Consider the following 57,671-nt stretch of genomic DNA (forward strand, 5'->3'; position numbering starts at 1 on the left):
GGAGCCGAAGCTTTGGGAGTTTCTGATAAAATAGGATCTGTTGAAGTCGGTAAATTAGCTGATTTTGTATTGGTGAAAGAAAACCCAATTAAAAATCTAAAAGTACTGTACGGTACTGGTGCGATTAGATTAACAAAAGAAAATGAAGTGATTAGAGCTGGAGGTGTTGAATATACTATTAAAGATGGTATCGTATATAACGCTAAAGAATTGCTCGCTGATGTAAAAAGAATCGTGGACGAGGCTAAAAAAAAGGAAAACTTTTCTATAATTCAACCAGGTCTAAAAAAGTAGATTTATTTCTATTATTAAATGAAAATGAAAAATGCATTCGGAATCAACCAAATGCATTTTTTATATGTAAAAATTATATTGTTTTATGAAGCAGGTTCTGTCACTTTAGTAAAGATATCTACGTCCACCTGATTTTTGGTAAGATCTTCGAAAGTCTCACGTTTACGAATGAGATGTGCTTCATTATTGTGCCAAAGTACCTCTGCTGGACGAAAACGAGAATTGTAATTGCTAGCCATAGAAAAACAGTAAGCTCCTGCATTTTTAAAAGCTATAATATCACCTTCCGTAATTTCTGAAATTCTTCTGTTAGTAGCAAAAGTGTCAGTTTCACAAATGTATCCTACAACAGAGTAAAAACGTTCTCTACCTTTAGGGTTTGAGATATTAATAATTCCATGATAAGAGTTGTAAAGCATGGGTCTAATCAAATGGTTGAAACCACTATCAATTCCTGCAAAAACAGTAGAAGTTGTTTGTTTTACAACATTCACTTCTGCTAAAAAATATCCAGCTTCGCTCACTAAGAATTTACCTGGTTCGAAACCAAGAATTAACTCTTTTCCGTACTCTTTACAAAAATCGTTAAAACGTTTTGTGAGTTTTTGACCAAACTCTTCAATATTAGTTTCAATATCTCCTTCTTTATATGGAACTTTAAAACCACTTCCGAAATCTATAAAATCTAGATTTTTAAAGTTTTTGGCAGTTTCGAATAATATCTCACTGGCATATAGAAATACATCAATATCTAAAATATCACTACCAGTATGCATGTGTATACCATTAATATTCATTCCAGTATTTTCCACAATCCTGAGAATATGTGGAATCTGATGAATAGAAATACCAAACTTACTATCAATGTGACCTACAGAAATGTTACTATTTCCTCCAGCCATAACGTGCGGGTTAATTCTAATACAGACAGGCACATCAGGATGTTTTGTTCCAAACTGTTCCAAAATTGATAGGTTGTCGATGTTTATTTGCACACCCATTTCAGAAACCTTTTCAATTTCCGCTAAGGAAACTCCGTTTGGAGTAAAAATGATATTATTGGGTGCTACACCTGCCAATAATCCTAATTTAACCTCTTGGATAGATACGGTGTCTAATCCGGCGCCTAATGAATTCATTAGTTTTAATATCGCAAGATTAGACAATGCCTTGACAGCATAGTTAAGCTTTACATGTTTCACCTGTTTAAAAGCGTTGGTAAGACGTTCGTACTGTGAAACAATTGTTGAGGAGTCATAAACATATACAGGACTCCCAAACTCTTTTGCGATTGCTAATAAATTTGCGTTTTCCATTTTAATTAAATTAAGCTTACGAAATTACTATTTTTACCATAGATTACTGCTAAGCGCCGCGTAATTAGTATAAAATTATCTAAACTTGAAAAAAAGTGGCTTTAAATAACGAATTTTTAATTTTTGAACGAATATTATACATAGTGTAGGCGTTTTATTTAGTATTTTTAAAATAAAAAATGTTAGCACTCTTTCCTTTACAATTAGTAGTGTATCCAGGTGAGCGATTACCACTTCATATTTTCGAAAAGAGGTATCAGCAGTTGATTTCTGATTGCGAAACTGAGGGAATCTCCTTTGGAGTACCAGCCTATATCGATAAAAAACTAGAATACGGTACGGAGGTTACTTTACAAAAAGTAGAAAAAAGACATCCTAATGGTTCTAGTGATGTAATTTGTGTTGGTAGAAGAGTTTTTAGGATCAAGAGTTTTCATAAACAATTACCAGGTAAGCTATATGCAGGAGGAGAAGTTGAATATTTAGAAGATAAAGAGAATGGTGCAGAAGAACTACAGGAAGAATTATTAAAAAATATTGCTATTTTGTACGTGGAACTAACCATAGAAAAACCTCCTGTTTTTAATATTCCATTTGTAAGTTATCAGGTAGCTCATAAGGTTGGTCTAGCACTCCATCAGGAATATCATTTATTAAAATTACGAAGTGAACTAGAACGATTAAACTACCTAATAGGTCATCTTAAAATTACAATCCCTGTAGTTAGAGAAATGAACCGGGCTAAAGAAGTCATTAAAATGAATGGGCATTTTAAGAATTTTGATCCATTGGATTTTGAGGATTTCGAATTATAAGCAAATTATTGTTCCGATTTGTATAATTTATGGAGTTACTTTTTAGATTATAAGATTCCTATTTTAATATAACTTTTTTTACGACAAAAGATTGGCACAGTAACTTCACTTTTCCTATTTTTGGGACTCCTATTCAAAAGGCAAAAAATAAGACTATGAACTTACACGAATATCAAGGTAAAGAGATATTAAACAGCTTTGGTGTGCGTATCCAACGCGGTATTGTTGCACAGAATGCAAAAGAAGCAGTTGCTGCTGCAAAACAATTAACTGCAGAAACAGGTACTGGATGGCACGTGATCAAAGCACAAGTACACGCAGGTGGTCGAGGAAAAGGTGGTGGAGTAAAACTTGCAAAGAATCTTCAGGAAGTTGAGGATATAGCAGGACAGATCATCGGCATGAATTTAATAACTCCTCAGACATCCGCAGAAGGAAAAAAAGTACATCAGGTGCTAGTAGCAGAAGATGTATATTATCCAGGAGATAGTGAGCCAGATGAATTTTATATGTCTGTATTACTAAATCGTACTACAGGGCGTAATATGATTATGTATTCTACAGAAGGAGGGATGGATATCGAGACGGTTGCAGAAGAAACTCCGCACTTAATATTTACTGAAGAGGTTGATCCTTCTGTTGGTTTATTACCATTTCAAGCAAGACGTGTTGCTTTTAACTTGGGATTAAGCGGTGGAGCGTTTAAGGAGATGACCAAATTCGTAATGGCATTATATACAGCTTATGTAAAATCGGATTCTTCATTATTTGAAATCAATCCAGTTTTAAAAACAAGTGATGATAAGATCATGGCAGTTGATGCTAAGGTTACAATTGATGATAATGCATTATACCGTCATAAGAGTTATGTGGATATGAGAGATATTCGCGAAGAAAATCCAATTGAGGTAGAAGCAAACGAAGTAGGGCTTAACTATGTAGATCTAGACGGTAACGTAGGATGTATGGTAAACGGTGCGGGTCTTGCTATGGCAACAATGGATTTGATCAAACAAGCTGGTGGAGAACCTGCTAACTTTCTTGATGTAGGAGGTACTGCAGATGCTAAACGTGTAGAAGAAGCGTTTAGAATTATCCTTAAAGATGAGAACGTAAAAGCAATATTAATAAATATTTTTGGAGGAATTGTTCGTTGTGATCGAGTTGCTCAAGGTGTTGTAGATGCGTATAAAAATATGGGAGACGCTATTAATGTTCCTATCATTGTTCGTTTACAAGGGACCAATGCAGATATCGCTAAAGAATTAATTGATAACAGTGGATTAGATGTACAGAGTGCTGTACAGTTTCAGGAAGCTGCAGATAAAGTGCAAGCAGTACTGGCATAATATCTAATATAGAATTATAATATATTTTGAAGCGATCCTACTATTGGGTCGCTTCTTTTTTACATAAGGTTTTTATATGGATAAAAAGGTAGAAGAAATAGTTACTAGATTGAGTATGAAACCCCATCCGGAAGGAGGTTTCTATAAAGAGACTTATAGGAGTGACGATATTATTCCGAAAGAAGTTTTTAAGGGTAAGTTTTCCGGAGATCGTAATTGTTGTACAGGAATTTATTTTCTACTTACTTCAGAAAATTTTTCAGCGTTTCATCGTATTAAACAGGATGAGATGTGGCATTTTTATGGAGGAAATTCGTTGTATGTACACGTGATTACTCCAGAAGGAGTGTATACTAGACATGCCGTAGGAATGAAGCTGGATCAAGGAGAAACTCCTCAATTAGTAGTTCCTGCAGGTTGCTGGTTTGCTTCCAGTGTAAAAGATATAGAAGGCTATTCTTTTGTTGGTTGTACTGTATCTCCTGGTTTTGATTTTGCCGATTTTGAGCTGGCTAGTAGGGATATTCTGGTAAATCAATATCCAGATCATTCTGAGATAATTACACAATTTACACGTAAATAGATACAGATTTTTCTATTACAAGTTTCAAGAGATGTGTTAATGACAATTTTCAAAATATAGATTATTAAATAGTCTTATTTTAAATTAGAGTAAAACACTAGTTAAAACTATTGAAAAGACTATAAATTATGTACTTTTAATTAATTAAAATAAAACGAGCTATAACAAATTTTTGATACACATCTGAGATGATTATTGTTGAGTTCTTTTTTCGCATTTAAATAATATTATAAATACAAGAAATTAAAGAAATATGATACCTGAAATAGAGAAATCATTAAATGAACAAGTACGATATGAGGCTACAGCATCTGCACAATATCTTTCTATGGCATGTTGGGCTGACGTAAATGGATATAATGGGATAGCAGACTTTTTTTATACTCAATCTGAAGAAGAACGTGTTCATATGACTAAACTAGTCAAATTCATTAATGAAAGAAATGGGCAAGCTGTAATACCTGCTATCGAAAAACCAAGAGATGATTTTAAATCATTAAGAGAATTATTCGAAATTTTCTTGGAAAGCGAAGAGTTTGTAACTGCGCAGATCAATAATGTTATTTTTCAATGCCTAGAGCATAAAGATTATAATGTGCATAATTTTATGCAATGGTATGTAGCAGAACAATTAGAGGAAGAAGCGGTAGCCAGAACTTTATTGGATAAATTGAAAATTATCGGCGATGATAAATCTGGACATTATTTGTTCGATAGAGATATTAATACCTTTCAGATTAGTAATTCACAAGAAGAGTAGGTAACTGGTTGTTAATAAGTAACTAAATAAAATTAAAAGATTCTTTTTTTGAGAATCTTTTTTTTATATTTTTGCTCTTTATTTAGATTCAATAAAAATTAAATACTAGTGCAAAATTCTGTAATTACCTCTTTGTATTCGCCTTGTGAAGCAATAAATTGTGAAGTTAGCTGCGGTGGCAAAAAGAAAAAATGTTGTAAGAAATATAAGAAGAAAGGAAAAAGTAATTGTAAAAGATGCCCTAAATTATAAGTTAATAAGCTAGAATTGTATAATAAACTCCTAATAAGCATGTGATCGCATGCTTATTTTTTTGCTTTTTTTTGAATAAACAAATAACAAATACTACTCCTGATTGATTTAATTTTATAATTGATTAAGAGTTTATTAGGATAAATTACAAGATTGATTTTATAGATTAGTATCGTATAAATTACTAATCGTTTAAAATGATTGTTGGTAAAACAATAAAGGCACTACTTTTTCAAAGTATTTTTTTAGGATCATTGTTCTTTTTAATCAGCTGTTCTGTACCTGTAGAGGAGTTAAACGGTAGAGAAATTTTACAAAAAAGTAAAAAATATCATGACCCTTCGGATGTATGGGGAGAAATAAGTTTTGACGTTTATATTCAAGAACCTAGAATAGCAAACCCGACGCGATATTCTATTGTAAAAATGAATAACACTACAGGTTCATTTGAACTTCAGCGGAATAGAGATCAATATGTATCTACTCATATAGTAGAAGAGAATGGACTTACCAAGGTGTTACTAAATAATTCAGAAACTATAGATTCTATATTGGTTGCTAAATATCGATTACAATCGAAAAGAAGCAGTGTATACCAGAAATTTTATCAAATAATGTATGGTTTACCAATGGCATTGAATGATCAAACTTTAAAAAGTATTGATACGACTACTATTGTTGATTTTAATAATGAAAAAAGTTATAGAATTGAAGTAGAATTAAAAGAAGCAGTGTTTTCTGAATTTTGGAAATTATATATAAGAACTTCAGATTACAAATTAGTTGGATTAGAGATTATCTTCCCCAATGATCCTAAAAAAGGAGAACGATTATATTTTGATAAAGATTTTAATTATAAAGGAATTATTGTACCAAGGATTAGACATTGGCATGAATATCATGACAATAGCTATTCAGGATCGGATATAATTGTTAAAAGTATTGACTGATAATTTAGCAAAATCTTTTTCAAAAAAACACAAAAAAATATCTGTATGATGTAACATTACACGTTTTAATAGGTATAGTATATAGATGTACCTTAGTTTTAAATTGCATTAATTGAAGAGTTCTATAAGATGTTATTCAATTTTATGATCAAGATATTATGGAATAATTAAAGTAAATATCTCGGTGCGATTGAGACGTAGTATTAGTCACATTTTAAAAACTATCAAGATTTAACGATGATAAAATTAAAAATTATAAGAACATTATTTTTCTTTGTTATACTACCTATATTAGGATATACTCAGAATAACAAACAATCTCTTTTATACTTAAATCAAAAACCTCCTGGATTACAACCAGAAATATTTGCTCCTGACATAATTTCTAAATCTTCAGAATATGAATTTGGATCTATCTTCTCTAAAGACGGGAAAGAATTTTTTTACGGAGTTGATGTAAATGGGAAATCAGAGATTAGGTATACCAGATTAGAGAAAGATTCTTGGACAACACCAGAAATAATTATATCCGATCCAAATTTTGGTTTCAATGATCCGTTTCTATCACCAAATGAATATCAATTGTATTACATATCGAATCGGCCAGTAAAAGAAAAAGGAAGTGAAAAAGATTATGATATCTGGTATTCTGAGAAAAGACCCTATGGATGGTCTAAACCTAAAAATGCAGGAGCTGCTATTAATACTGATAGTAATGAATATTATATATCCTTTACGGATAGTGGCACCATGTACTTTAGTTCAAATAATAATTCAGGAAATGATGATTTTGATATATATGCTTCAAAAAAAATAAATGGTGAATTTCAGAAACCAAAGAAATTGAGTGATGCTATAAATACGAAAAGTTACGAAGCTGATGTATTTGTGGCTCCAGATGAATCTTATATCATTTTTTGTGCGAGACGCAAAGAAGGATTAGGTAGGGGAGATTTATATATAAGTTTTAAAAATGAAGATGGTAGTTGGACTACATCTAAGAATATGGGAGCTTCCATCAATACTAAGGGACATGAATTATGTCCATTTGTAACCAAAGATGGAAAATACTTTTTCTATACTAGTAATCAAGATATTTATTGGGTTGATGCTTCTATTATTAATCAATATCGATAGAAATAATGGGGAGTTTTGTTGTTTATTGTTTTGAGATAAAGATGACAATTTAATATTATTCTAATCCGTTATGCATTTTGATTTTTTTATTCAAAATTCGTCGATTAGAGTGCTTCGACTAAAAGAAGAAGCGTATACTCCAGAGGCGGGCAGGCTAATTTCCCTTCTGTCATCTCGGGCGTAGTTGAGAGGTCATTTTGGAAAATTACTCGAATTGACGCTTTTCTTTAACATTTCCTTCAAAATGCACAACAGGTTATTCTAAAAAAATCGTAAAGCCTATTAATTTTTGATAGGCTTTTTTTAGATTTGTATCTTACCCTCCCTTTTTCTGATGATTAACCTTTTATATCAATTTTAAAAAAGTAATATCGTTTATGATAAGATATTTGTTAGTCATAGTTGTTTTTATTTCTTCTAAAAACTATGCCCAGGAAACTGAATTTGATAAATTACTAGATTTATTTACCGAATCTAAAAAACAAATCCCAAAAGATTTAGCACAGAAATATTTTGATTTTAAATCAACCGAAAGGGCAAATACGCTGTTGACAGGTAAAATAGTTGTTAAGACAAATGATTATATTGTTTTATCTACCGTTTTAGAGTGCAGTGCCGGGGGCAGTTGTGAACAATCTTCTATAACTTCATTTAGTGATAATGGCGATAGAATTAATACTATAGCTTATGAAAGAGAAATGGCCGATTGCTCTTTTGATGATAAAAGAGAATCTGTTTTTATCTCCAGTGATTTATTAGTTTTTAAAGAGACAAGAGAAAAATTGGATTGTTTGGGAGACGGCAAACAGATTGGGATAAAGGAGTGGTTAGAGTTTCAGCCTATAAAAGAAAATGGAACATTCTCAAAACCATATACAGATCTAAAAGCAATTGAAAGGGACAACTACATATTTTCTCATAGAGTTTTTACTCCAGACGAACTTGATCAGAAAACCGAAGAAGAGTTGGCGATTATTAAAAATGAGATTTTCGCCTCACACGGGTATATGTTTACAACAGAAAAGTGGCAAGATTATTTTGAATCAAAATCGTGGTATATGCCCTCAGATGATGATGCTATTGGCAAGTTGACAGAAATAGAAAAAAAGAATATAGAATTGATTTTAAGTATTAAAAAATGAGGATAATAGGGATACTTATATTCATATTAATTTCAAGAACATCCTTTGGTCAGGCAAAAACCATTCATGTTTTTGTTGCTTTGTGTGATAATATAAATCAAGGTATTGTTCCCGTTCCGAAGAGCATTGGAAATGGTCAGGATCCTAAAAATAATTTATACTGGGGAGCTGGATATGGTGTAAAGACATTTTTTAAAGTTAAAACCAGAGACTGGGAATTGCTAAGAAGCATTCCTTCTAAAGATTCTAATATTTTAGAAAGATTGTTGTTTAAACATGCTACTAAAGACGTTTATATGTTAGCAGATGCGTACGATGGAGCTAAAATCAAAACAAGTATAGAAGATTTTTTGAAATCATCTAACGGTCAGATTCCGATACAGATAAAAGAAAAAGAGAGTTTGTTAGATTTTGGGGGAGGATCGGATTTATTAGCATATGTAGGACATGATGGTTTAATGGATTTTGAAGTAAACGTTTCCTATAAAGAATCTGTTACTAAAACAAGAGATGTTATTATTCTGGCTTGCTATAGTAAAAGTTATTTTTCTCCTGAGATTAAAAAAGCAAAAGCTAATCCGATATTGTGGACAACACATCTTATGGCTCCTGAAGCGTATACATTAAAAGCTGCAATTGATGGATGGATTAGGAAAGAATCAGGAAGTCAGATTGATGAAAGGGCTGCTCAATCATATCATAAATATCAAAAATGTGGTATTAGAGGAGCCAGAAATTTATTTACTACAGGTTTTTAGGGCTTCTAAACACTATAAACCACTCGGACAATACCCTTTTTTCAGGGGGGTAATTGATTTTTTTTAATGATATTTTTGAGTATCAAAAAGGTAGAAGATGCTTTTATATTTTAAGAAGACTCTTTTTTTTACCTATATTTCTATGATGAATATCGAGATCGTGTATTCATTTTTATATTGAAAAAATAATGGCCAACAATCAACAGTACATCAATGAACTCCTTCAAAAGCTGGAGATTCTTTCAAAAAAACAGGAAGTTTTTCGTAGAGAAATACTAGACTTAAAAGATGAAATTTATCAGTTAAAGACTTCTGAAGGGCAAAAAGAAAATCCAATTGTAAAGGAAAAAACGATTTCTCCAATTCCTGAACCAGTCCCAAAGATAGCAGAAGATACGTCTAAACCCATTGAACCTGTGGCACAGAAACAACCTGTGAAGCCAGTTTCGAATCCTGTGGTTAAAAAAGTTGTTAAACCAAAAGGAAAATCTAACCTAGAAAAATTTATTGGAGAAAATCTGATTAGTAAAATAGGAGTGATCATTTTAATAATTGGGGTAGCCATAGGAGCCAAATATTCTATAGATAATGATTTGATAAGCCCATTAACTAGGATTATGCTAGGATACCTTACAGGTGTTGGTCTAATCGCTGTTGGGATGAAACTAAAAAAGAAGTACCATAATTTTAGTGCGGTTTTAGTAAGCGGCGCCATGGCGATATTATATTTTATCACCTTTTTAGCCTATAGCTTGTATGATCTCTTTCCGCAATTATTCACATTTGTACTAATGCTCTTGTTTACTATTTTTACAGTGTTTGCAGCGATACAATATAATAAACAAGTAATTGCTCATATAGGATTAGTGGGTGCTTATGCAGTTCCGTTTTTATTAAGTGATGGATCTGGGCAAGTAGTAGTGTTATTCAGTTATATGGCAATCATTAATATTGGGATTTTATTCATAGCACTACAGCGATATTGGAAGTCATTGTATTATTCTTCTTTTTTCCTTACTTGGTTAATTTACTTTGGCTGGTATGCTTCGGATTATGAAACTGACATTCATTTTAAGCTGGCATTTGTCTTTTTATTAGTGTTTTTTGCTACGTTCTACTCTATATTCTTAGTATATAAACTTCGGAAAAAGGAGAAGTTTGGTACAGGAGACGTTATACTTCAGTTGATTAATGCTTTTGTTTTTTATGGGATTGGTTTTGCTATACTAAACGATCATCCTTTAGGAGAACAATTATTAGGAATATTTACTTTGGCGAATGCGATCATACATTTTGCGGTGAGTGTTATTATTTATAGATTAAAGTTAGCAGATCGCAATTTATTTTACTTTACTTCAGGAATGGTATTGGTCTTTATCAGTATTGCATTCCCTGTGCAGTTAGATGGTAATTGGGTAACATTATTATGGGCCGCAGAAGCTGCTTTACTATTTTGGATAGGTAGAACTAAAAAGGTTCCTATTTATGAAAAACTGTCGTATCCAGTGATGGCATTAACCTTTTTTAGTTTGATTCAGGATTGGTGGTTTTATTATATAGAATACTCGTTTGATTCATTAGAGCCAGAAACGGGAATGACTCCGTTTTTTAATATTTCCTTACTCACATCTTTACTATGTGCAGTTTCGTTTGGATACATTTTGTATGTACATCGCAGTGATAAACATCCATTTCCTTGGCCTAATTACAAAACCTTGTATCAATTAATCTCTCTGTGGATTTCGGCTATGTTTTTGTTCATTTTATACATGGCCTTTTTCTTAGAAATTATAGAATATTGGAATGCTTTCGAAGGCAATAGATCGGAGTTTCGAGGAATTTGGTTAATAAATTATACACTAATCTTCCTAACAATTTTATCTTTTTTAAATATCAAGAAGTTTAAAAACATGGTTTTTGGCTATATTAATATACTCCTTAATATATTCACTTTACTTATTTTCCTAACAAATGGATTATATATACTTAGTGAATTACGAGAAAGTTATTTGAGCCCAACACTTCTCGAATCTGGTGAAGCAGGTTTTTATCACATTGGTATCCGGTATATTTCATTAGCTTTTGGTACTGGTTTATTGGTAGCTTGTTATCAATATGTGAGACAAGAGTTTCTAGGAAGAACATTTAAGATAGCCTTTGATATTATATTACAAATTGCTATTCTTTGGATGATTAGCAGTGAGTTGATTCATTGGTTGGATATGGCTGGCTACGCGTCTTCAGATAAACTAGGATTAAGTATTCTTTGGGGTCTATACTCATTGTTATTAATTGTTTTAGGGTTTTGGAAAAAGATAAAACATATACGGATTATCGCCTTTTCACTTTTTGGAATTACCTTAATAAAACTATTCCTATATGATATTTCGCACCTTAATACGATTTCTAAGACCATCGTATTTGTATCCTTAGGGTTGTTATTATTGGTTATTTCGTTCTTATATAATAAATACAAACATATCATTACAGATGAGGTCAAAGATTAATATACTAGGTTGTGTACTTTTTTTAATCTGTTCTACTATATATGGGCAGATAGATAGATATGAGTATAAAAGAGAACTAAAAGACATTACCGATAGTTGGCATCGTATAATGTTGCCCGATGAACTATTTAAAAACGTATCATCTGATCTTTCGGATATTAGAATTTATGGGATTACAAAAGAAAATGATACGGTAGAAGCTCCTTATATTTTGAAAAAAAATAGAGAGAAAATATCTAGTAAACAAGTTGATTTCGAAATTATAAATAGAGCAACGACTAAAGGGGGAACTTTTATAACTTTTAAAATACCATTGGACCAAGCAATTAATCAGATTAAGTTATTCTTTAAAGAAGATAATTTTGATAGACTTATTAATTTAGAAGGAAGTCAAAACCTCAAAGAATGGTATTCGATTGTTGATAGTTACCGTATCCTTTCCATTAAAAATGAACTAACAGCGTATACATTCACAAGTCTTAAGCTTCCGGATTCTAAGTATCAATACTATCGTCTTTTTATCAAAGGAACTAATGCACCGGAGCTAAAGAATGCTCAGATAACTTTACGTGAAGCAACAGAAGGGATTTATAAGATACATCCTATTAAATCAATCCGTACAGAAGAGAAAAAGCAAAATCGAACTACAGTAATAGATATAGATTTGCAAACAGCGGTTCCAGTAAGCTATATAAAAATAGAAGATGATAATGATTTTGATTATTATAGATCAGCACGTATAGAATACCTTAGAGATAGTATACAAACAGAAAAAGGATGGCGTTATAATTATCAAAACTTAAGCTCTGGAATCCTTAATTCTATAGAGGGAAATGAGTTTAAATGTAATAGTACGATTACGAACAAATTACGAGTGATTATTAACAATCAGGATAATGAACCGCTCACAATAGGTGCTATTAAAGTAAAAGGATATACGCACGAACTAATCACACGATTTACAACACCTGCAACCTATTTTCTTGTCTATGGAAATACTAGGACCGGTAAGCCATCGTATGATTTGCAGTATATGTCTAATATAGTTCCTGAGAAACTGAAAACAATACAATTAGGAACAGAACAAGGTATTGAAAAAAAGGGAGAGAAGGTTGTTGCACCACTTTTTGAAAACAAAATCTGGTTGTGGGCAGTGATGGGTATCATTATCGCATTATTAGGAGGATTTACACTGATGATGATGAAAAAGAAATAAAACTTCTGACCAACTCAGAACTATTGGCTCAAGACGTGCGTCAAAAAAAAATGAATAAGCTGTCCAAATACTAAAAACTACTTCGTCATAGAACCATATAAACCAAAAAATAAATAAACTTATGAAACAATTTATGTTCCTTTTTAAAGGTGGAGACGATGTTTGGGATGCTAAATCAACAGAAGAACAAAATGCACACATGGAAGAGTGGATGCAATGGATTGGTCAAATGGCAGAACAAGAAAAATATGTAGGAGGTGAACGTCTTTATCCAGCCGTAAAAACTGTTCATCCCGGAGGTACGAAAGTTACGGATAGATCTTTTGTCGAAGCTAAAGAATTAGTAGGAGGTTACATTACCGTAATGGCAGAAACAATTGAAGAAGCAACCGAAATGGCAAAAGGATGTCCTGGATTACAATGGGAATCTTCTGTAGAAGTAAGAGAAGTTTGGCCAGATGAGGCTTAATCGCAAGTGTAATTAAAAATCATAAACGATGAAAGAATTTTTAATGTTGATACGAGGAGGGCAGGAAAAATATAATTCGGTATCTCCAGAAGATATGCAAAAACATATGGAACATTGGCAACAATGGATGGGAAGCTTAGCACAAGAAGATAAATTAGTAGGAGGACAACCTTTAATGAACGAAGGAACTACCATGACAGAAAGAGGAAAGAAAGTTATAGATCGTCCATTTGCAGAAGGCAAAGAATTGGTGGGAGGGTACTTACTTATTAAGGCAGATTCTCTAGTGCATGCTACAGAGATCGCAAAAGACTGCCCTAGTTTCGAGTATGATTGTAGTGTAGAGGTTCGTGAAATAGCTCCGATGGATTAAACGATCATCTTGGAACCAAAAGATCACATAGACAATACGATAAACCATCTTTTTAGACAAGAGTCTGGAAAGATGGTTGCTGTTTTGATCAAAATCTTCGGTACAGAAAACATAGAACTTGCAGAAGATGTAGTACAAGATGCATTAGTGAGTGCATTAGAAACCTGGAAGTATAGAGGCATGCCCGATAACCCAAGAGCATGGTTATATCGCACAGCACGCAATAAAGCAATAGATATCATTCGACGAAAAAAGCACAGTAAAACTATAGACTTTTCTGATCCCGAACGCAAACTACTGACTTCAGAATATACATTAGCGAATACAATGAAGGATTTTTGGAAGGAGCAACATATACAAGATGATTTTTTGGCAATGATGTATGCCTGTTGTCACCCGGATATTTCGCAGGAAAACCAGATTACATTTATTCTTAAATCTCTTTGTGGATTTAGTACTAAAGAAGTAGCTAAATCTTTTCTTACAGCAGAAGATACTATCTCTAAACGATTATATCGTACTAAAGAATATTTCAGGAAAAACAAGATACGACCTGCTATACCGTTTCCAGAAGAAATTGGCACCAGAACTTCTGCTGTGTTAAGTGCGATCTACTTGATGTTTAACGAAGGATATAATTCTACTCATGATGATCAGTTAATAAGAAAAGATTTGATCTCACAAGCAATGTGGCTATGTAAATCACTCTTAGATAGTGCGCATACTCAATTGCCAGAAGTATATGCATTGATGTCACTAATGTGTTTTCATACCGCTAGAGTAGATAGTCGAATTACAGAACAGGGAGCACTCATATTATTACCAGATCAGAACAGAAGTACTTGGAATACAGAACTGATTCGATTGGGAGGTAACTATCTTAATCAAGCTGCGTTTGGAGATACACTTACTACCTATCATCTAGAAGCAGCCATAGCATATCAACATTGTACAGCTTCGAGTTATAAAGCCACTAATTGGAAAGAAATTCTTAAATATTATGATCTTTTGCTACACATAGATAATGATCCTATTGTTTCTTTAAACAGATGTTTAATTCTATTAGAATTACATGGACCCGAAGAAGCATTAGAAGCGATAAAAGAAATCAAAGATCATAAAATACTAGATAAGTATTACTTATATCACGCGATTCTGGGAGAAATCCACGAACGTTTAATACAACTTAACACCGCTGTTGAGCATTATCAGCAAGCAATACAACTTACCCAATCCAAGCCAGAGCAAAATTGCTTACAACAAAAAATAGCCCGTATTCTTAATTAATAATACGATGAGTTGTCATTTCAGATTTGATCCAGAATTCAGAATGATAAATAAACAGGTCTTGTATGAATGTTTTATTTTTTTATTTAATGATATTCTTTTATTTTAAGAGTTGATCAACTAATAACAGTGTAATTGATAAGACAAAGTTCAGTACAAAACTGAAAGATAAAGTAGGAGTCTGTTACTAATTTTACACGAGATACTAGAGAAAATGAGAACCCTATGAGGACAATTACATTACCTGATGAATTAAGTTTGAATTCTTCTATGTCAATTGTAGTTTATGATTACGAAAGCATTACTGAAATATCCAAGCAACAAATTTTATTGAATAAAAATACGTTTAGCTTTCTGCAAGAAGGAACCAAAGAAGTCTTTTTTGACGATTCCACATACGCAGTTGATAATTCTCAATTTCTATTGATGAAATCCGGACATTGTTTAATGACTGAAAAGCTGTCTAACGATTCAAGATATTATCGGAGTATTCTATTTTTCTTTTCCAACGAAGTTGTATTACGGTTTATAAGAAAATTTAAATTAGAAATATCTGTTTCAAGAACATTCTATTCGACATATTCATTTAATTACGATTCATTTATAAAAAGATTTGTTGATAGCCTTTTAGATATAACAAAGCTTTCAAAAGCTACTCAAGAAAACATTTTAAATACAAAATTTGAAGAGATAATGTTATATCTAGTAGATCTAAATGGCTTAGATTTTCTTTATTCCTTGATTAATCATAGTGATAATCAAAACCAAAAATTTATCCAAACAATTGAAAGTAATAGATTGAACAAACTAACGATTAAAGAGCTTTCGTTTCTATCTAATATGAGCGAGTCGACTTTCAAAAGAGAATTTGAGAAACATTTTCATAGTTCGCCTAGTAAATGGTTTCAGGATAAGAGACTTGAACACTCAGCTTTTCTTTTAAGAAATGAATCTAAAAGACCTACGGATATTTTTGAAGAAATTGGGTATGAGAACCTATCCAACTTCATTCATGCTTTTAAAGTCAAATTTGGAGTTACACCAAAACAATATCAGTCAAGTTGACCTTTTATCAATACTTTTTGATCTGAATTAAACATAACATATCGTCGTATCGATCATAATTTTGCCAATATAATTTAAAGCAAACATTATGAAAAAATCATTTTCAATTTTAACAACATTAATCATTTTTTCGAGTACGATTTTTGGGCAAAATACTTTTACTTTATCGAGTAATGATTTAGGTGGAGAAGCCACAATTATCGAAGAATTTAATGGCTTTGGTTGTACCGGAGAAAATCAATCTCCACAGCTATCCTGGAAAAATGCTCCAGTAGGAACTAAAAGTTTTGCTATAACAATGTATGATCCGGATGCTCCTACAGGAAGCGGATGGTGGCATTGGGTCGTATTTGATATCCCAGCTAACACGAGTGAATTAAAATCTGGTACAGGAAATACAAAGTTGAACTTAACACCTCAAGGAGCTATTCAGAGTATCACAGATTATGGAGCAAAAGGTTATGGTGGGCCTTGTCCTCCAGAAGGACATGGTTTACATCAATACATCATTACGGTTTACGCATTAAAAACGGATAAACTTGGATTAAATGAAAATACTAATCCTGCTGTAGTTGGGTATTACTTATGGAATAATACATTAGCAAAAGCGAGTATAGTAACTTATTATCAAAGAAGAAAGAAATAGTTATCTCTAGCGAAGTATGAAAACAAGAGCGGTTTGGGTATTAATCCAAACCGCTTTTACATTTAATTAGGTATATTGTTATCTGAAAAAATAGTTGTTTTTTTATCTGTTACTGTTGTTATATAGGATGTTGTAACTAATTAATATAAACCAGATGTTTATAAAGTTTAAGCGCAATGATTATAGGTTATTTATATTATGTGCACTGATATTTTTATTGGGAGTAATCTCTTGTGGCGAAAGAAAAAGCAATAAAAATAGCATATCTCTAGATCCAAGATATCTTCAAATTGAGAGCATTAATTCATTTGCTAATTGTAATGGACCAAATGGTAATTATACTACAAAAGTAATATCGAAAAAAGATGGAGCCCTTATTTTTACTCAGATATTCGATTATAGAGATTCACCGTTTATGGCTAAACTAAGTTCGGATAATAAAGGTTTCACTTTAGATGAAAACAATAAAATTCTAGATACATTGTCAAATGTTTCCATTGAAATGATAAGAAGTCATGATTTTCATAGGTTGCAGACCAATCCTAAGTCCTTTTTCAACCAGATAAAATTCGAAAAAAGATTAGATGTAACAACAGAATTATATTCAGCAATAGACCGACTTAATAATCCAGCAAAACTTTACTACGATAAAGCTATAAAACAACTTAGAAGTGTAGAATTTAAAAACATGATGGATACCACACAGGTAATCAAAATAGTATATAAGAAGTGGGATGAAAGCAATTATGGAAAACTTGCAAAGGAAATTGAAATAATACAGGCTGAAAAAGACACATTTAACTTCAGTTTTGAAACAATCAAAATAAACTAATCATCCTAATTCTCAAATAGCAGAGATTTGATGGAAAAATAACTGCGAAGGGAAAAGAAGAATAGTAATTTGTATCACTTTTTCTGCAGTATCATTCTCTTTTATTAACTTTAGGTTAGCCAATCCAACTAATTATAACATCAACAAGTTGGCTGAAATACCTAAAATGAAAAAATCTAAAGAAAATAGTGAACATTATAATTGGGGCGATAATTGTAGTGGATGGCATCTCGTTAAGTCCGAGAAATTAAGTGTGATTGAGGAATTAATGCCTGCCAATACTTCTGAGCATAAACATTATCATAATTTTTCTGAGCAATATTTTTACATAATCAAAGGAACTGCAACTTTTGAGATAGAAACGATGATTGTAGAAGTAAATAAAGGAGAGGGAATTCATATACATCCACAAGTATTTCACCGAATAAGAAACGATAAATCTGCTGATTTAGAATTTCTTGTCATCTCGCAACCTACTACAAGAGGAGACAGAGTAAACGAACCTTTTGAAAAAAAAGAATTGAATTTAAACGGTAAAAAATTTAAATCAGTTTCTAATTCAGTTAATGGAGAAGTTAGTTCAAATACCTTTTTTGAATATCGACAAGATGAAAATATAATTTGGGCAACGTATCAAGGTGGGGATATTTTATTTGGAACTCTTTCAGGTCAAATAGATAAAAGGAACTTAATATTTACATATCAACACCAAAATAAAAATGGAGATTTCAAAACTGGAAAATGTGAATCATTTATTGAAGAGGAAGGTGATACACTAATTTTAAAAGAAAAATGGCAATGGACTTGTGATGATTTTTCTAAAGGAGAATCAATACTTGAAGAAATAAAATATTAATTCATTATAACGTTACTGATTATAAGTTTTAAAAATCATTAAATTAGAATACTAAAAAAACAGATTATAAATGAGTGAAAAAGAAAAAAACTCGGCTAAAATGACCTTAACATTTGGAATTATGGGTTTTCTCGCCGGAATTGGACTATTACTAGGTGGTAATAGACTGATTGGAATTTTTGGTTCTATTGCCAGTGCTGGACTTGTGTTTAAAGGATATAAGGATTTAAAAGAATTAAAGAATCCGGAAGATAAAAACACATAGTCATTCGAAATAGTAGTACTTTTAATACGTTAAAATTTCGTACAGAAATCGTTATCTTCAATTGGTACACTACAAAACATGAAAAAAAACTCACACTTAATACTTCTTTTATTAATTTCCTTACTTTTTACCTGTAAGCAAAACTCTGATCAGTCAAATGGTAGTGGTGTAAATGTAAGCTATGCAAAAAGCGTTAAAGTTTTTAAGGATTATTATGAAAGTGGAGAATTACTTGTGTCCGGGCAGTATGATAATGACAAAAAGGTAGGAGAATGGACAAGTTATTTCAAAAACGGAAAGCCGTCCAAAATAGAAAACTATCAAGATGGAAAATTAGAAGGCGCTTGGACGGTATTTCACCCAACAGGAAAATTATATATGGATGGAGCACATCAACAAAACGCTAAAATCGGAACTTGGAAACACTATTTAGATGATGGAACTCTTAAATATATTAAGCATTATGATACAGAGGGAAGCACAGGAGAATGGAAAAGTTATTATGATTCTGGCGAATTAGCTTCTGTAGAAAACTATCAAAAAGGCAAGGCACATGGTTTATGGACCGATTTTTATAAAAACGGTCAGATTTATAGAATCGGAAAAAAAATAAAAGGTAGAGAAGACGGAGTCTGGAAAATCTATAATGATAAAGGAAGGCTGTTGTTAACTGAGACCTATGAAAACGGTAAAAAAATACAAGCAGTTCGAAGTAATGAAGCTGATAATTGATTTTTGATTTGTAAAATTTGGTAGAACTTTTTAGTACCTTGCCTTTTACATATGATTCAGTTTATTTTAAATAATAAGATTATTAGGACGACTGCAAATGCAGGAATAACTCTTTTAGATTTTATAAGAGAACACAAGCAATTAAAAGGAACAAAAATTGGTTGTCGCGAAGGAGATTGTGGTGCTTGTACAGTTTTGGTTGGAGCGCTAAATGATGACAAAGTAACGTATCAAGGCATTACATCTTGTATTTCACCTCTAGGGAATGCTAATGGAAAACATATTGTCACAATCGAGGGGATTAATTTACCTACCACATTAAATACAGTACAAAAAGCTATGACCGATAACTATGCCACGCAATGTGGCTTTTGTACACCAGGTTTTGTAGTTTCTATGACTGGGTATGCTATTGGGAAAAATGAAAGCTGCCTAGATTCCTGTAATGATGCTATAAGTGGTAATATTTGTAGGTGTACAGGATATAAGTCTATTGAAAAAGCAGGATTACTTGTAGAAGAGAAACTGCAAGGAAAAGACACTGATAATGCTATGGCTTGGTTGATTAAAGAGGGATTTATTCCTGATTATTTTGAAACCATTCCACAAAAATTGAAAGATCTAGAGTCAAAATCTATTGCTAATAATGGAAAAATAGTTGCTAGCGGAACGGATCTATATGTTCATAATGCTGATCAACTTGCAGAAGAACAAATTCATTTAATTACTGGAGATAAAGCTTTGACTGGGATTCAATTTACATCATCGACGTGTACCATAGGAGCTAATACCACAGTTACAGAGCTTTTAGAAAATAAGAAATTACAAATCCAGTTTCCGAAGTTAAAGTCATTTCTTACACTAGTTTCTTCTGAACCTATACGTAATATGGGGACTTTGGGAGGGAATTTTGTCAATGCTTCTCCTATTGGCGATATGACAGTTTTCTTTTTGGCACTTAATGCAACTCTAACGATTCAGTCCAAAACAGGATCAGAAAGACAGTTAGTTTTCAATGAATTTTATAAAGGATATAAAACCTATGATTTATTTAAAGGTGAAATTTTAAAAAGTATTTCTTTTGATATCCTTGAGGATGGAGACTTTTATAATTTTGAAAAGGTGAGTAAAAGAACGCACTTAGATATAGCAAGTGTAAATACTGCGGCAAGAATCACTTTGGAAAATGATATAGTAAGAGCCGCTCATTTCTCTATGGGAGGAACCGCTCCAATTCCAAAGTATTTATTCAATACTAGTAGTTTTTTCATCGGAAAAACAATCAATTCAGAAACTGTAAAAGAAGCAGAAACACTTTTACAATCAGAAATTGCACCAATTAGCGATGTAAGAGGATCAGCAGATTATAAACGATTATTAGCTAAACAATTGTTCTTTGCACATTTTATCGAATTATTTCCAACAAAAGTTGAATTTCAAAAACTGATAGCAGGATGAAGACGATGAAAAATATTGATAGTTTCACTCATGTTAGAGGAGAATCACTATTTGTGGATGATTTGATAACAAGACAAGATACTTTGTATGGATTGGTATTTGACTCACCAAAAGCGCATGGAAAAATAAAACACGTAGATTATTCCCAGGCAGAACAAGTAGAAGGTGTTGTAAAAATATTTACATCCAAAGATGTTTTGGGTGAAAACCAAATCGGAGGGATTATTCCTGATGAACCTTTATGGGCAGAAGATGAAGTTCATTTTTGGGGACAACCAATTGCATTTATCGTTGCAGAATCTGAAGCTATTGCAAAAAAAGCACGTCTGCTTATTGAAATAGAAATTGAAGAATTACCTGTAATTACAACGGCAAAGGAAGCTAAAGAGCAACAAAGTTTTATTAATGCACCACGTTCTTTTACATTAGGAGATACGGATGCTACTTTTTTAGACTGTGATTATGTAATAGAAGGAGAAACATTTTCTAATGGTCAGGAACACCTTTATCTAGAAACACAAGGTTGTTATGCTGTACCCCAAGAAAATGGAAGTATCAAGATTACATCATCGACACAGGGTCCAACAGCTGTGCAAAAAACTGCGGCTAAAGTTTTGGGGGTACCTATGCATAAGATAGAGATAGACGTTATCCGATTAGGTGGAGGTTTTGGAGGAAAAGAAGATCAAGCGACTCCTTGGTCAGTTATGGCAGCAGTTGCCGTACAACATCTCAACAAACCTGTAAAATATATCTTAAACCGCCACGATGATATGCGTATGACGGGAAAACGTCACCCGTATTCCTCTTTTTTTAAGATTGGATTGGATAAGAGCTTAAAAATAATAGCTTTTGAAGCAGAGTTTTTACAGAATGCTGGTGCAGCAGCAGATTTATCCCCTGCAATTGCAGAGAGAACATTATTTCATGCGACCAATAGCTATTTTGTTCCTAATGTAAGTACGACAGTATATAGTTGTAAAACAAACTTGCCTCCCAATACAGCATTTAGAGGTTTTGGAGGTCCACAAGGAATGTTTGTTATTGAATCTGCTATTGCCAAAGCAGCGGATGCAATAGGCATTGATAAGCGAAAAATTCAAGAAGCTAATTTATTGAAAGAAAATGATGAATTCTCATACGGGCAAATTGCAACCAACGTTGAAGCTAGAAATACTTGGTTTACAGCAAAAGAAAAGTTCGAACTTGATAAATTAGAGAAAGAAGTTGCCAATTTCAATAGTAATAATGATCATTTCAAAAAAGGAATCTCATTAATGCCTGTTACTTTTGGTATTTCATTTACAAATACAATGATGAATCACGCTAGAGCATTGATTCATATCTATCAGGATGGTAGCGTTGGGGTGAGTACAGGAGCCGTAGAAATGGGACAAAGTGTTAATACAAAGATGTTACAAGTTGCTCAGAATGCTTTAGGTATTTCTGCTAATAAAGTAAAGCTAGAAACAACAAATACTACTCGTGTTGCTAATACCTCACCTTCTGCAGCAAGTTCGACAGCAGATTTAAACGGGAAAGCTGTGCAAAAAGCTTGTACTGCATTACTAGAAAGATTAACAAAAGTAGCTGCTAAAATGATGACCGAAGAGGCGGCTAAAATTTCTTTTCAAGAAGATTATGTTTTTGTAGACGGCAAAAAGTCAAATACAACTTGGGAAGCAATCATTGCACAAGCCATGGCAGATCGAATTGCCTTATCAGAAAATGCGCATTATGCAACCCCTATCATTCATTTTGATAAAACCAAAGAAAAAGGACATCCTTTTGCATATCACGTGTATGGTACCGCCATTACATCAGTTACCGTGGATTGTGTGAGAGGGATTTATGAAATTGACTCTGTAAAAATTGTACACGACTTCGGAGAAAGCATGAATTATGGTGTAGATATTGGTCAAGTAGAAGGTGCCCTCGCACAAGGGATTGGCTGGATGACTATGGAAGAAATCTCCTATAATAATGATGGGCGCTTATTATCGAATGCACTGTCGACCTATAAAGTCCCTGATATATTTTCTGCTCCAAAAACAATAGAAACTATAGCTGTGGAAACTGATGGAAACGATATGGCAATCCATAAATCTAAGGCAGTTGGAGAACCTCCATTAATGTATGGAATTGGTGCATACTTTGCTATTCAACAAGCTGTAAAAGAATTCAATAAAAATTACGAACCAAAGTTTGATTCGCCATTTACACCAGAAAAGGTATTAATGGGATTGTACGAAAAGTAGTAACCTTGAGCAAAACCATAAAACTACAATACACTAAAACTAATATTCTAAAAGGAGCTATTATCTATAGTTCTGGGGATTTGATCGCTTCACTACTATTAGGAGAATTTTCTATATATCGATTATTGGGTATGATCTTATTAGGAGCAACACTATATGCCTTAGAAATCCCAAATTATTTTGCCTGGATAGAAGTTAAAACAAAGAACCTAACAGGAACTAAAAAAACACTTGTTAAAACAGGATTAGCGATTCTCTATTTTAATCCGTTATGGATCGCTCGTCATTTGTTGTTTATCAAACTTTTTTCAGGAAATTTTAATCAAATCGACTTAAATTTGCTGAAAATAGCGTGGTTATCATTTTTGGTCAATATCCCTATATCGTTTGTAGCTAATTATTTAATTCAGAATAAAGTAACCTTAGGTTGGCGATTTTTGGCTAGTGCTATCTTCTCTGCGTTAATGGCTATTTATTATGCATTGAGTGAAGTGATTTTCAATTAACAAAACGTATGAAATTCTGGCAACATCTTTTATCAAAATTACAAGATTCCCAAAACGTCTATTTACTAACCGTAATAGAAAACATTGGTAGTTCACCTGGAAGAAAAGGATTTAAAATGCTAGTTGCTGAAGATGGTTTTATTTTTGGTTCTATTGGAGGAGGCGTTATGGAATTTTCATTGGTAGAAGAAACCAAAAAAATGCTACAAGATGGAGATTTGAAAATATTTTTAAAAAAGCAAGTACATAAAGGCCACAAACAAGACGGATCTGGAATGATTTGTTCAGGAGAACAGACAGTGGTCTTTCATCCTTTAGATGCAAGTCATATTTCGGCTATTGAAGGTGTTTTAGATTGTTTGCAGGCTAATACCAAAGGAACATTGACACTAACATCTATGGCTATCAATTTTTCTAATGAGCTAATGGAAGACAAGTTTGAATATCAGATAACTTCTACTAAAGACTGGTTTTTTAAAGAATATATCGGATTTAGAAATACATTATATATCGTTGGAGGAGGACATGTAAGTGTTGCAGTTTCTGAATTGTTTGTTACTCTTGGTTTTTACGTATTGGTTTTTGACAATCGAGAACATCTAAATACTATTGAGTTAAATACAAGTGCACATCAGAAATTAATAATAGATTTTAATGAGATAGCGAATTATATTTCAGAAGGCCCGGAGAATTATGTTGCAATTATGACGAACAAATACACTGATGATAAACTGGTATTAAGTAAACTTATTAGAAATAGCTTCGCTTACTTAGGTGTGCTTGGGAGTACAGCAAAGTTAGAAACAATGTGGAAGGTTTTACAAAAAGAAGGTGTTACAATGTCTCAATTAAACATTGTTCATGCACCTATAGGACTTGCTATAAAAAGTCAAACTCCTCATGAAATAGCAGTAAGTATTGCTGCTCAGGTTATTAAAATCAAAAACAAGAATCAATAATATATTTTGTTTCTTAACCTAAAAAAGATACATTTCCATCCGATTTTAATTCATAGTTGAATAGACATACTAAAACATTAAATTATATAGAAATGACAGAAGAGGATAAGAAATTTATGAGGCGTGCAATTGAACTTGCAGAAAATGGTATGGATTCTAATACAGGAGGTCCATTTGGAGCAGTGATTGTAAAAAATGGAGAGATAATAGCAGAAGGATGCAATAAAGTTACATCGCAAAATGATCCTACAGCGCACGCAGAAGTAGATGCTATCCGTACTGCCTGTAAAAAATTAAACACTTTTCAGTTAGAAGATTGCATTATTTATACCTCTTGTGAGCCTTGTCCTATGTGTTTGGGAGCCATCTATTGGGCAAGACCTAAAAAAGTTTTTTACGGTTGTACGCGCGAAGATGCTGCGGATATAGAATTTGATGACCAATTAATTTATGATGAGATTGCAGTAGGTATTGATAATAGACAAATAGAGTTCACAAACGTATTGCGGGATGAGGCATTAAAAGTTTTTCAAAAGTGGGATTCAAAAACTGACAGAACTGAATATTAATGAATTTTTTTAAAAATTAACTCGGAGAATCGTGTAAGAAAGATTCTCAAAACCGACAGATGTATGATTAGTTGTCTTATGATATGAAAGACGGATGAAATGTTCGGAGACACTTTTAAAAAAAAATCTAATTAATGTATATTGACAGCCTATCTAAAGGTGAAAGTTATGGGAGCAAATAAAAAGCTAAATTATATTAAAGATGTATTAGAAAATATACCAACTAATTGGTTAGATCTAACTACTCATCGACTAGATGTTTATAATGAAGAACTGGCTAAAACTCAATTCTTAAAACAGTTTGAAAGCTTATTTAATGATAATAATTCTACAACATCAGCATTAGCTGAATTACCAACCGCTTATGACTATATTAGATTAGGTCATCCATTATCTTGTGTACTAGAATGGGGAATTGCTAACTTAAATAGTTTAAAACCTGAAAACGTGATAAGTTTTTCATCAAAGATGATCCCTATCCTGGCAATTCTAAGAAAAAACTTATTTGATCATAAAAACACTCGAATTATTTATACAAATGAATTGCCTCATTTCTTTGATGCTGAAATATTAAAGAATGTCTATGGCTATCAGTTTGATTTAAAGCAGGTTAAAGATGTGTCGGCTATTCCTGAGTTCAATGGTAGTACGATTTTAATTTCAGAGGAAAGTGAAATTAATGCTATTGGTCTTATTCCTAGTATTGACTTTTTTATTAACATTTATCATGACTTAGGAAGTGTTTTATTAGTAAATGGAAAGCAAAATGAAAGTTACATTTCAGAAATTCAGCATGTAAGAAGAAGAGAAACTATTGCTATGACTCCGGCTAATTGTTTTATTGTATTATCTGCTCTAGCAGAGAAGTCTTCTTTTGATAGTAAGAAAAGTAATGTGGAGACAAACAAAAGACTTGTCTTAGATTCGATTACAGAAATTACAGGTGCAAATACAAAACCATTGGTTGGTTCTAGTGGTCTATCTATTCAATATGCCATTATGATGGGGTTAGTTCACGATGCGCAAGAAAAACATCATGGAAAAGCTATTAAATTTATTGTTCCACCAAATTGTTATGGAGGTACAAATGATCAGGCAAGACGCGTTGCTGCTTGTATTGATAACGTAGAAGTGATGGACTTACCAGTAGATGGTGATAATGATATGGTGCAGAGCATAGATATAGTTCTGGATAAAATTGCTAATGAAGATGCTGTCCCTTATATAATTGCTGAAATCCCAACAAATCCTAGGGTTGAAGTTCCGGATCTGATACAATTAAAGGAGGTTTTAAGTAAAACACGTAAAACAGCAAAAGATGAAGTTGCCATTGATCCGGTTTTTATATTAGATCAAACATTTTGTCCTAATGTACTTTTTTTGGGAGAAGGTGAAATACTTTCAACCGTTCGTGCTATATCATACGCTAGTGGATCAAAATTTCCAAGTGGCGGAAAATGTACAGCTGGATATGTGGTAGGGAATAAAAAAACAGATGCTTTACTAGAGAAAATAGAATTACATCTTAATCTTTGTGATAATGAAGCAACTCCGTTACAATACGAGATATTAGCAAAACAGCTACCTTCAATGAACCAAAGAATTATTGAAGCTTATCGCAATACTCGTGAATTTGTGAATTTTATTAATGACACTTTACCAGAAGCGAAAATGAATTTTGTTTCAGAAGAATTGGCAGATCAGGGATTTACTCCATCAGTGTTTTCATTAGATCTACCAACCAAAGGAAATACAGAAGAAGAAAAAGAATCTTATAAACGATCATTAAATCATAAACTAATTAATTTGATGATCACAGAAATTCCCAATGAAAGTAAATACTGTGTAAGTTATGGGCAGTTAAAAGGATGCTACTGGACAATACCTGCAACATCTACCCAAGGGACTACTAAAGAAGGTGATAAAGACTATATTGCCCGTGTAGCACTTTCTCCTAATATGGATCTAGAACTTCATAAGAAGGTTTTTTTAGATTTTGTCAAGAAAATTTGATTATGATGGAAAATCAAGTAGTCTATTAGTTTATCCATTTTAAGGCTTTTTATAACCATTTTCTTAGAAAATTATGAACTGACAGTTGCTGCTTTAGTTTTGGTTTTCAGGATTTAGACTTAAAACGAGTTAAAAAGAAACATTGAATGCTATTGATAATCATGTGTCATTTGAAACTCGTTTATAAAATCTAATTTTTGACTATCTCCGTATAGCATATCCGCAAGAAGAAGGCAGTTCTTTTAGAAAATTCATTACCAATTTAAAGCTGAATCTAAAATGTGTTTTTAAAAATATCATAACATCCCTTTAGTATATAACGCTTAATTGTAGGTTATACCCTACCATTTTGTTGTTTAGACTAAATGGAATCAGTAATCCTTATTCAAGAATACATATAGAAAAATAACGTTCTGGATATTACAAATGACAATCTTTCATAGATTCATAATAGTTGCGATACTCATCATAGCTTACTTTTTTCCTGCCTTTTTCTAACACAATTGTATCCTGATTAGAGAATTCTGAAAAAGGAACTGTTTTTTTAGGAAAACCTTCTATAACTATTTCAAAATAACTGTTTGGTGTAATGTTATTGGTATCAATTTCTATGCTAAATTTACCATCATAATCTGAAAAAGCGTATGAACAAGAAGTATCAGATAATTGCAATTTTACGACAGCAATGGGTACAATAGATCCATCTGGTTTATGAATGTTACCTTCGATTGTTTGTATTCTGGTTGTGATATCAGGAGTAGTAGAGGTTAACGCAGTACTTGTATCTTCTCCTTCTGTTTTTATATTTCCAGAAAGATCTTCGATTGTCCAATTATCAAGTTTTTCACCTTTTTTATAAGCTCCTTTCACAATAACACCAGATGCATCTTGACGCCAATAATCACCGTGCTTTTTCCCATTCTTGTAGTTAACCTTTTCTTTGGATCCCCCTTTTGTGATATACCATAAACCTTGTTTTTGCCCTTTTTCATAATTTCCTTCCTCGCTAAAAGTAAATCCATTGTCCGAATTATAATAATAACCATTTCTTTGATCATCCTCATAATTCTCTATTGTTGATAAATCTAAAGACCCTTTTTTTCTAAAAATCAGAAAATGTAGCCATTCTCCGTGCTTTTTACCTTTTCTATATTCAATTTTATGAATACCTATTAGTTCTTTGTCTTTAAATTCTCGTACATAATATTTTCCATTAAGCTCATTCTCTTGATTGATTTCAATTAGCTCGTTATATTCATCATTAGTAAGTTGTATATATCCTCCTTCAATAGGAGATTGTCCTTTCATAACAAAAGAAAAAAGCAATGATAAGATCAATATGATTGGACTATGTCTCTTTATTTTAATATGTAGCATTTGTGTGATTTTTTTCCCGTGATAACGATTAAAGTTAGGTTATTTTTATTGTTTTTCAAATAGTAGTGATCAATTCACAAACTATTAGCGCTACTATTATATAACAAATACAATACCATTTTGTTACCTTCTTTTATTTATGTGATAGAAAATTAAAGATGTATATATGGAATTGTTAATTTATAAAGTCAATTATTTGTTTAGTGGGGTGCTTTTTATTTAATAAAAGATCAATGGTATTACCATAACCAATATAAATTTTTTATTCGTAGCTTTACCATTAACGAATATATGCCTAATTTTTAAAACTCACATTTGGCATCATCTTTGTAAATCAATAAATAATTAATTTAAATTTTAACAATGAACAAAGGAACAGTAAAATTCTTCAATGACGCCAAAGGATTTGGATTCATAACGGAAGAAGGTTCAAACAAAGAACATTTTGTACACATTTCAGGATTAGTAGACGAAATTCGTGAAGGCGATGCAGTTGAATTTGATCTACAAGAAGGTAAAAAGGGTTTAAACGCAGTAAATGTAAAAGTAATTTAATATATACTACATAACTTTTTTAATAGATGAGCCTATCAATTTTGATAGGCTTTTTTAATGGGTTATGTTATGGAATATTTACATTTAATCATTGTAGGTGATTCTGAATTATTATAAAACACCATACTTTATTTGATGTTTAATGGTTGATAAACAAGTGGTTATTGTTTATTTGTTCGTTTTTTTAGAAGGATGGTGTAACAATTTGTAATCCTTTGCGTCAAAGGGGAAATCAAAAACAAAACATCATGAGAAATTTAAAAATCACCTTTGTATTACTTGTAATTGTTAATCTGGCTTTTAGTCAAGCCCCTGCAATCACCATAGAAATATCGGGAAATGGAAGTCCTGTTTTATTTTTACCAGGTTTTACCAATCCTGGATCAATTTGGGATGAGACTGTTGCTAATTTACAGGGTGACCAACAATATTACGTAGTATCATATGCTGGATTTGATGGTAAAGCACCTATAGAGATGCCATGGTATGATACAATTAAGAAAGAATTGGTTGACTATATTAAAGAAAAAAAACTAACGGATGTTACCATTATTGGTCATAGTATGGGAGGAAATCTAGCAGTAGATATTGCTGCTATTTTACCTGATACGATAAAAGGTCTAGTACTTGTAGATTCGATTCCTTGTATGCGTGAATTAATGATGCCAGGCGTTCCAGAAAGTCAAATTCAGTATGAAAGTCCATATAATAAACAGATGCTGGCAATGAATGATGATCAGTTTAAACAAACTGCTATGATGATGGCTCAAAACATGACTAATAAAAAGGATAAAGTTGATACTTTGCTTAATTGGATACTAAAAGCAGATCGAAAAACATATGTGTACGGATATACGGATCTTTTAAAATTGGACCTTAGAGAGGTGTTAAATAAAATTACTGCAAAAACTTTAATTTTAGGAACAGCTTTTCCTACTATCGAAATGGCAAAAACAAATTACGAAAAACAATATGCTGCCCTATCTGATAAGACCATAGAGATGATACCCGACAGTAAGCACTTTATTATGTTTGATCAACCAGAATTATTTTATGAAAAAGTAAATGCTTTCTTGATCAATGAGTAAGAAGAACCAGCAACTTTTCGAAACAATCTACAAGGAATGCTATCCAATGGTATTACAAATGTGTCTGGGATATATGAAAGGAGATACTGATTTAGCCAATGATTTATCTCAAGAAGTATTCATCAATATATGGAATGCAATGGGAGGCTTTATGGGTAAATCCAGTCATAAAACCTGGGTATATCGGATCACAGTAAATACTTGTCTACAGCATATCAGAAAAGAACAAAAGAATAAAAAAGTATCTATAGAAAAAGTTGAATATGCTCTGGCAGAAGAACCTTCAGAGCTAACTTCAGACCAAAATAGGAGCCTTTATCTTGCTATAGGTGCCTTAGAAAAAGTAGATAGATTATTAATTATGATGGTTTTAGATGGACAGGATTATGATACTATATCAGAAATTATGGGAATAAAACCGACGAATGTAAGAGTAAAGATCCATAGGATTAAAAAAAGACTTAAAAAAATATTAGATCATGAGTAACGAATTTGAAGCATTGCAGAATCAATGGCAAACAGATAAAAGCAGTATTGAGAGTAGATCATATGATATGGAAGCCCTTTTATTATCAATAAGAAAAAAGAAAAGCTGGAGTACACGTTTTCATTATGGAAATATCTTAGTTTTATCCATAGTTTTGATTGGAATCACCGCTTTTTTCTATTTTGTAGCGCCTGTACAAGAGGTATTGAGCAGAGTAGGAGTAGGACTAATGATAGGTGGATTATTAATGAGAATTATTATAGAGATCATTAGTGTGTCTAAAGCAAAAAAAATCAATGTGGTGGATGATGCATTACAGACAACGAATGATACGATTAGTTTTTATGATTTCAGAAAAACCATTCATGGACCCATAACTATTGGAATCATAGGTTTATATACGATAGGTTTTTATATGATAACTCCAGAGTTTAGTTTGTATTTTGAGACTTGGCAACTGATTTTAATAGATGTTTCATACATTATCGGTGCAATCATTCCTTTTATGGCGGTTCGAAAAAATATTAAGAAAGAAATAAAGATTTTATCAGAAATCATCGAGTTAAAAAAGAAGATAACCGAAGAAGGCATATAATGAAAATAATACACTAATTGATAAGATATATTAATCTACCATCCATATGGTCGGCAACTTTACCATAGGCTATTAGAGACGCGCCAATGGTCCAGCGTTTAGAGGATCCAATGCTGTACCAAAAAGAATATCGCTGATATAACCAATTTTCTTGAATATTCTTAGGACGTGTTAGGTAAAAACCAAACTGTTGTAAAAAATAAAAATCACCAATAGAGAAATGGTGCCCGGCAGTAATGGCTGAGGAAAAAGCGGAATCATTAATTCCTTGCTTTCTTGCAATTTCTCGGTCAGAGTAATCATACCAAAATTCTATACCAGTATTTAAACCATTGATACCAGATACTGGTTTTAGAATTCCACCCATAAACCCAATCAAAAGATGATTACTGGCTTCAGCATCTCTATCAGATGATCTCAGACTAGCAAATGTGCCCATATAATAATCAAATGAAGTGTCATAAGAGCGTAAGGATTTGGGTTTACGTTTTAGTGGGGTATTGTTGATTATTTTGTCAACACCAATAGAAAGTGTCGGAAAGTTCATCCCCTTATTAGGTTGCTTTTGGCCTCCGTTAGAAATGTGATTATAGTTCGCAGATAAATTTATAGAATAACCATCACTAATATGGTAATTAAGATTAAGAGACAAAGCTAGATAAAAGCTAAAATGAGTGCTAAATAATACGTTCTCGGGGTTTGTTTCTTCATCAAATTTTTTATTAAGATAAGTACCTCCTATAGAACCTCTTAGAGAAAATTTTAAAGGACCTCGGTATGTAAAATAAGGTTCTACAAAGTAAATCAAGTTATAAGAACTACCTAGTACATCAGGATTGTTGTAATTATAATAGGCAAAAGAAAAGCCTGACCTACCATAGCAAAAACAGGTTTTCCAAGCCTTATCGCTCGTTTTTAGCCAACTATACTCTAGTTGTATTCCGTAAGGATTCGTTTGCGAAATAGATTTTAATTCAGGTGAATGCGCTAAAATAAAACCATAATGCGATTTTACACCATAAAAAGTAGGATTCGATTGAGCCCAAAATGGAGCATATCCTAATATTAGTGCTAATAATAAAGTTGCCTTTTTCATTGCAAATCAGTGTCTTATTAAATTTACTGAAAATTAAATTAAGAGAAATGAAATCTTAAATAAATTAGAATTTTAGGTAAGCTTGCGACTTCTTTCCAAAATCAATATACTCCTTGAAAATTATTAGTACATTAGAGGGAATCAATAGTATATAACTACATTTTGGAACAAATCAGAACCATAGATGATGTCATCGTTTCTTTAGATAATATTATTCTGAAATCACAAACTAATAATGATCCACTAGGATATTTTGCTGCATTGTATAGAAGAGTAACCTTAAAAGTCAAGGAAGGTATAGAGAATAATTTTTTTGATGATGGTCCCAGAATGGAAAAGCTGGATGTGATTTTTGCTAGTAGGTATCTAGATGCATATTTTGATTATCAGGAAAACAAACCAGTAACAGATTCTTGGGAAATAGCTTTTAATATCTCTAAAGACTATTGGCCAATAGTATTACAGCATCTATTAGTTGGGATAAACGCACATATTAATTTAGATTTGGGTATTGCAGCGGCAGAAGTTTCCAGAGGAAAAAATATAGAAGATCTTAAAGGAGATTTTGATAAAATCAATGAGATACTTTCATCCTTAGTAACAGAAGTTGAGAGTGATTTGGCTAATATTTGGCCAACACTAAAAAAGATTCTAAAATTCACTAATAAAGTAGATAACTTTCTTGTGGATTTTAGTATGGAATTAGCTAGAGATGGAGCCTGGAAATTTGCTAAAGAAGTAGCTGCGACTACAAATGATGAATTAAAAGTGATCATTGAACAAAGAGATCAAAAAGTAGCACAAAAAGTTTCGATAATTACTAATCCAGGATTTATCGCAAGAATCGTACTAGGGATTATAAGGATAAGTGAACGCGGAGCTGTTTCGGCAAAAATTCAGGAATTGTTACATTGAATAAGCTTATGAAAAATGAAAATTTTGCTGTATTCAAATTATTAATAGAGTGCTTAGAAAATAAAATGTATTCTTCACTTGAAATTAAACAAATAGGAATTAAATATTATTTGATTATCCACCATGAAACGTTTTCCAAGACTTATATCGATCGTTTTGGGAAACGAAAGGAGTATACTCATATATGGCAAATGACGAATTGGTTAGAAGAAGCTTTTAACATTAATAAAGAAGAATTAAAAATTCCCAAATATTAAACGTATGGATAAATTTATGCTAGCTACAATAGAAGAAGCAAAAAAAGGACTAAAAGAAGGGGGCGTACCTATTGGATCAGTCATTGTATACCGAGATAAGATCTTGGGCAGAGGACATAATAAAAGGATTCAAGAAGGAAGTGTAGTACTTCATGGAGAAATGGATGCGCTTGAAAATGCAGGTAGACAACCTGCTTCTGTTTATAAAGAATGTACTTTATATACGACATTGTCACCCTGTTCTATGTGCACTGGAGCTATATTGCTATACGGAATCCCTAAAGTTGTTATTGGTGAAAACGAAACGTTTTTGGGATCTGAAGCTCTTTTAAAAGAAAATGGAGTAGAGGTGATTGTTCTTGATAATAAGGAGTGCAAAGATTTAATGAATACTTTTATAAAAAATAAACCTGAAATCTGGAATGAAGATATCGGGGAGTAAATAAAGCATATTTAGAGTAAGATATCATCCATTTTTTTATTTTTTCTGCTCAAGTCTTTATACAGGAAATGATACTATTTTTTTGGTTTCAAAAATATAAATAGGACATTTCTTAATAAAAGATATAAGATATGAGTTTGATTTTGAGTGTTTTTACTATTGAAACATCTTAAAATTTTCTTATGTTTTTAAAATTTAACTAAATAAATGTGAAAAAAACAACGCAAACGTTTGCGTTGCTAGAATTCTTACAAATCCTTGTAGGATCTTGGTTTTTGTAATTTTGATTTTTGATTATTGTTAAAAAATTAATATTAAAATAGAATATTCAATATAGTTTAATAGCTTTATTTAACAAATTGATAAAACAGTTGGTAATTTGGTTACATAATCATTAACCAAAAATAATATTATGAGAATGTTAGTCAAATCTTTTGGAGTTTTGTTATTAGTTTATCTTATATCTGCCTGTGAAACGGAAGATGTCATCCTCGAAGAATCTTCGAATGATATAGAAAGTATAGATGAATTAACTGAAAAGGCTGGGCCTTGGAGTAGACAATTTACAGATAATTTTAATGCTAATGGTAATTTGAACAAATGGGAAAGAACGCATAATAGAGCGGATTATAATTCTAGTCGTTGTACTTACAGAAACTGGAATGCAGAAATAGCAAGTCTTGATGGGCGTAGTTGTTTGCGTTTGCAAGCTTATAAATCAGGTAATGACTCCTATGAATCTGGGCACGTAAAATCTAATTTTGATTTTCATCCAGCAAGGAATGAGGAGTATAGATTAACTGCAAGAATTAAATTAATCGCCAAAGAAGGAAATAATTATAAAGGATTTGCCGACACGTATGGTGCATGGCCAGCATTTTGGACCGTGAATGAAAGAAGTAATACGTGGCCTACCCGTGGAGAAATTGATATTATGGAAGGATATTCTTTTGGTAATTCAGCAAGATTTGCCAGTAATTTATTTTATGGTCAAAACTATTTACAAAATCAGCTAGGTACCAATGCCGAAAGAGGTTATAATGTGGGAGAAGGATGGCATACTTATCAACAAAGATGGATCAATAGAAATGGTTCAGTGACAGTTCAAATTTATGTAGATGGTAATCGTGTTGCGAACTACACCAATAGCGTAGATAACGACCTAAGGCTCGAAAATTTTAAAGATCACAATATTATATTTAATTTGAATGTAGGTTCTGATACAGGTATTTTTAATAATTCCAGAATAAATATTTTTTGGAATACTTATATGTATGTGGATTATGTTAGATTGGATAAGAGAAGTCTCTAAAGATCAATATTGTCAAAGCTAAATTTGCTATCTCTGGCTAACATGTTGACTTATTTTAAAGCTTCAAAAAAGATTTAACCTAAATAGATATAGAATTAATCTATGTATAAAGAATGCGTAGGGCTTTTGAGAAATCTATGGAAGAATAAGGTTAGCCAACTAAATTAATTTAAAAAGGGTTGTCAATACTATTTAGTATTTGGCAACCCTTTCGCGGTTGGTTATTAAGGTCGCTGTATTGTTATATTCGTAGCATCACTTTCTGCACAATTATTTGTTTTTTGGGTGATAGATAATGAATCTCCTATTCCGGCATTAGATTGACCAAAAGGAGCAAAAAAACTTCCATCATTATTGGCTCTTACTGTAGTCGATATACCTACAGCATCTGTAATAGTTACAGTAGCTCCTGGTTTTACAGATCCGGCGCTGCCACTAATAGCTAATCCTCCTGCAGCGATGGTGATCGTTGCTTTAAGATTTTCTGCATCTGGTTTTGGGCATTTTTCTTTTCCACAAGTAATTCCAAGAAATGAAATAGTAAATACAATTAAAAAATTTGTAATTCTTTTAGAATTAATGATGATCATGTTTAGGTGTTTTAGGTTTAAATTAGCACCATCTAAGTAGGTAAATCTAGAAGAAGAGATTTGTTATAATAGATTCTTATTTTTTATAGTTTAAAATAGGATATCACAAAAAAGCCTAAAAAAAATAATTACCACTTAGTTTTGAATACTTCCACTATTGTCAGAAATGTATACAATTACATTTATCTAGTTTTTTCTTACCCTCCGTTCTGACTGGCCCATACTCAAAAAAGAGAGTTTTTGGCGTTATAATTTCTTAGGCTTTTTGTTTATTACATATATTGAATTTGGCTAACTCAAATAATTATAAGAACTTCAATATTGTTTTTCCAAAAGTAAACGATACTATCCTATGTGCAAAGAGTGAAATAACTGATTTTAATAGGGGTTTGTTACCCTTTTCTAATAGGGGTAATATTTTCAGTATATGTGTTTACGGAGATAATAAATAACTCTAAAGAAATAGTAATGTAGAAGTATTGAATAAGGTTCGAGCTTTTTGCAGACTAAATTTTTTTTTATTTTTTAAAAGATGTGTTTAATTAGTAAGATGATTTTAGAAATTCTAATGTAAAAAATATGAACCATAAACTATTAATTAAAGGTTTACAAAAAAACAAACTAGTCTTTAAAGAACTTTTAGAAGGTATTCCAAAAGAAGAGTATGTGTGGAAGGATAAACCAAGCAGATGGTGTTTGTTAGAAATAGTTAGTCATCTGTATGATGAAGAACATGAGGATTTTAGAAAAAGAACGAAACATATACTTGATACTCCTGATCAGCAATTTGCGCCAATCGATCCCGAAGGTTGGGTCGAGGAACGAAGATATATAGAACAAGCGTATGAGGTAATGCTACATCGTTTTTTAGAAGAACGACAGGCATCTATAAACTGGTTAACATCTCTAATTAATCCAAAATGGGAAAATATAACCCATCATCCTGATATAGGACCAATGACTGCTCATCAGTTTTTAGCCAATTGGTTGGCACATGACTACCTCCATTTTAATCAAATCACTAAACTAAAATTAGATTATTTAAAATACGTGTCTAAAGAAAATTTCTCTTATGCAGAAGGTTTGTAATTTGTTAGAATTAAAAAGACTTAGAAAAGTATAATCCTACACTATCGCCTGTAAATTGTGGTGCGAAAGCAATATCTTCTGAGTTTTTGAAGGGGTTCCAAGAGATAAGATGTTCATAATGATATACTAATCGAGTCGTTAAGATTCCGATACCTGCGCCAACCAATACATCAGAGAGGTAGTGTTTATTATTCATCATCCTTAGACTACCAGTAGTAACTGCAAAAAAATATCCACTATATGCTAAAAGTGGGCTAGAATCTATGAATTCTTCGTATAAAACAGCCGCAGAAACAAAAGCCATAGAAGTATGTCCAGAAGGAAAAGAATTTAATTTTGATGGATCCCCTGGTCTTGGTTTACCAACTTCTTTTTTCAGTATCGTTGTTGCGGCACTGGTTACTATAGATGATATTAAAAGGTTTTTAGTTTGATCAAACCAATGATTTCTGGATGCAACGCCAAAAATATCAGCTGCATACATCTGAACGATCGGTGCATATCTTGTATAATCATCAAGACCAAAATAAAAATCATTTCCAACCGAACTTCTAATATCCTTTTGCAATGATTTTTCAAAATCACTTGTTGATAGAAGAATACCAGAAGCCATCAGTGTAATAGGCACTACTCTTTTGGTAAATAAACTCTTTTTGGATTTCTTACGTTCAGTTTGTTTAGAAGTTTTGAATTGAACTTTGGTAAGAGGGGATTCTGTAAACTGGGCATTTGTAATATTGATACATAAGCATACCAATAGCAGGCTAATACTAATTCTCATAGGTTATTCTTTTTTGGGGCTTTAGGTGATTTGGGATCTACCTGAACGAAATATACTGTTTAAATATTAAATTAATGTTAAATTAATGAACGTTTTATCAACGTTTTTTACAATAATATATTGCTTAAAATTATTTTAATAAGTTTAAAACCAGTGTTTAAGGCTGTTTCAAGTGTTTTTTGATGACGAGTGAGCATCTAAATTTTTTGCTTTACTTTATCCGAAAAATAAAAAGGATATTACTCTCGTTGTTTTTATAGGATTCCTTTAAAAAAGACTTATATTTGCACGCAATTAAATCTTAATTGCGATGACAGCACACGAGTCCAAAATCCTTGGAGAAGGTCTTACCTATGATGACGTACTTTTAGTCCCTGCATTTTCTGAGGTGTTACCACGAGAAGTAAGTATTCAAACAAAATTTACTAGAAATATAACCATTAATGTTCCTATAGTTTCTGCTGCTATGGACACAGTTACAGAAAGTCGTATGGCTATTGCTATGGCGCAAGAAGGAGGCATAGGTGTGTTGCATAAAAACATGACTATTCAGGAACAGGCGATGAAGGTTCGTAAAGTTAAAAGAGCAGAAAGTGGAATGATCATAGATCCTGTTACCTTACCATTAGATGCAAAAGTAGCTGATGCTAAAAATAATATGCGAGAGCACAGTATTGGCGGGATTCCTATCGTAGATGATAATAATAAACTACTGGGTATTGTTACTAATAGAGATTTACGTTTTGAAAAAAATAATGAAAGACCTATATCAGAAGTAATGACTAGTGAGAATCTGGTTACAGTAGGAGAAGGAACTTCATTACAGGAAGCAGAAGTTATACTGCAAAATAATAAGATTGAAAAGTTACCGGTAGTAAATGATAAAAATACATTGGTAGGTTTGATAACGTTTAGAGATATCACTAAGCTTACATTGAAACCAAGTGCCAATAAAGATAATTTAGGACGTCTTAGAGTAGCTGCAGCGATTGGCGTTACGGGAGATGCAGTCGATCGAGCAGAAGCTTTAGTGAAAGCCGGAGTAGATGCTGTAATTATTGATACAGCTCATGGGCATACCAAAGGAGTCGTGGCTGTTCTTAAAGAAGTTAAAAAGAAATTTCCAAATCTAGATGTAGTAGTTGGTAATATTGCAACTGCAGAGGCAGCCAAATATTTAGTAGAAGCTGGTGCCGATGCTGTAAAAGTAGGGATTGGACCAGGATCTATATGTACAACCAGAGTAGTTGCTGGAGTTGGATTTCCCCAGTTTTCGGCAGTTTTAGAAGTTGCCTCAGCGATTAAAGGATCTGGTGTTCCGGTTATCGCAGATGGAGGAATTAGATATACAGGTGATATACCTAAGGCCATCGCTGCTGGAGCAGATACTGTAATGTTAGGATCTTTATTAGCAGGAACAAAAGAATCTCCAGGCGAAACCATTATTTATGAAGGTAGAAAATTTAAATCTTATCGCGGAATGGGATCTGTAGAAGCAATGAAGCAAGGGTCAAAAGATAGGTATTTTCAGGATGTAGAAGACGATATTAAGAAATTAGTTCCGGAAGGAATTGTAGGACGTGTAGCGTATAAAGGAGAATTGTACGAAAGTATTCATCAATTTGTTGGAGGACTACGTGCCGGAATGGGATATTGCGGAGCTAAAGATATAGCCACATTGAAAGAAACTGGTCGTTTTGTTAAAATTACGGCAAGTGGAATCAACGAAAGCCATCCTCACGATGTTACTATTACTAAGGAAGCACCTAATTATAGTAGATAAGTAACTGTAAAAAAAAAGACATAAAAAAACGCTTCAAAATAACTTGAAGCGTTTTTTATATGTTATAATTCTATCTTATTTCTTATTGTAAGGGAATACCTAGTTTAGTCATTACTGTTTTGGTAAGATCAAAATTAGGATCGATATAAGCTAATCCGCTCGTTGTAATTGTCAATACTTGAGTATATCCTTCAGCTTTAGCAACCTCTTCTAATGCTTTACCTATTTTAGTGTATAAAGGTTGTAAGAGTCTGTTTTGTTCTATTTGAACTAATTGAGATCCATTCTGACGGAATTTAGCAATATCATTTTCTAAAGCAATAATTTCTTCCTGCTTTGTTTTTTTAATAGGTTCAGTCATTGCAGCTACACCTTCCTGATACGCTTTTACTTTTGCTTGGTAATCCTCAACTTTTACCTTTAGATCAGCTTCTAACTTGGCATTGTACACTTTTAATTCTTCCTGTACTTTAGTAAGTTCCGGTAATTTAGAAAGAATAAATTCGCTATCGATTGTTCCTACCTTAGATTGTGCAATCGTTTGTGCACTAATGATCAATAATAAAATTGGAAATAGTATGTTTTTCATTCTTATTTTTTTAATTCTTGATTTAAAATTTTTGCAAATATATAAGGTCTAAGACAATATACGTGCCAAGAAAAATATTTTTTAAAAATCTATTCTTCATATAGTTGACCTCGATGAGGTTTTAAAGCATCTCTTGTAACTTTCATTTCAGAATCCGTGACGATCATAAAAGCAATACTATGCATGTCGTTTATGTCTTGATAACCAGTAATATTAATAGATAATTTTTCTGAAATGATATATTCTTTAAGATGAATTTCATGATGCTCAGCCGTTTTACTTGCTGCGGGACCTCTAAAATCCCAAATGAGTTTTAATTTTCTTTCCAATGTGTATTATAAATTGTTTAGATATTAACAAAGTGATATAAAATTACAAGATAAGGAGATTAGTAAAATTTTAAAAGGTATTTAATACTATATTGCCATTATCATTCGTTACAAGAAAGAGCTTGCAAAACGCATTAATATTGTTATTTTTGTCCGATTGGGGACTTTATTAAAGAGAACTATGCACAAAAAATCTATCTTACTTTTTTTAGGAGTAATATTTTGCTCCTTCCTATATGGTCAACAAAAAGACTCTGTACTTCTAATGATCAATAATTCACCTGTCTATACATCTGAGTTTAAACGGGTATATCTTAAAAACATTGATCTGGTAAAAGATGAATCTCAAAAAGATATCGATGAATATCTAGAGCTTTTCATTAATTATAAATTAAAATTAGAGGAAGCTAAAGAACAAGGTCTCAATAAGAAGCAGTCCTATATTAAAGAACTTGAAGGGTATAAAAAACAACTGTCCTCTGGATATCTTACAGATACAAAAGCTTCGGATGCATTGGTCAAAGAGGCTTATGACCGCTTACAGGAAAGAGTGAATGCAAGTCATATTTTAGTTCAGCTTCAATCTGGTGCATCTCCTAAAGATACCTTAATAGCATATCAGAAGATTACTGAAGCTAGAAATAAAATTATTAGTGGGACTGATTTTAAAGAAATAGCCACTCAATATAGTCAAGATCCTTCTGTAAATAAAAACGGAGGTGATTTAGGTTGGTTTTCAGCCTTTAGAATGGTATACCCTTTTGAGCAAGCGGCTTTTACAACAAAAGTAGGAGAAGTTTCAGAACCGTTTAAAACACGTTTTGGATATCATATTGTAAAGGTTAATGATAGGCAAAAAGCATTAGGAGAAGTTACAGTAGCTCATATAATGGTTGCTTTTAATAAAGAAAGAACCGAAGATGAAGCAGAAAAAAGAATTAAAGAGATTGGTTCTCAATTAAAACAAAATGCTTCTTTTAAATCTTTAGCAAAACAGTATAGTGATGATCGTAATACAGCTGTTAATGGGGGTGAAATAAATCGTTTTGGACAAGGAGCTTTAAATTCTGAGAATTTTGAGAAAGCGGCTTTTGCTTTACAATCACCAGGAGAAGTTTCTAAACCTGTTAAAACAAAATATGGCTGGCACATCATAAAATTATTAGAGAAACACCCTCCTAAAGCTTTTGAAGAATTAAAGGGAGAACTTACTCAAAAAATTAAAAAGGATAGTAGATCTCAATTAATTACGAAGTCTTTTATTAATTCTCTTAAAGAGAAGTATGCTTTAAAAAGAAATGAAGAATCGATAGCGTATTTTAAAAAGATTGTACCGGCTACTATTTTTAAGGAAAAATGGGAAGCCCCAGACAGTGATCCAATGATGGAGAAGCCTTTATTTTCTATAGGTGACCAAAGTTATTTATATATGGATTTTGCCAAGTTTATACAACAAAGAGATGCTAGTAAAAGCAGAATTTCGGATGTGGCTATCTATGTAGATACGATGTATGATGAATATGAGTCCGCTCAGTTGCTTGGATATTATGAAGAACATTTAGAAGAAGATAATCAGGATTTTGCCAATGTGATTTCAGAGTATAGAGATGGATTGTTATTATTCGATTTAATGGAGTCTAAAATATGGAATGCAGCAAAAACTGATTCTGTAGGACTCAAAAAATTCTATGAATCCAGAAAAGAAACGTATCTTAAAGAAGAAACGTATAAGGTTATAAAAGCATCTTCCTCTAATCAAGAATTAATAGGAAAAGTGAAAACTCTTATTGGAAAAGGAAAATCCGTTGAAGAAATTAAAAAAGAAGTGAACGTATCGGATACAGATAAAGTGCTCTTCTCTGAAGAAGAGTTAATTAAAGGAGAAATCCCAATTACCAATAGTTTTTCTGGAGAGAAAGGACAAATTGTAAGTATTAATGAGAATGATTATATAACACTATTGAAAGTATTGGAGGTAATGCCGGCTAGAATCAAAACTTTTGAAGAAACTAAGGGTAAAGTAATTAATGATTTTCAAGAAGACTTAGAAAAAAAGTGGTTAAACGAACTTAGAAAAAAATATTCTGTAGAGCTAAACAAAAAGACCTTAAAAAAAATTAAAAAAGACCTATCCATATAAATGCGATACCTCTCAATTATAATACTGTTTCTTTTATTGGTTTCTTGTAGAAATATAAATCGTCAGGCAAATAGAGAAGTAGTAGCAAGAGTAAATGAAACATATCTTTATAAAGACGATGTTAAAAATCTAGTGCCAGATGGCACTGCAAAAGAGGATAGTATTAATATAATAAACAACTATATTAATATTTGGGCAACAAGACAGTTGTTTATAGATCAGTCTAAACGTAATTTAAACGAAACAGAACTTCAGGAATTTGATAACCTTGTAGAGGATTATAAGAGTACCTTATATATTAATGCTTATAAAGATGCTGTGATCAATAAATCCATTAATATGGAGATTACGGAGGAAGATATGAGTTCCTATTATTCAGAAAATTTAGAAAATTTTAATCTTAATGAAGAATTAGTAAAGTTACGTTACTTACATTTGCCACCTGATTATAATAATATTGTTGCAACGCAGACACGTTTTAATCGTTTTAAAGAAGAGGATGAAGAAGATTTGCTGACAAAAAAGTTAGAATTTGTTACTTTTTCTTTTGGTGATTCTATTTGGGTTCAATTTGATCAGGTATTAAATAAAATACCAGTTCTTAAGACTCAGGATAGAAATAAGGTGTTGAAAAAAGGGAAATACATACAATTACGTGATTCTTTGGGAGTATATATGATTAAGATTGAAGAAGTGCTTAAGAAAAACGAAACGGCGCCTTTAACATATATAAGACCAACAATACGACAGATTATATTAAATAAAAGGAAGCGAGAGCTTATAAAAAAATTAGAAAAGGATATTACGAAAGATGCTATTAAAAACAAACAATTTGAAATCTATAATTAAGAATGCTACTTTTCTTGTTGCATTATTACTAGTTGGAACAGGTACTCAGATATATGCTCAGGAAATCATTGAAGATGTAAAGAAGGAAGTAGAGAAAAAGGAAGATTCTGTAAATCCATCTGATAGGATTAAGATCGATGGAGTTGCGGCTGTTATAGGAGAATATGTAATATTGGATAGCGATGTTACGATTGCATATCAACAATTAATAAGCGAAGGTGTTTCTGCTACTGATGTTAGTCGTTGTGAATTGGCTGGAAGTTTATTCGAGAATAAATTATATGCACATCACGCAGTTCAGGACAGTGTTCTCGTTACAGATGCAGAAGTAAGTTCTATGGTAGATCAACAATTAAGTTATATGATCAGAGAGATTGGAACGATAGATAAGGTAATAAAATACTATAGAAAAGAAAGTGAAGAGGATTTTAGAAAAGAGCTTTTCGAAATTAATAAAGGAAATAGATTGGCAGAACAAATGCGTTCTAAAATTGTAGAAGAAGTAGAAGTTACACCAGAAGAAGTAAGAGAATTTTTTGATGAGATTCCGGAAGATGAAAGACCGCTTTTTGGAACAGAATTAGAACTGGCGCAGATTGTAATCGATCCTAAGATACCTGAAGAAGAAGAACAAAAAGTAATTGATAGACTTAAACAGTTTAGAACTGATATTGTAGAGAATGGAAGTAGCTTCGCTACAAAAGCAGTATTATATTCTCAGGACCCTGGATCTAAATCAAAAGGGGGGAAATATACATTAAACCGCCAGACACCATTTGCTAAAGAATTTAAGGATGTAGCATTTAGTTTGCAGGTAGAAGAAGTTAGTGAGCCTTTTAAAACAGATTTTGGATGGCATATCATTCAATTAGATAAAGTTAGAGGAGAAGAAATTGATGTAAGACATATTCTTTTAATTCCGGATGTTACAAGAGAGAGTGTAGAAGTGGCTCAAAAGCTGGTGGATTCTGTTCGTACAGAAATAGTTAATGGAACAATTGGTTTTAAGGATGCTGCAAGAAAGTTTAGCGACGAAAAAGAAACAAAAGAAGATGGAGGACAATTATTAAATCCTACAACAGGTGATACACGTTTTGAACTTACCAAAATTGATCCTATATTGTACGATCAAGTATCAAAATTGAAAACTAATGAAGTTTCATTAGTAATTCCTGATCAAGATCGACAAGGTCGTAAAAAGTTTAAATTAATTACCGTATTGAATCGTTTTGATGAGCATATTGCAGATTATTCTAAAGACTATTTGAAAATACAAGAACTAGCTCTTAGAAAAAAGCAAATTGAAGCAATACGAAAGTGGCAGGAAGAAAAAATTACTGATACCTACATAAAAATTAATGGAGAGTACAGAGACTGTGAGTATAGCGGTAACTGGTTAAAAAAAGAAAAATAATATGTCTGACGTTGCAGCAGTAGAAAAACTGGTAAGCAAACATACCGAACTCAAAAAAGAAATAGCTAAAATAATCATAGGTCAGGAAGAAGTAATCGATCAGATACTGATTTCTATATTTTCAGGAGGTCATGCGTTACTTATAGGAGTTCCTGGATTGGCAAAAACATTAATGGTAAATACTATTGCCAAGGCTTTAGGATTGGATTTTAAAAGAATTCAGTTTACACCAGATTTAATGCCAAGTGATATTTTAGGGAGTGAAATATTAGACGAGTCAAGACATTTTAAATTTATAAAAGGGCCAGTATTTTCTAATATTATTTTGGCAGATGAGATTAACAGAACTCCACCTAAAACTCAGGCTGCTTTATTAGAGGCAATGCAGGAAAGATCAGTAACGGTAGCAGGACATAATTATAAGTTAGATTTACCTTATTTCGTATTGGCGACACAAAACCCCATTGAGCAAGAAGGAACATATCCTTTGCCAGAAGCTCAATTAGATAGGTTTATGTTTGCAATAGAATTAAAATATCCTAGTTTTCAGGAAGAGGTAGAAGTCGTAAAAAGTACTACAGGAGATACTTCTGCAACTATTAATCCTTTATTTTCTTCACAGGAGATTATAGATTTTCAGCATTTAATACGTCGTATTCCAGTAGCTGATAATGTTGTTGAATATGCTGTAGGAATGGTTTCTAAAACTAGGCCAAATGGAGAAGCAGCCACGGATTTAGTTAAAAATTATATCGATTGGGGTGCCGGTCCAAGAGCATCTCAGAACTTAATTTTAGCAGCAAAAGCAAATGCAGCTATTAAAGGAAAGTTTTCTCCTGATATAGAAGATGTACAAGCAGTAGCGATGGGAATACTACGCCATCGTATGATTAAAAACTACAAAGCGGAAGCAGAAGGAGTAAGTATTGAGGATATTATTCAGAGTTTGTTTTAAAATGTGGTTTCAACAAAGATAGTTGGAGAATTTATAAAATATTTTTTTATCGTTGTTCTTCTTTATTTATGCTGTAGCTCAACAAGATTTTAATAATTCCGAATATACATTGTATAGAGATGTTATTCTAAAACTTCTGCATATAACATATTTGCAAAGGTTACAGCCTACATTATTAATAGCAACAATAATAATGGAAAAGAGAGCAATTTATATTACGAAAGCTTATCAAGATTTTGCAAATAAATTAGATAGTATTTCTATAGAAACTACCTTATCTGATTAATTACAACGAAATTTTATAATTCCTCTCAGCGCAATTGTAAATAAGTCAATTTTGTGTCAACTTATTTTAGGACAGGACAATAAATAAAAAAGCCCATTTAAGTAGGTAATGGGCTTTTTGTTTGCAATTATTCACAATTGAGTTTTACCGAAATGGATACTTGGGGAATACCATTTCTTAAGATCTTCAATTTGAAGTGGCGAAAATAATTTATTAAGGGAAAATACCCCTATTTTTAACATTTTTTTAGTCCTATTTTAAGTGTTTGTATAGAAACTCATTTTGATAGTATCGATATAGATTCAGGTTAAAAGGTTTATGGTCTTGTAAAAAATCATTTACATGCAAATTACGTTATCAATTGGAGCAAGTATGTATTTTAAATCTTCTTAATGAGCATTTTATTCTTTATTCAATTAAACCTTTTTGAATTCTGTCAGTCTTAGTATTGAACGTTCGTTAGAAATAAAGTTTAATTAGTAAGAAAAGAAAGATGAAAAATGTTTTAACCTACACGATGATCTTGTTTTTGGGAATCATAACAGTGTCAGCCCAATCAAATGAGATAGCGGATAGAAGAGATGATCGCCGACAAAAAAGAGAATTAAGAAAAGAGTTTAATGAAAGTTTGTCTGAAGATCAGAAAGCACAATTAGAATATCAAAAGCAGTTACGCCAGGAGCATAGAAAGACTATGGAGGCTACCTACACAGAAGAGCAATTAGCAATTGTCCAAAATGGTGACCTTTCCAGAAAAGGAAAGCATAAAGCGTTAAAATCTACATTAAGTGATGATCAGAAGGAAATGAAGAAATCGCATAAAGAGATAATGAAAGCAGAAAAAAGTAAATTCGAAGCATCCCTTAGTGATGAACAATTAAAAAAATATGGAGAAATAAAGAAAAAGAAAAGAAGGGGCGGTACTGATCCTGAAAAAGGAAGGAAAATGGATCGCTAAATTTAGTTTACGTTACGTTTGAAGAGTGAAGTTGATAAAACTTCACTCTTTTTTTGTTTTTTTGTTTTTTTGTTAAAATTGATGGTTTTTAAATCAATAACTTAATAATTTACTATAACGTTTTCGTAATTCTGAAAGAAGGCAATTAAAATATTAGATATTTTTTTATGTGATTGCTATTTTAATAGTTCTAAAATTGATGATTTGCACTAATACAAGTGATATTTTTTTTAAAAATGTAAAAAAGGGCTAATAAGGCTATTCATTTAATAAAATCCTTTAAAATTCGTATTTTCGTCAGACTTTTCAATACGTATTATAAAGCTATATTACTCTCGATATAGATATGATAAAAAGGTTTATGTTTAAGTTGTAGAAACACAAAATACCGTTTCTTGATTCAGGTATACCCTTTAGCTATAAATAGAGAAAATTATAGTCATATTTTTGAGAAATTTAAAGTTATAGATGTATTGAAAAGATGTAAGGACTACCTAAACTTCGCTACAAAGTATATAGCTTGTTGTTATATGGCAGTATAATAAATAGAATTGTACTGTTCTACTATGAACAGGTAAGAGAAGTTTATACGTTTTCCTAACATTTATATTAAACCAGGAAAGAATTCTATTACGTACTATGAACACTTATAATGATTATATCAGGGAGATCGAAGAAAGGAAATCCCTTGGGTTACACCCTAAGCCAATTGATGGAGCTGAGTTATTAAGCGAAGTTATTTCGCAAATTAAGGATAACAATAATGCACATCGCGATGATTCTCTAAACTTTTTTATTTATAATGTTTTACCCGGTACAACGAGTGCTGCTGGTGTAAAAGCTAAGTTTTTAAAGGAGATTATTTTAGGCCAAGAGGTAGTAAAAGAAATTACTCCAACTTTTGCTTATGAACAATTATCTCATATGAAAGGAGGCCCTTCTGTCGAGGTTTTATTAGATCTTGCTTTAGGAGACGATGCTGCTATTGCTGTTGAAGCTGCTAAAGTATTAAAGACTCAAGTGTTCTTGTACGAAGCAGATATGGAGCGTTTAGAAAATGCTTTTAAAGCAGGTAGTGCCATCGCTAAAGAACTTATCGAAAGTTATGCGCAAGCAGAATTCTTTACCGAGTTGCCTGAGATTGATGAAGAAATAGAGGTTGTGACTTATATCGCAGGTGTAGGTGATATTTCTACAGATTTATTATCTCCGGGAGCAGATGCACATTCAAGATCGGATCGCGAGTTACACGGTCAGTGTATGTTTGAGCATAATAAAGATATGCAAAATGAATTGTTAGCCTTAAAAGAGCAACATCCTGATAAACGTGTGATGTTAATTGCAGAAAAAGGAACTATGGGAGTAGGTTCTTCGAGAATGTCAGGTGTAAACAATGTAGCATTATGGACAGGTATTTCTTCTAGCCCATATGTGCCATTTATTAATATAGCACCAGTAATTGCAGGTACAAATGGTATAGCTCCAATTTTCTTAACAACTGTTGGTGTAACTGGTGGTATAGGAATTGACCTTAAAAACTGGGTAAAGCAAAAAGATGCTGACGGAAATACAATAGTTGATGAAGAAGGAGAGGCAATCTTAAAAGAAGAGTACTCTGTAGCTACAGGTACAGTACTTACCATAAATACTAAAACAAAGAAATTATATAACGGAGATAAAGAATTAAAAGATATCTCAACTGCTTTAACACCACCAAAAATGGAGTTTATTAAGGCAGGAGGTTCTTATGCAGTTGTTTTCGGTAAGAAATTACAAACATTTGCTTGTAAAGTTTTAGAAATAGATGTTCCTCAAGTATACGCTGCTTCTAAAGAAGTTTCTGTAGATGGACAAGGTTTAACTGCTGTTGAGAAAATTTTCAACAGAAATGCAGTAGGAACAACACCAGGAAAAACATTACACGCAGGTTCAAATGTTAGAGTTGAAGTTAATATTGTAGGTTCTCAGGATACTACAGGTTTAATGACTTCTCAAGAATTAGAGATGATGGCTGCTACGGTTATTTCTCCAATTGTTGATGCAGGGTATCAATCAGGATGTCATACAGCTTCTGTTTGGGATGATAAGTCTAAAGCTAACATTCCAAGATTAATGAAATTTATGAATGACTTCGGATTAGTTACTGCACGTCACCCTAAAGGGAAATATCATGCAATGACAGATGTAATTCATAAAGTATTAAATGATATTGCGGTTGATGATTGGGATGTGATTATAGGTGGAGATTCACACACACGTATGGCAAAAGGTGTTGCCTTTGGAGCGGATTCAGGTACAGTTGCTTTAGCATTAGCTACAGGAGAAGCTACTATGCCAATTCCAGAGTCTGTAAAGGTTACTTTTAAAGGGGAAATGAAACCTTATATGGATTTCCGGGATGTTGTTCACGCGACTCAAGAACAGATGTTAAATCAGTTTGAAGGTGAAAACGTTTTCCAAGGAAAAATTATAGAAGTACATATCGGTACATTAACTTCTGATCAAGCATTTACATTTACAGATTGGACTGCAGAAATGAAGGCTAAAGCATCTATCTGTATTTCAGAAGATGATACTTTAATAGAGTCATTAGAAATTTCTAGAGATCGTATTCAAATTATGATTGATAAGGGAATGGATAATCCTAAGCAAGATCTTAAAGGATTAGTTGATAAAGCTAATAACCGTATCATTGAAATTAAAACAGGAACTAAATCAGCATTAAAACCAGATGCAGATGCTAAATATTATGCTGAAGTTGTTATTGATTTAGACAAGATTGTTGAGCCAATGATTGCTGATCCTGATGTAAATAATGAAGATGTATCTAAGCGTTATACGCACGATAACATTCAACCATTATCTTTTTACGGAGGAACTAAGAAAGTAGATTTGGGTTTCATAGGTTCTTGCATGATTCATAAAGGAGATATGAAAATTTTAGCTCAAATGTTAAAGAACATTGAGAAACAACAAGGAGAAGTTGTGTTTAATGCGCCTTTAGTTGTTGCTCCTCCAACATATAATATTGTTGATGAGTTAAAAGCAGAAGGAGATTGGGACGTTTTAGTAAAGTATTCTGGTTTTGAGTTTGATGATAGTGCACCAAAAGGTTTAGCACGTACGAAGTATGAGAACATGTTATACTTAGAACGTCCAGGATGTAACTTATGTATGGGTAATCAGGAAAAAGCTGAACCAGGAGATACGGTAATGGCTACTTCTACACGTTTATTCCAAGGAAGAGTTGTTAGAGATTCTGGTGAGAAAAAAGGAGAATCCTTACTTTCATCAACTCCGGTAGTAGTTTTGTCTACTATTTTAGGGAGAACTCCAACTATGGAAGAATATGAAGCTGCTGTTGATGGTATTGTATTGACTAAATTTAAACCATCTCAGAAACAATTGGTTATGTAATAGAAGATTTATAAAAATTAAAAAAGCCTCAGTATGAATAATGCTGAGGCTTTTTTAATTTTTATAATGGACGTTTCGTTTTATAATAAATTGTTTAATAAGTAATAACTAGTTTGGTTGATTAGACTTAGAACTGGTCTATCTGGATATGATTTTTAATAACAGCTATTTTGAGCTATAGCATATTTACTAATATGTTGTTAAGATTCTTTTTATAATCATTCTATATTCTCCATACTCTTTTCGTAGTCATTCGATATTTCGTATCTTGGAATACTTAAAAAAAGAATAACGAAAATACATAAAACACAACTATATGGCATTCGATATCGATATGATAAAAAAGGTGTATGCTCAAGTTGCCGAAAGAGTAGATGCTGCTCGCGAAGTAACAGGAAAACCTTTAACATTAGCAGAGAAAATTTTGTACTCACATCTTTGGGATGGTAAAAGTAAAACGGCATTTACAAGAGGTAAGGATTATGTTGATTTTGCTCCAGACCGTATTGCTTGCCAGGATGCAACTGCTCAGATGGCATTATTGCAATTTATGCAAGCCGGAAAAAAGAAAGTTGCCGTTCCAACTACTGTACATTGTGATCATTTAATTCAAGCTAAAGTTGGTGCTGATAAAGATTTACAATCAGCGATGAATACTAGTAGTGAAGTATTTAATTTCTTAGAATCTGTATCAGATAAATATGGAATAGGATTCTGGAAACCAGGAGCAGGAATTATTCATCAGGTAGTATTAGAAAATTATGCATTCCCAGGAGGTATGATGATTGGTACTGATTCTCATACGGTAAATGCGGGAGGATTAGGAATGGTAGCAATTGGTGTAGGTGGAGCAGATGCTGTAGATGTAATGGCAGGAATGCCTTGGGAATTAAAATTTCCTAAATTAATAGGTGTTAAACTGACAGGTAAATTATCTGGTTGGACAGCGCCAAAAGATGTGATTCTAAAAGTAGCGGAAATTCTTACTGTAAAAGGAGGAACTGATGCGATTGTCGAATATTTTGGCCCAGGAGCAACATCCATGTCTTGTACCGGAAAAGGAACTATTTGTAATATGGGAGCCGAAATCGGTGCTACAACATCTACATTTGGATATGATGAATCAATGGAACGGTATTTACGAGCTACAGAAAGAGCTGAAGTAGCAGATGCTGCTAATAAAGTAAAAGAACATTTAACTGCAGATCCAGAAGTATATGCAAATCCTGAGCAATATTTTGATCAGGTTATAGAAATTAACCTTTCGGAATTAGGACCGTTATTAAATGGGCCGTTTACACCAGATTTATCAACTGAGGTTGGTACGAGTATGACAGAGAAGGCAAAAGCGAATGATTGGCCGTTGCAGGTAGAATGGGGACTAATAGGTTCATGTACCAATTCTTCTTATGAAGATTTATCACGTGCTTCTTCTATTGCGCAACAAGCATTGGATAAAGGTCTAAAAATGAAATCGGAATTAGGAATCAATCCAGGTTCTGAACAAGTACGATATACTGCAGAGAGAGATGGCATTCTAGGGATATTTGAAAAACTAGATGCTAAAATCTTCACGAATGCTTGTGGACCTTGTATAGGACAATGGGCAAGATACAGTGATCCTAAAAATGCACCTAAAAATAGTATAGTTCATTCTTTTAATAGAAACTTTGCAAAGCGTGCAGATGGAAACCCTAATACCCATGCTTTTGTAGCATCTCCAGAATTAACAGCAGCAATTGCAGTATCTGGACGTTTAGATTTTAATCCGTTAACAGATAAGTTGCTTAATGAAGATGGGCAAGAAGTAATGTTTGATGAGCCAACTGGGTGGGAATTGCCTCCTAAAGGTTTTGAAGTGGAGGATGCAGGATACTTAGCACCGGTAGAAGATGGTAGTGGAGTAGAAGTTAATGTAAGCCCAACATCAGAAAGGCTTCAGTTATTAACTCCTTTTGAACCAATAGGAGATGAAATTAAAGGAGCTAAATTATTGATAAAAGCCTTTGGAAAATGTACTACAGATCACATTTCTATGGCAGGACCTTGGTTGCGTTTCAGGGGGCATTTGGATAATATTTCGAACAACTGCTTAATAGGTGCCGTTAATGCCTTTGGTAAGAAGACAAACTTTGTTAAAAATCAATTAAATAGTGAATTTGGTGGTGTACCTGATACAGCAAGAGCCTATAAAGCTGCAGGTGTTCCTTCGATAGTGGTTGGAGATCATAATTATGGAGAAGGTTCTTCTCGTGAGCATGCTGCAATGGAACCAAGACATTTAGGTGTTGTTGCGGTAATTGTAAAATCATTTGCGCGTATCCACGAAACAAACCTTAAAAAACAAGGGATGTTAGGTTTGACGTTTGCAAATGAAGCAGATTATGATAAAATTCAAGAAGATGATACAATCAATTTCTTAGATTTAGATGCTTTTGCTCCTGGAAAAACGTTGAATATAGAATTTGTACATGCAGATGGTTCTAAAGATGTAATTGAAGTAAATCATACGTATAATGATTCTCAGATTGAATGGTTTAAAGAAGGTTCTGCTTTGAATCTAATTAAAAAGCAAAACGCTTAACTTTAGAATATATACATTATATAAAACTCTCGAAGATGATTCTTCGGGAGTTTTTGTTTTATAAAGATGGGTAATTTTGTAGTTTTGCGTATATGATACGCCAAAATATTAAAGTAGCGGTAGATGCGGTAGTCTTTGGATACAAAGATAAGGCACTGCATGTGCTTTTAATCAAAAGAGATATAGAACCATTTAAGGATTCATGGGCTTTACCCGGCGGTTTGGTGTTGGAGAATGAAAGTTTAGAAGATGCTGTAGAACGAGAACTTAAAGAAGAAACTAACGTTACTGTTGACTATCTGGAACAATTATATTCTTTTGGAAAACCAGGAAGAGATCCAAGAAACAGAGTGGTAAGTATTACTTATTTTGGTTTAGTAAAACCAGAGCATCATAGTATAAAAGCAGATACCGATGCTAATGATGTAGCTTGGTTTGATATTAATGAACTTCCTGAGTTAGCATTTGATCACGCTACAATTCTTGATGCCGCCAAAAAACGTTTGCGAAATAAATTGACCTATGAACCGATAGGTTTTGATTTGTTGGCAGATAAGTTTCTTTTTTCTGATCTAGAGAAATTATATATGACGATTTTGGATAAACAAATCGATCGAAGAAACTTTAGAAAAAAGATTCTAAGTTTTGGTATTTTAGAAGAACTAAAAGAAAAAATTTCTGAAGGAAGAGGAAGACCAGCAAATCTTTTCAAATTCAATCAAAAACAATACTTTAAACTTAAAGAAGAAGGCTTCCTTTTTGATATAAAGTAATCACACTCTAAAAATAATTATAGTCAAAATAGAAGTACCTTCCCTTGTAAAGGAAGGTGGGTTTTCTAAAACAATTTTGTTTTAGAAAAGACGGAAGGGTGGAGTAATTCTGTCAATTCAAAGCTTGCGAAATTTTTTATTGTATTTTTTACGCAAAATATTTTGTCAATATATTGATCTGTTTTATATTTGCGTAAAAATAACACAATTATGCAGTATTTACATTTAGATCAATCATTTACTCCATTCGATAAATCAATTGAGTTTACTTCGTTTGTTTTTAATGGTGGTGAGCCACATATCAAAATCTCTGAAAAATCCATAAGTAATGATGTAACAATTACACATAGATTGAATTCATTTAATGATGTTGGTTTATTGTTAGTTGCCACAGATGCATTGCGTAGAATGGATGTGAAATTAATTAACGTATTGATTCCATATTTTCCAGCTGCTAGACAAGATAGAGTAATGGTTAGTGGAGAATCATTAAGTGTAAAAGTATATGCAGATATCATCAATGCACAAAAATATAATCAGGTGATGGTTTTTGATCCACATTCTGAAGTAACTCCAGCGTTGTTAAATAATGTAAAAGTGATTGAGAACTATGAGTATGTAAAACAGTGTTTAAGGCATATCAATGAAGAAGTTGTGTTGATATCTCCTGATGGTGGAGCATTAAAAAAAATTTATAAAGTATCTGAGTATTTAGGAGGAATAGAAGTTGTAGAATGTTCTAAGAAAAGAGATGTAAAAACAGGGAAGCTATCTGGATTTAGAGTATACGAAGAAGACCTGAAAGGAAAACACTGCGTAATTGTTGATGATATCTGTGATGGAGGAGGAACATTTTTAGGATTGGCAACGGCATTAAAAGAAAAAAATGCTGGAAAGCTTAGCTTGATAGTGAGTCACGGGATTTTTAGTAAAGGTTTTGAAGCATTAAATACATCATTTGATACTGTGTTTACTACCAATTCTTTTAGAGATATAGAAGAGGAGAAAGTGGTGCAGTTTCACTGTTTGTAATTTTTTAATGTCCTACTGAAATTTCAACGTAAAAAATGAAGTGATCGAAACGTAAAATTAAATTTGTGAAGAAGAAAAAAAAGTAATTTGAAGTTGCGTTTTTCTTTGAAAACAAAAACTTAAATAATTCAAAGACGTTTTAATTTAATTTAGTGAAGAGAGCGATATTTTTAGATGAAATTTCATAAGACTAGACTTTTTTGTTTCTTTTTTGGGCAATGCAAAAAAGAAAAGCAATAACACTAGATAATCATGAAACTAATCACAGCACCAACAAAAATAGAACTAGATAAAAATCTAAGTGTTTTTCTAGCAGGTAGTATCGAAGTAGGTGTCGCAGAAAAGTGGCAAGATAAAGTTATCAAGGAGCTATCAGAAGAAAGTCTGACACTATTAAATCCAAGAAGAGCTAGTTGGGATACTAGTTGGAAACAAACAATAGACAATCCTGTTTTTAAAGAACAGGTAAACTGGGAACTAGAAGCCTTAGAAAAGTCTGATATGATCATAATGTACTTTGATAAAAATACCAAGTCACCCATTACATTATTAGAACTAGGATTATTTGCCAGAACCAGAAAACTAATCGTTTGTTGTCCTGATGGATTCTGGAGAAAAGGGAATGTAGATGTGGTTTGTGAGCGATATGAGGTACAACAAGCTGGTAGTTTAGAAGAATTGATTAATGAAGTAAAGGAGAGAGTGAAATGAAAAGTTTATTAGAACAAATAAAAGGAGGAGTATTTGGAGTAGCTGTTGGTGATGCATTAGGAGTACCTTATGAGTTCTTGGATAGAGATCAAATGGATAAAAGACCAGCTCGAGATATGATTGGATATGGTACACATAATCAACCAGAAGGAACTTGGTCTGATGATAGCTCACTAACTTTTTGCCTGATGGATAGTTTATGTAACGGGTATGATTTAAATGATATAGCTTCAAAATTTGCAGCTTGGTTTTATGAAAACCTTTGGACACCAAGAGGTTTTGTTTTCGATATTGGTATAACAACTAAAAATGCAATCTATCAATATAAAAGAGGAATGACACCGGATTTATGTGGAGGATTGGATGAATATTCTAATGGGAATGGTTCTCTGATGCGGATATTACCATTGGTATATTTTCTAAAGGATGAAGATGATATTAATGTTAGATATGATACTGTTAAAAGAGTTTCATCTATTACACACGGGCATTTGAGATCTGTTTTTTCTTGTTTTATTTATGTAGAATATACCTTATTGCTTCTAACTGGCAGAGATAAATTTGAAGCCTATGAAGCTATTAAAAAGCCAATATTAGATTTTGCTATTGAAAACGATTTTAATCCAAAAGAAATTACTTTGTTTTCCAGAATTTTAGAAGAAGATATCTCGAAACAAGATAGATTTAATATCAAAGGAACTGGATACGTATTGAGAACTTTAGAAGCCTCATTTTGGTGTTTACTTAATTCAGAATCTTATGAAGAAGCTGTACTTAAAGCAATCAATTTAGGAGAAGATACTGATACTACCGCAGCGATAACCGGAGGATTAGCTGGATTGTATTTTGGATATGATAATATTCCGGAAACTTGGAAATTTCAATTGGCACGGTTTGAGGATATAGAAGATTTAATTGAAAGATTTAATGAGAGTTTGAATTAAAGAATTTATCAAAAAAATCATGAAACGTCCTATTGAAATTTCAACATAAAAAATGAAGTGATCGAAACGTAAAATTAAATTTGTGAAGAGGAAAAAAAAGAAAGGATGAAATACACAATACAAAATACACAAGAACAATTTAATAGAGGAAAGAGCTTGAAATATATGTTCTTCTGGGGACATACGCCCAATAAAGATGGAAGTATTGGTAAAAGCTGCTTCAGCCAATGGTGGAATCAATCTTTCAGAGTAGAAGGAGTTGTTTATAAAACCGCAGAACATTGGATGATGGCTGAAAAGGCTAGATTGTTTGAGGATACTGAAATTTTGAAGGAGATTATTGATTGTAATCAACCAATGGAAGCAAAACAACTAGGTAGAAAGGTTAAAAACTTTGATCCTAAGGTATGGGATGCTCATAAGTACGAAATTGTAAAACAAGGAAACTATCATAAATTTTCTCAGCATGAAGAGTTGAAAGAGTTTTTATTGAATACTAAAAAAAGAATTATTGTAGAGGCGAGTCCAAGAGATAGAATATGGGGAATCGGAATGGGACAAGCAAATGAAAAAGCTCAAAACCCTAATTTATGGAGAGGTCAAAATCTATTAGGTTTTGCCCTGATGGAGGTGAGGGATGAATTAGATCCATAGGATCTTTAAAAAATTAAGAAAATGCAAAAGACATTACGAAAAACAACAGCAAAGGAAACTTTAGCCATTGTAAATAAAGGACTATATATTAATCAAAAAAACGAAAAAATATATATCCGTAAGATACAAGAGGAGGCTGTAAATGGAACAATGTATCATTCTTCTAGTGAACTGGAAGATATTTTATATGCTCTTCAATTAAAGTCGATACACAAAACAATTTTTGAAGTTGTAGAAGAAACAACGATTAAAAGTATACAAAGACTTACATCTTCAGGATTCTCGAATCCTATGTGCTTAAA

Annotated in this window: 57 protein-coding genes (2 of these 57 only partly in view); 50 read left to right on the top strand and 7 right to left on the bottom strand. The window is 32.4% G+C overall.

The window, feature by feature from the left end; translation table 11 throughout:
- Window positions 1-294 carry the 3' portion of an amidohydrolase family protein gene (locus Q0829_RS14310; protein WP_298544173.1) on the top strand. It extends 1,278 nt beyond the left edge of the window, so the window shows 294 of its 1,572 coding nt (coding positions 1,279-1,572); its start codon lies off the left edge, out of view; its stop codon occupies window positions 292-294.
- Window positions 295-377: 83 nt separating this feature from the next.
- Here Q0829_RS14310 and lysA read toward each other — a convergent pair whose 3' ends face one another.
- On the bottom strand, window positions 378-1,610 hold the full coding sequence (gene lysA, locus Q0829_RS14315; protein WP_298544175.1) for a diaminopimelate decarboxylase: 1,233 nt from the start codon (window positions 1,608-1,610) through the stop codon (window positions 378-380).
- Between the two features lie 179 nt (window positions 1,611-1,789).
- On the opposite strand from lysA, the gene Q0829_RS14320 reads away from it, so the two are divergent.
- The 25 genes from Q0829_RS14320 (at window position 1,790) to Q0829_RS14440 (ending at window position 27,367) form a co-directional block, all read left to right on the top strand.
- Window positions 1,790-2,425, top strand: a complete 636-nt coding sequence (locus Q0829_RS14320; RefSeq protein ID WP_298544178.1) for an LON peptidase substrate-binding domain-containing protein — start codon at window positions 1,790-1,792, stop codon at window positions 2,423-2,425.
- A 155-nt stretch (window positions 2,426-2,580) separates the two neighbouring features.
- On the top strand, window positions 2,581-3,774 hold the full coding sequence (gene sucC / locus Q0829_RS14325) for an ADP-forming succinate--CoA ligase subunit beta (protein WP_298544181.1): 1,194 nt from the start codon (window positions 2,581-2,583) through the stop codon (window positions 3,772-3,774).
- Between the two features lie 76 nt (window positions 3,775-3,850).
- The gene (locus Q0829_RS14330) at window positions 3,851-4,357 is read left to right on the top strand and encodes a cupin domain-containing protein (protein WP_298544184.1); all 507 of its coding nucleotides are present in this window, start codon (window positions 3,851-3,853) and stop codon (window positions 4,355-4,357) included.
- A gap of 253 nt (window positions 4,358-4,610) precedes the next feature.
- Entirely contained in the window at window positions 4,611-5,117 is a 507-nt protein-coding gene (locus tag Q0829_RS14335; protein WP_298544186.1) for a ferritin, read from the top strand.
- 449 nt (window positions 5,118-5,566) lie between these two features.
- Window positions 5,567-6,319, top strand: coding sequence for a DUF6503 family protein (locus Q0829_RS14340; RefSeq protein WP_298544188.1), 753 nt, complete (start codon window positions 5,567-5,569; stop codon window positions 6,317-6,319).
- Window positions 6,320-6,556: 237 nt separating this feature from the next.
- A complete protein-coding gene (locus Q0829_RS14345) occupies window positions 6,557-7,456 on the top strand; it encodes a hypothetical protein (protein WP_298544190.1) in 900 nt (299 codons plus the stop codon).
- A 377-nt stretch (window positions 7,457-7,833) separates the two neighbouring features.
- Entirely contained in the window at window positions 7,834-8,598 is a 765-nt protein-coding gene (locus Q0829_RS14350) for a YARHG domain-containing protein (protein ID WP_298544192.1), read from the top strand.
- On the top strand, window positions 8,595-9,356 hold the full coding sequence (locus tag Q0829_RS14355; protein WP_298544195.1) for a hypothetical protein: 762 nt from the start codon (window positions 8,595-8,597) through the stop codon (window positions 9,354-9,356). Before Q0829_RS14350 ends, Q0829_RS14355 begins: the two co-directional genes overlap by 4 nt.
- A gap of 188 nt (window positions 9,357-9,544) precedes the next feature.
- Window positions 9,545-11,863, top strand: a complete 2,319-nt coding sequence (locus tag Q0829_RS14360) for a DUF2339 domain-containing protein (protein WP_298544198.1) — start codon at window positions 9,545-9,547, stop codon at window positions 11,861-11,863.
- Entirely contained in the window at window positions 11,847-13,079 is a 1,233-nt protein-coding gene (locus Q0829_RS14365; protein WP_298544200.1) for a DUF3999 family protein, read from the top strand. Before Q0829_RS14360 ends, Q0829_RS14365 begins: the two co-directional genes overlap by 17 nt.
- Before the next feature lie 121 nt (window positions 13,080-13,200).
- Window positions 13,201-13,548, top strand: a complete 348-nt coding sequence (locus tag Q0829_RS14370; protein ID WP_298544203.1) for a YciI family protein — start codon at window positions 13,201-13,203, stop codon at window positions 13,546-13,548.
- A 28-nt stretch (window positions 13,549-13,576) separates the two neighbouring features.
- Window positions 13,577-13,921, top strand: coding sequence for a YciI family protein (locus Q0829_RS14375; protein ID WP_298544207.1), 345 nt, complete (start codon window positions 13,577-13,579; stop codon window positions 13,919-13,921).
- 9 nt (window positions 13,922-13,930) lie between these two features.
- Window positions 13,931-15,208 (top strand): sigma-70 family RNA polymerase sigma factor, encoded by a 1,278-nt coding sequence (locus Q0829_RS14380; RefSeq protein WP_298544210.1) that lies wholly within the window; start codon window positions 13,931-13,933, stop codon window positions 15,206-15,208.
- 225 nt (window positions 15,209-15,433) lie between these two features.
- Complete coding sequence (locus Q0829_RS14385; protein ID WP_298544213.1) at window positions 15,434-16,273, top strand: AraC family transcriptional regulator; 840 nt, start codon at window positions 15,434-15,436, stop codon at window positions 16,271-16,273.
- 88 nt (window positions 16,274-16,361) lie between these two features.
- Window positions 16,362-16,919 carry a YbhB/YbcL family Raf kinase inhibitor-like protein gene (locus tag Q0829_RS14390; protein WP_298544216.1) on the top strand — a complete coding sequence of 186 codons (558 nt, stop codon included), beginning with the start codon at window positions 16,362-16,364 and terminating at the stop codon, window positions 16,917-16,919.
- Between the two features lie 154 nt (window positions 16,920-17,073).
- Window positions 17,074-17,751 carry a hypothetical protein gene (locus Q0829_RS14395; protein ID WP_298544219.1) on the top strand — a complete coding sequence of 226 codons (678 nt, stop codon included), beginning with the start codon at window positions 17,074-17,076 and terminating at the stop codon, window positions 17,749-17,751.
- A gap of 166 nt (window positions 17,752-17,917) precedes the next feature.
- The gene (locus Q0829_RS14400) at window positions 17,918-18,607 is read left to right on the top strand and encodes a cupin domain-containing protein (protein WP_298544221.1); all 690 of its coding nucleotides are present in this window, start codon (window positions 17,918-17,920) and stop codon (window positions 18,605-18,607) included.
- A gap of 70 nt (window positions 18,608-18,677) precedes the next feature.
- On the top strand, window positions 18,678-18,872 hold the full coding sequence (locus tag Q0829_RS14405) for a hypothetical protein (protein ID WP_298544224.1): 195 nt from the start codon (window positions 18,678-18,680) through the stop codon (window positions 18,870-18,872).
- Window positions 18,873-18,950: 78 nt separating this feature from the next.
- Entirely contained in the window at window positions 18,951-19,604 is a 654-nt protein-coding gene (locus Q0829_RS14410) for a toxin-antitoxin system YwqK family antitoxin (protein WP_298544226.1), read from the top strand.
- Window positions 19,605-19,655: 51 nt separating this feature from the next.
- Window positions 19,656-21,062 carry an FAD binding domain-containing protein gene (locus Q0829_RS14415; RefSeq protein ID WP_298544230.1) on the top strand — a complete coding sequence of 469 codons (1,407 nt, stop codon included), beginning with the start codon at window positions 19,656-19,658 and terminating at the stop codon, window positions 21,060-21,062.
- Window positions 21,059-23,320, top strand: a complete 2,262-nt coding sequence (locus tag Q0829_RS14420; RefSeq protein WP_298544232.1) for a molybdopterin cofactor-binding domain-containing protein — start codon at window positions 21,059-21,061, stop codon at window positions 23,318-23,320. Before Q0829_RS14415 ends, Q0829_RS14420 begins: the two co-directional genes overlap by 4 nt.
- A 5-nt stretch (window positions 23,321-23,325) precedes the next feature.
- Window positions 23,326-23,826 carry a hypothetical protein gene (locus Q0829_RS14425; RefSeq protein ID WP_298544234.1) on the top strand — a complete coding sequence of 167 codons (501 nt, stop codon included), beginning with the start codon at window positions 23,326-23,328 and terminating at the stop codon, window positions 23,824-23,826.
- A gap of 8 nt (window positions 23,827-23,834) precedes the next feature.
- Window positions 23,835-24,785 (top strand): XdhC/CoxI family protein, encoded by a 951-nt coding sequence (locus Q0829_RS14430; protein WP_298544236.1) that lies wholly within the window; start codon window positions 23,835-23,837, stop codon window positions 24,783-24,785.
- Window positions 24,786-24,877: 92 nt separating this feature from the next.
- A complete protein-coding gene (locus Q0829_RS14435; protein ID WP_298544240.1) occupies window positions 24,878-25,354 on the top strand; it encodes a nucleoside deaminase in 477 nt (158 codons plus the stop codon).
- Window positions 25,355-25,522: 168 nt separating this feature from the next.
- The gene (locus Q0829_RS14440; protein WP_298544242.1) at window positions 25,523-27,367 is read left to right on the top strand and encodes a PLP-dependent transferase; all 1,845 of its coding nucleotides are present in this window, start codon (window positions 25,523-25,525) and stop codon (window positions 27,365-27,367) included.
- Between the two features lie 420 nt (window positions 27,368-27,787).
- Here the strand turns inward: Q0829_RS14440 and Q0829_RS14445 are convergent, their stop codons facing one another.
- Window positions 27,788-28,744 (bottom strand): hypothetical protein, encoded by a 957-nt coding sequence (locus tag Q0829_RS14445; protein ID WP_298544246.1) that lies wholly within the window; start codon window positions 28,742-28,744, stop codon window positions 27,788-27,790.
- A gap of 363 nt (window positions 28,745-29,107) precedes the next feature.
- Between Q0829_RS14445 and Q0829_RS14450 the strand changes: the two genes are divergently transcribed.
- The 4 genes from Q0829_RS14450 to Q0829_RS14465 all read left to right on the top strand — a co-directional run bounded on the left by Q0829_RS14450 (window position 29,108) and on the right by Q0829_RS14465 (window position 31,469).
- Window positions 29,108-29,299: a cold shock domain-containing protein gene (locus Q0829_RS14450; protein ID WP_091410689.1), complete on the top strand. Its 192-nt coding sequence runs from the start codon at window positions 29,108-29,110 to the stop codon at window positions 29,297-29,299.
- Window positions 29,300-29,547: 248 nt separating this feature from the next.
- Window positions 29,548-30,387 carry an alpha/beta hydrolase gene (locus tag Q0829_RS14455; protein ID WP_298544248.1) on the top strand — a complete coding sequence of 280 codons (840 nt, stop codon included), beginning with the start codon at window positions 29,548-29,550 and terminating at the stop codon, window positions 30,385-30,387.
- Window positions 30,380-30,874: an RNA polymerase sigma factor gene (locus Q0829_RS14460; RefSeq protein ID WP_298544251.1), complete on the top strand. Its 495-nt coding sequence runs from the start codon at window positions 30,380-30,382 to the stop codon at window positions 30,872-30,874. The genes Q0829_RS14455 and Q0829_RS14460 overlap by 8 nt, the downstream gene beginning before the upstream one ends.
- The gene (locus Q0829_RS14465; protein WP_298544253.1) at window positions 30,867-31,469 is read left to right on the top strand and encodes a hypothetical protein; all 603 of its coding nucleotides are present in this window, start codon (window positions 30,867-30,869) and stop codon (window positions 31,467-31,469) included. The genes Q0829_RS14460 and Q0829_RS14465 overlap by 8 nt, the downstream gene beginning before the upstream one ends.
- A 13-nt stretch (window positions 31,470-31,482) precedes the next feature.
- On the opposite strand, the gene Q0829_RS14470 is transcribed toward Q0829_RS14465, so the two are convergent.
- On the bottom strand, window positions 31,483-32,565 hold the full coding sequence (locus Q0829_RS14470) for an acyloxyacyl hydrolase (RefSeq protein ID WP_298544254.1): 1,083 nt from the start codon (window positions 32,563-32,565) through the stop codon (window positions 31,483-31,485).
- A gap of 162 nt (window positions 32,566-32,727) precedes the next feature.
- On the opposite strand from Q0829_RS14470, the gene Q0829_RS14475 reads away from it, so the two are divergent.
- The 4 genes from Q0829_RS14475 to Q0829_RS14490 all read left to right on the top strand — a co-directional run bounded on the left by Q0829_RS14475 (window position 32,728) and on the right by Q0829_RS14490 (window position 35,491).
- Entirely contained in the window at window positions 32,728-33,480 is a 753-nt protein-coding gene (locus Q0829_RS14475) for a DUF5995 family protein (RefSeq protein ID WP_298544258.1), read from the top strand.
- 65 nt (window positions 33,481-33,545) lie between these two features.
- Complete coding sequence (locus Q0829_RS14480; protein WP_298544261.1) at window positions 33,546-33,737, top strand: hypothetical protein; 192 nt, start codon at window positions 33,546-33,548, stop codon at window positions 33,735-33,737.
- A 4-nt stretch (window positions 33,738-33,741) separates the two neighbouring features.
- Window positions 33,742-34,179 (top strand): nucleoside deaminase, encoded by a 438-nt coding sequence (locus Q0829_RS14485; RefSeq protein ID WP_298544263.1) that lies wholly within the window; start codon window positions 33,742-33,744, stop codon window positions 34,177-34,179.
- Between the two features lie 412 nt (window positions 34,180-34,591).
- Complete coding sequence (locus Q0829_RS14490) at window positions 34,592-35,491, top strand: glycoside hydrolase family 16 protein (RefSeq protein ID WP_298544266.1); 900 nt, start codon at window positions 34,592-34,594, stop codon at window positions 35,489-35,491.
- A 224-nt stretch (window positions 35,492-35,715) separates the two neighbouring features.
- On the opposite strand, the gene Q0829_RS14495 is transcribed toward Q0829_RS14490, so the two are convergent.
- Entirely contained in the window at window positions 35,716-36,081 is a 366-nt protein-coding gene (locus tag Q0829_RS14495) for a hypothetical protein (RefSeq protein WP_298544269.1), read from the bottom strand.
- A 579-nt stretch (window positions 36,082-36,660) separates the two neighbouring features.
- Here Q0829_RS14495 and Q0829_RS14500 point away from each other — a divergent pair.
- Window positions 36,661-37,170 (top strand): DinB family protein, encoded by a 510-nt coding sequence (locus Q0829_RS14500; protein WP_298544271.1) that lies wholly within the window; start codon window positions 36,661-36,663, stop codon window positions 37,168-37,170.
- Window positions 37,171-37,180: 10 nt separating this feature from the next.
- On the opposite strand, the gene Q0829_RS14505 is transcribed toward Q0829_RS14500, so the two are convergent.
- Entirely contained in the window at window positions 37,181-37,951 is a 771-nt protein-coding gene (locus Q0829_RS14505) for a phosphatase PAP2 family protein (protein ID WP_298544274.1), read from the bottom strand.
- A 310-nt stretch (window positions 37,952-38,261) separates the two neighbouring features.
- Between Q0829_RS14505 and guaB the strand changes: the two genes are divergently transcribed.
- Window positions 38,262-39,734 (top strand): IMP dehydrogenase, encoded by a 1,473-nt coding sequence (gene guaB / locus Q0829_RS14510; RefSeq protein WP_298544276.1) that lies wholly within the window; start codon window positions 38,262-38,264, stop codon window positions 39,732-39,734.
- An 82-nt stretch (window positions 39,735-39,816) separates the two neighbouring features.
- On the opposite strand, the gene Q0829_RS14515 is transcribed toward guaB, so the two are convergent.
- Both Q0829_RS14515 and Q0829_RS14520 read right to left on the bottom strand, forming a co-directional pair.
- Window positions 39,817-40,323: an OmpH family outer membrane protein gene (locus Q0829_RS14515; protein WP_298544278.1), complete on the bottom strand. Its 507-nt coding sequence runs from the start codon at window positions 40,321-40,323 to the stop codon at window positions 39,817-39,819.
- An 89-nt stretch (window positions 40,324-40,412) separates the two neighbouring features.
- Window positions 40,413-40,652, bottom strand: a complete 240-nt coding sequence (locus Q0829_RS14520) for a hypothetical protein (protein WP_298544280.1) — start codon at window positions 40,650-40,652, stop codon at window positions 40,413-40,415.
- 265 nt (window positions 40,653-40,917) lie between these two features.
- Between Q0829_RS14520 and Q0829_RS14525 the strand changes: the two genes are divergently transcribed.
- The 14 genes from Q0829_RS14525 to Q0829_RS14590 form a co-directional block, all read left to right on the top strand.
- Window positions 40,918-42,792 carry a peptidylprolyl isomerase gene (locus Q0829_RS14525; protein WP_298544282.1) on the top strand — a complete coding sequence of 625 codons (1,875 nt, stop codon included), beginning with the start codon at window positions 40,918-40,920 and terminating at the stop codon, window positions 42,790-42,792.
- Window positions 42,793-43,641, top strand: coding sequence for a peptidyl-prolyl cis-trans isomerase (locus tag Q0829_RS14530; RefSeq protein WP_298544285.1), 849 nt, complete (start codon window positions 42,793-42,795; stop codon window positions 43,639-43,641).
- Entirely contained in the window at window positions 43,625-45,055 is a 1,431-nt protein-coding gene (locus Q0829_RS14535; RefSeq protein WP_366893320.1) for a peptidylprolyl isomerase, read from the top strand. The genes Q0829_RS14530 and Q0829_RS14535 overlap by 17 nt, the downstream gene beginning before the upstream one ends.
- Window position 45,056: 1 nt before the next feature.
- Window positions 45,057-46,010, top strand: a complete 954-nt coding sequence (locus Q0829_RS14540; protein ID WP_298544289.1) for a MoxR family ATPase — start codon at window positions 45,057-45,059, stop codon at window positions 46,008-46,010.
- A 52-nt stretch (window positions 46,011-46,062) separates the two neighbouring features.
- A complete protein-coding gene (locus tag Q0829_RS14545; RefSeq protein ID WP_298544293.1) occupies window positions 46,063-46,296 on the top strand; it encodes a hypothetical protein in 234 nt (77 codons plus the stop codon).
- 493 nt (window positions 46,297-46,789) lie between these two features.
- Window positions 46,790-47,254: a hypothetical protein gene (locus tag Q0829_RS14550; protein WP_298544295.1), complete on the top strand. Its 465-nt coding sequence runs from the start codon at window positions 46,790-46,792 to the stop codon at window positions 47,252-47,254.
- A 639-nt stretch (window positions 47,255-47,893) separates the two neighbouring features.
- The gene (locus Q0829_RS14555; protein WP_298544298.1) at window positions 47,894-50,671 is read left to right on the top strand and encodes a bifunctional aconitate hydratase 2/2-methylisocitrate dehydratase; all 2,778 of its coding nucleotides are present in this window, start codon (window positions 47,894-47,896) and stop codon (window positions 50,669-50,671) included.
- Window positions 50,672-50,987: 316 nt separating this feature from the next.
- Window positions 50,988-53,255: an aconitate hydratase gene (locus Q0829_RS14560; protein WP_298544300.1), complete on the top strand. Its 2,268-nt coding sequence runs from the start codon at window positions 50,988-50,990 to the stop codon at window positions 53,253-53,255.
- Between the two features lie 92 nt (window positions 53,256-53,347).
- Window positions 53,348-54,028, top strand: coding sequence for an NUDIX domain-containing protein (locus Q0829_RS14565; protein ID WP_298544302.1), 681 nt, complete (start codon window positions 53,348-53,350; stop codon window positions 54,026-54,028).
- Window positions 54,029-54,238: 210 nt separating this feature from the next.
- Window positions 54,239-55,060, top strand: a complete 822-nt coding sequence (gene prs, locus Q0829_RS14570; RefSeq protein WP_298544305.1) for a ribose-phosphate diphosphokinase — start codon at window positions 54,239-54,241, stop codon at window positions 55,058-55,060.
- A gap of 252 nt (window positions 55,061-55,312) precedes the next feature.
- Window positions 55,313-55,771 (top strand): nucleoside 2-deoxyribosyltransferase domain-containing protein, encoded by a 459-nt coding sequence (locus Q0829_RS14575; protein WP_298544307.1) that lies wholly within the window; start codon window positions 55,313-55,315, stop codon window positions 55,769-55,771.
- A complete protein-coding gene (locus Q0829_RS14580) occupies window positions 55,768-56,715 on the top strand; it encodes an ADP-ribosylglycohydrolase family protein (RefSeq protein ID WP_298544310.1) in 948 nt (315 codons plus the stop codon). Before Q0829_RS14575 ends, Q0829_RS14580 begins: the two co-directional genes overlap by 4 nt.
- Window positions 56,716-56,820: 105 nt before the next feature.
- Window positions 56,821-57,369, top strand: a complete 549-nt coding sequence (locus Q0829_RS14585) for an NADAR family protein (RefSeq protein ID WP_298544312.1) — start codon at window positions 56,821-56,823, stop codon at window positions 57,367-57,369.
- Between the two features lie 21 nt (window positions 57,370-57,390).
- Window positions 57,391-57,671, top strand: partial view of a TIGR02452 family protein gene (locus Q0829_RS14590; RefSeq protein WP_298544315.1) — the 5' end (the start) only. The gene runs 547 nt beyond the window's last position; 281 of the gene's 828 nt are visible here — the first part of the coding sequence; it begins with the start codon at window positions 57,391-57,393; its stop codon lies beyond the right edge, outside the window.

Source organism: uncultured Aquimarina sp., from assembly GCF_947492405.1.
Taxonomy (GTDB): domain Bacteria; phylum Bacteroidota; class Bacteroidia; order Flavobacteriales; family Flavobacteriaceae; genus Aquimarina.

Coding starts and splice junctions, on each gene's coding strand:
- Q0829_RS14495 (WP_298544269.1), bottom strand. CDS start 36,081: ATGATCATCATTAATTCTAAAAGAATTACAAATTTTTTAATTGTATTT.
- Q0829_RS14370 (WP_298544203.1), top strand. CDS start 13,201: ATGAAACAATTTATGTTCCTTTTTAAAGGTGGAGACGATGTTTGGGAT.
- Q0829_RS14330 (WP_298544184.1), top strand. CDS start 3,851: ATGGATAAAAAGGTAGAAGAAATAGTTACTAGATTGAGTATGAAACCC.
- Q0829_RS14360 (WP_298544198.1), top strand. CDS start 9,545: ATGGCCAACAATCAACAGTACATCAATGAACTCCTTCAAAAGCTGGAG.
- Q0829_RS14395 (WP_298544219.1), top strand. CDS start 17,074: ATGTTTATAAAGTTTAAGCGCAATGATTATAGGTTATTTATATTATGT.
- Q0829_RS14485 (WP_298544263.1), top strand. CDS start 33,742: ATGGATAAATTTATGCTAGCTACAATAGAAGAAGCAAAAAAAGGACTA.
- sucC (WP_298544181.1), top strand. CDS start 2,581: ATGAACTTACACGAATATCAAGGTAAAGAGATATTAAACAGCTTTGGT.
- Q0829_RS14540 (WP_298544289.1), top strand. CDS start 45,057: ATGTCTGACGTTGCAGCAGTAGAAAAACTGGTAAGCAAACATACCGAA.
- Q0829_RS14390 (WP_298544216.1), top strand. CDS start 16,362: ATGAAAAAATCATTTTCAATTTTAACAACATTAATCATTTTTTCGAGT.
- Q0829_RS14490 (WP_298544266.1), top strand. CDS start 34,592: ATGAGAATGTTAGTCAAATCTTTTGGAGTTTTGTTATTAGTTTATCTT.
- Q0829_RS14345 (WP_298544190.1), top strand. CDS start 6,557: ATGATAAAATTAAAAATTATAAGAACATTATTTTTCTTTGTTATACTA.
- Q0829_RS14410 (WP_298544226.1), top strand. CDS start 18,951: ATGAAAAAAAACTCACACTTAATACTTCTTTTATTAATTTCCTTACTT.
- Q0829_RS14335 (WP_298544186.1), top strand. CDS start 4,611: ATGATACCTGAAATAGAGAAATCATTAAATGAACAAGTACGATATGAG.
- Q0829_RS14465 (WP_298544253.1), top strand. CDS start 30,867: ATGAGTAACGAATTTGAAGCATTGCAGAATCAATGGCAAACAGATAAA.
- Q0829_RS14480 (WP_298544261.1), top strand. CDS start 33,546: ATGTATTCTTCACTTGAAATTAAACAAATAGGAATTAAATATTATTTG.
- Q0829_RS14365 (WP_298544200.1), top strand. CDS start 11,847: ATGAGGTCAAAGATTAATATACTAGGTTGTGTACTTTTTTTAATCTGT.
- Q0829_RS14550 (WP_298544295.1), top strand. CDS start 46,790: ATGAAAAATGTTTTAACCTACACGATGATCTTGTTTTTGGGAATCATA.
- guaB (WP_298544276.1), top strand. CDS start 38,262: ATGACAGCACACGAGTCCAAAATCCTTGGAGAAGGTCTTACCTATGAT.
- Q0829_RS14560 (WP_298544300.1), top strand. CDS start 50,988: ATGGCATTCGATATCGATATGATAAAAAAGGTGTATGCTCAAGTTGCC.
- Q0829_RS14400 (WP_298544221.1), top strand. CDS start 17,918: ATGAAAAAATCTAAAGAAAATAGTGAACATTATAATTGGGGCGATAAT.
- Q0829_RS14430 (WP_298544236.1), top strand. CDS start 23,835: ATGAAATTCTGGCAACATCTTTTATCAAAATTACAAGATTCCCAAAAC.
- Q0829_RS14555 (WP_298544298.1), top strand. CDS start 47,894: ATGAACACTTATAATGATTATATCAGGGAGATCGAAGAAAGGAAATCC.
- prs (WP_298544305.1), top strand. CDS start 54,239: ATGCAGTATTTACATTTAGATCAATCATTTACTCCATTCGATAAATCA.
- Q0829_RS14470 (WP_298544254.1), bottom strand. CDS start 32,565: ATGAAAAAGGCAACTTTATTATTAGCACTAATATTAGGATATGCTCCA.
- Q0829_RS14415 (WP_298544230.1), top strand. CDS start 19,656: ATGATTCAGTTTATTTTAAATAATAAGATTATTAGGACGACTGCAAAT.
- Q0829_RS14450 (WP_091410689.1), top strand. CDS start 29,108: ATGAACAAAGGAACAGTAAAATTCTTCAATGACGCCAAAGGATTTGGA.
- Q0829_RS14340 (WP_298544188.1), top strand. CDS start 5,567: ATGATTGTTGGTAAAACAATAAAGGCACTACTTTTTCAAAGTATTTTT.
- Q0829_RS14585 (WP_298544312.1), top strand. CDS start 56,821: ATGAAATACACAATACAAAATACACAAGAACAATTTAATAGAGGAAAG.
- Q0829_RS14530 (WP_298544285.1), top strand. CDS start 42,793: ATGCGATACCTCTCAATTATAATACTGTTTCTTTTATTGGTTTCTTGT.
- Q0829_RS14435 (WP_298544240.1), top strand. CDS start 24,878: ATGACAGAAGAGGATAAGAAATTTATGAGGCGTGCAATTGAACTTGCA.
- Q0829_RS14505 (WP_298544274.1), bottom strand. CDS start 37,951: ATGAGAATTAGTATTAGCCTGCTATTGGTATGCTTATGTATCAATATT.
- Q0829_RS14525 (WP_298544282.1), top strand. CDS start 40,918: ATGATCAATAATTCACCTGTCTATACATCTGAGTTTAAACGGGTATAT.
- Q0829_RS14455 (WP_298544248.1), top strand. CDS start 29,548: ATGAGAAATTTAAAAATCACCTTTGTATTACTTGTAATTGTTAATCTG.
- Q0829_RS14375 (WP_298544207.1), top strand. CDS start 13,577: ATGAAAGAATTTTTAATGTTGATACGAGGAGGGCAGGAAAAATATAAT.
- Q0829_RS14320 (WP_298544178.1), top strand. CDS start 1,790: ATGTTAGCACTCTTTCCTTTACAATTAGTAGTGTATCCAGGTGAGCGA.
- Q0829_RS14565 (WP_298544302.1), top strand. CDS start 53,348: ATGATACGCCAAAATATTAAAGTAGCGGTAGATGCGGTAGTCTTTGGA.
- Q0829_RS14355 (WP_298544195.1), top strand. CDS start 8,595: ATGAGGATAATAGGGATACTTATATTCATATTAATTTCAAGAACATCC.
- Q0829_RS14420 (WP_298544232.1), top strand. CDS start 21,059: ATGAAGACGATGAAAAATATTGATAGTTTCACTCATGTTAGAGGAGAA.
- Q0829_RS14575 (WP_298544307.1), top strand. CDS start 55,313: ATGAAACTAATCACAGCACCAACAAAAATAGAACTAGATAAAAATCTA.
- Q0829_RS14350 (WP_298544192.1), top strand. CDS start 7,834: ATGATAAGATATTTGTTAGTCATAGTTGTTTTTATTTCTTCTAAAAAC.
- Q0829_RS14385 (WP_298544213.1), top strand. CDS start 15,434: ATGAGGACAATTACATTACCTGATGAATTAAGTTTGAATTCTTCTATG.
- Q0829_RS14515 (WP_298544278.1), bottom strand. CDS start 40,323: ATGAAAAACATACTATTTCCAATTTTATTATTGATCATTAGTGCACAA.
- lysA (WP_298544175.1), bottom strand. CDS start 1,610: ATGGAAAACGCAAATTTATTAGCAATCGCAAAAGAGTTTGGGAGTCCT.
- Q0829_RS14460 (WP_298544251.1), top strand. CDS start 30,380: ATGAGTAAGAAGAACCAGCAACTTTTCGAAACAATCTACAAGGAATGC.
- Q0829_RS14405 (WP_298544224.1), top strand. CDS start 18,678: ATGAGTGAAAAAGAAAAAAACTCGGCTAAAATGACCTTAACATTTGGA.
- Q0829_RS14445 (WP_298544246.1), bottom strand. CDS start 28,744: ATGCTACATATTAAAATAAAGAGACATAGTCCAATCATATTGATCTTA.
- Q0829_RS14500 (WP_298544271.1), top strand. CDS start 36,661: ATGAACCATAAACTATTAATTAAAGGTTTACAAAAAAACAAACTAGTC.
- Q0829_RS14580 (WP_298544310.1), top strand. CDS start 55,768: ATGAAAAGTTTATTAGAACAAATAAAAGGAGGAGTATTTGGAGTAGCT.
- Q0829_RS14440 (WP_298544242.1), top strand. CDS start 25,523: ATGGGAGCAAATAAAAAGCTAAATTATATTAAAGATGTATTAGAAAAT.